The organism is Sphingosinicella sp. BN140058 (assembly GCF_004135585.1).
Classification (GTDB): Bacteria; Pseudomonadota; Alphaproteobacteria; order Sphingomonadales; family Sphingomonadaceae; genus Allosphingosinicella.
Genome location: NZ_CP035501.1, coordinates 3,479,517 through 3,535,886, shown reverse-complemented (window position 1 = coordinate 3,535,886; position 56,370 = coordinate 3,479,517). Strand labels below are relative to the sequence as shown.

Annotated in this window: 55 protein-coding genes (2 of these 55 running past the window's edge); 19 read left to right on the top strand and 36 right to left on the bottom strand. The window is 66.7% G+C overall.

What is annotated here, in order from left to right:
* Positions 1-2,730: the 3' portion of an efflux RND transporter permease subunit gene (locus ETR14_RS15850; RefSeq protein ID WP_129386110.1), read on the top strand. The gene continues 357 nt to the left of window position 1, outside the view; the window shows 2,730 of its 3,087 coding nt (coding positions 358-3,087); its start codon lies off the left edge, out of view; the stop codon is at positions 2,728-2,730.
* Positions 2,731-2,844: 114 nt separating this feature from the next.
* On the opposite strand, the gene ETR14_RS15845 is transcribed toward ETR14_RS15850, so the two are convergent.
* The 3 genes from ETR14_RS15845 to ETR14_RS15835 all read right to left on the bottom strand — a co-directional run bounded on the left by ETR14_RS15845 (position 2,845) and on the right by ETR14_RS15835 (position 6,164).
* Complete coding sequence (locus tag ETR14_RS15845; RefSeq protein ID WP_129386108.1) at positions 2,845-4,266, bottom strand: SDR family oxidoreductase; 1,422 nt, start codon at positions 4,264-4,266, stop codon at positions 2,845-2,847.
* A gap of 11 nt (positions 4,267-4,277) precedes the next feature.
* A complete protein-coding gene (locus tag ETR14_RS15840) occupies positions 4,278-4,892 on the bottom strand; it encodes a pyridoxamine 5'-phosphate oxidase family protein (RefSeq protein WP_129386106.1) in 615 nt (204 codons plus the stop codon).
* 132 nt (positions 4,893-5,024) lie between these two features.
* On the bottom strand, positions 5,025-6,164 hold the full coding sequence (locus tag ETR14_RS15835) for a sensor histidine kinase (protein WP_165356472.1): 1,140 nt from the start codon (positions 6,162-6,164) through the stop codon (positions 5,025-5,027).
* A gap of 308 nt (positions 6,165-6,472) precedes the next feature.
* Between ETR14_RS15835 and ETR14_RS15830 the strand changes: the two genes are divergently transcribed.
* The gene (locus tag ETR14_RS15830; protein ID WP_129386102.1) at positions 6,473-6,853 is read left to right on the top strand and encodes a GFA family protein; all 381 of its coding nucleotides are present in this window, start codon (positions 6,473-6,475) and stop codon (positions 6,851-6,853) included.
* A gap of 18 nt (positions 6,854-6,871) precedes the next feature.
* On the opposite strand, the gene ETR14_RS15825 is transcribed toward ETR14_RS15830, so the two are convergent.
* Positions 6,872-7,426, bottom strand: coding sequence for a cysteine hydrolase family protein (locus ETR14_RS15825; RefSeq protein WP_129386100.1), 555 nt, complete (start codon positions 7,424-7,426; stop codon positions 6,872-6,874).
* An 86-nt stretch (positions 7,427-7,512) separates the two neighbouring features.
* On the opposite strand from ETR14_RS15825, the gene ETR14_RS15820 reads away from it, so the two are divergent.
* Complete coding sequence (locus ETR14_RS15820; RefSeq protein ID WP_129386098.1) at positions 7,513-8,013, top strand: GNAT family N-acetyltransferase; 501 nt, start codon at positions 7,513-7,515, stop codon at positions 8,011-8,013.
* Positions 8,014-8,119: 106 nt separating this feature from the next.
* The gene (locus ETR14_RS15815) at positions 8,120-9,517 is read left to right on the top strand and encodes an EpsG family protein (RefSeq protein ID WP_129386096.1); all 1,398 of its coding nucleotides are present in this window, start codon (positions 8,120-8,122) and stop codon (positions 9,515-9,517) included.
* Between the two features lie 34 nt (positions 9,518-9,551).
* Here the strand turns inward: ETR14_RS15815 and ETR14_RS15810 are convergent, their stop codons facing one another.
* Positions 9,552-10,742 carry a glycosyltransferase gene (locus ETR14_RS15810; protein WP_165356471.1) on the bottom strand — a complete coding sequence of 397 codons (1,191 nt, stop codon included), beginning with the start codon at positions 10,740-10,742 and terminating at the stop codon, positions 9,552-9,554.
* Between the two features lie 258 nt (positions 10,743-11,000).
* Here ETR14_RS15810 and ETR14_RS15805 point away from each other — a divergent pair, with 258 nt between their 5' ends.
* Positions 11,001-12,287 carry a lipopolysaccharide biosynthesis protein gene (locus tag ETR14_RS15805; RefSeq protein ID WP_165356470.1) on the top strand — a complete coding sequence of 429 codons (1,287 nt, stop codon included), beginning with the start codon at positions 11,001-11,003 and terminating at the stop codon, positions 12,285-12,287.
* Here the strand turns inward: ETR14_RS15805 and ETR14_RS15800 are convergent.
* The 8 genes from ETR14_RS15800 to ETR14_RS15765 all read right to left on the bottom strand — a co-directional run bounded on the left by ETR14_RS15800 (position 12,226) and on the right by ETR14_RS15765 (position 19,429).
* A complete protein-coding gene (locus ETR14_RS15800; RefSeq protein ID WP_129386090.1) occupies positions 12,226-13,254 on the bottom strand; it encodes a hypothetical protein in 1,029 nt (342 codons plus the stop codon). The genes ETR14_RS15805 and ETR14_RS15800 overlap by 62 nt on opposite strands.
* Entirely contained in the window at positions 13,241-14,827 is a 1,587-nt protein-coding gene (locus tag ETR14_RS15795) for an MBOAT family protein (RefSeq protein ID WP_129386088.1), read from the bottom strand. The genes ETR14_RS15800 and ETR14_RS15795 overlap by 14 nt, the downstream gene beginning before the upstream one ends.
* 45 nt (positions 14,828-14,872) lie before the next feature.
* Positions 14,873-15,124 (bottom strand): acyl carrier protein, encoded by a 252-nt coding sequence (locus ETR14_RS15790; protein WP_165356469.1) that lies wholly within the window; start codon positions 15,122-15,124, stop codon positions 14,873-14,875.
* Between the two features lie 13 nt (positions 15,125-15,137).
* Complete coding sequence (locus tag ETR14_RS15785) at positions 15,138-16,193, bottom strand: cytochrome P450 (RefSeq protein WP_129386084.1); 1,056 nt, start codon at positions 16,191-16,193, stop codon at positions 15,138-15,140.
* Positions 16,190-17,857 carry an AMP-binding protein gene (locus tag ETR14_RS15780; RefSeq protein WP_129386082.1) on the bottom strand — a complete coding sequence of 556 codons (1,668 nt, stop codon included), beginning with the start codon at positions 17,855-17,857 and terminating at the stop codon, positions 16,190-16,192. Before ETR14_RS15780 ends, ETR14_RS15785 begins: the two co-directional genes overlap by 4 nt.
* A 171-nt stretch (positions 17,858-18,028) precedes the next feature.
* On the bottom strand, positions 18,029-18,244 hold the full coding sequence (locus ETR14_RS15775) for a KTSC domain-containing protein (protein WP_129386080.1): 216 nt from the start codon (positions 18,242-18,244) through the stop codon (positions 18,029-18,031).
* Between the two features lie 54 nt (positions 18,245-18,298).
* Positions 18,299-18,649 (bottom strand): nuclear transport factor 2 family protein, encoded by a 351-nt coding sequence (locus ETR14_RS15770; protein WP_129386078.1) that lies wholly within the window; start codon positions 18,647-18,649, stop codon positions 18,299-18,301.
* Positions 18,650-18,727: 78 nt separating this feature from the next.
* Positions 18,728-19,429, bottom strand: coding sequence for a 2OG-Fe(II) oxygenase (locus ETR14_RS15765; RefSeq protein ID WP_206186094.1), 702 nt, complete (start codon positions 19,427-19,429; stop codon positions 18,728-18,730).
* 166 nt (positions 19,430-19,595) lie between these two features.
* Between ETR14_RS15765 and ETR14_RS15760 the strand changes: the two genes are divergently transcribed.
* Both ETR14_RS15760 and ETR14_RS15755 read left to right on the top strand, forming a co-directional pair.
* Entirely contained in the window at positions 19,596-20,255 is a 660-nt protein-coding gene (locus tag ETR14_RS15760) for a hypothetical protein (protein WP_129386074.1), read from the top strand.
* Positions 20,256-20,813: 558 nt separating this feature from the next.
* Complete coding sequence (locus tag ETR14_RS15755; protein ID WP_129386072.1) at positions 20,814-21,131, top strand: hypothetical protein; 318 nt, start codon at positions 20,814-20,816, stop codon at positions 21,129-21,131.
* Positions 21,132-21,179: 48 nt separating this feature from the next.
* Here the strand turns inward: ETR14_RS15755 and ETR14_RS15750 are convergent, their stop codons facing one another.
* Positions 21,180-21,644: a GNAT family N-acetyltransferase gene (locus ETR14_RS15750; protein ID WP_129386071.1), complete on the bottom strand. Its 465-nt coding sequence runs from the start codon at positions 21,642-21,644 to the stop codon at positions 21,180-21,182.
* Positions 21,645-21,768: 124 nt separating this feature from the next.
* On the opposite strand from ETR14_RS15750, the gene ETR14_RS15745 reads away from it, so the two are divergent.
* Positions 21,769-22,494, top strand: coding sequence for a hypothetical protein (locus ETR14_RS15745; RefSeq protein ID WP_129386069.1), 726 nt, complete (start codon positions 21,769-21,771; stop codon positions 22,492-22,494).
* Positions 22,495-22,545: 51 nt separating this feature from the next.
* Here ETR14_RS15745 and ETR14_RS15740 read toward each other — a convergent pair whose 3' ends face one another.
* The gene (locus tag ETR14_RS15740; RefSeq protein WP_129386067.1) at positions 22,546-23,160 is read right to left on the bottom strand and encodes a glutathione binding-like protein; all 615 of its coding nucleotides are present in this window, start codon (positions 23,158-23,160) and stop codon (positions 22,546-22,548) included.
* A gap of 73 nt (positions 23,161-23,233) precedes the next feature.
* Between ETR14_RS15740 and ETR14_RS15735 the strand changes: the two genes are divergently transcribed.
* A complete protein-coding gene (locus ETR14_RS15735) occupies positions 23,234-23,863 on the top strand; it encodes a TetR/AcrR family transcriptional regulator (protein ID WP_129386065.1) in 630 nt (209 codons plus the stop codon).
* Positions 23,864-23,976: 113 nt separating this feature from the next.
* On the opposite strand, the gene ETR14_RS15730 is transcribed toward ETR14_RS15735, so the two are convergent.
* From ETR14_RS15730 to ETR14_RS15715, 4 genes are all read right to left on the bottom strand, one after another.
* Complete coding sequence (locus tag ETR14_RS15730; RefSeq protein WP_129386063.1) at positions 23,977-24,489, bottom strand: GDYXXLXY domain-containing protein; 513 nt, start codon at positions 24,487-24,489, stop codon at positions 23,977-23,979.
* Positions 24,482-25,552: a DUF4401 domain-containing protein gene (locus tag ETR14_RS15725; RefSeq protein WP_129386061.1), complete on the bottom strand. Its 1,071-nt coding sequence runs from the start codon at positions 25,550-25,552 to the stop codon at positions 24,482-24,484. Before ETR14_RS15725 ends, ETR14_RS15730 begins: the two co-directional genes overlap by 8 nt.
* Positions 25,549-26,499 carry a DUF2157 domain-containing protein gene (locus ETR14_RS15720; protein WP_129386059.1) on the bottom strand — a complete coding sequence of 317 codons (951 nt, stop codon included), beginning with the start codon at positions 26,497-26,499 and terminating at the stop codon, positions 25,549-25,551. Before ETR14_RS15720 ends, ETR14_RS15725 begins: the two co-directional genes overlap by 4 nt.
* A 118-nt stretch (positions 26,500-26,617) precedes the next feature.
* Positions 26,618-27,226 carry a hypothetical protein gene (locus tag ETR14_RS15715; protein ID WP_129386057.1) on the bottom strand — a complete coding sequence of 203 codons (609 nt, stop codon included), beginning with the start codon at positions 27,224-27,226 and terminating at the stop codon, positions 26,618-26,620.
* Between the two features lie 1,756 nt (positions 27,227-28,982).
* Between ETR14_RS15715 and ETR14_RS15710 the strand changes: the two genes are divergently transcribed.
* From ETR14_RS15710 to ETR14_RS15700, 3 genes are all read left to right on the top strand, one after another.
* Positions 28,983-29,183, top strand: coding sequence for a hypothetical protein (locus tag ETR14_RS15710; protein WP_129386055.1), 201 nt, complete (start codon positions 28,983-28,985; stop codon positions 29,181-29,183).
* Between the two features lie 102 nt (positions 29,184-29,285).
* Positions 29,286-29,888, top strand: a complete 603-nt coding sequence (locus ETR14_RS15705) for a trans-aconitate 2-methyltransferase (RefSeq protein ID WP_129386053.1) — start codon at positions 29,286-29,288, stop codon at positions 29,886-29,888.
* A 414-nt stretch (positions 29,889-30,302) separates the two neighbouring features.
* Positions 30,303-30,725, top strand: coding sequence for a hypothetical protein (locus ETR14_RS15700; RefSeq protein WP_129386051.1), 423 nt, complete (start codon positions 30,303-30,305; stop codon positions 30,723-30,725).
* Between the two features lie 27 nt (positions 30,726-30,752).
* Here the strand turns inward: ETR14_RS15700 and ETR14_RS15695 are convergent, their stop codons facing one another.
* The 4 genes from ETR14_RS15695 to ETR14_RS15680 form a co-directional block, all read right to left on the bottom strand.
* The gene (locus ETR14_RS15695; protein WP_129386049.1) at positions 30,753-31,520 is read right to left on the bottom strand and encodes an AAA family ATPase; all 768 of its coding nucleotides are present in this window, start codon (positions 31,518-31,520) and stop codon (positions 30,753-30,755) included.
* 201 nt (positions 31,521-31,721) lie between these two features.
* Complete coding sequence (locus ETR14_RS15690) at positions 31,722-34,187, bottom strand: hypothetical protein (protein WP_129386047.1); 2,466 nt, start codon at positions 34,185-34,187, stop codon at positions 31,722-31,724.
* A gap of 124 nt (positions 34,188-34,311) precedes the next feature.
* Positions 34,312-35,253: a helix-turn-helix transcriptional regulator gene (locus tag ETR14_RS15685; RefSeq protein WP_165356468.1), complete on the bottom strand. Its 942-nt coding sequence runs from the start codon at positions 35,251-35,253 to the stop codon at positions 34,312-34,314.
* A 457-nt stretch (positions 35,254-35,710) separates the two neighbouring features.
* A complete protein-coding gene (locus ETR14_RS15680; RefSeq protein ID WP_129386043.1) occupies positions 35,711-36,142 on the bottom strand; it encodes a GFA family protein in 432 nt (143 codons plus the stop codon).
* A 260-nt stretch (positions 36,143-36,402) separates the two neighbouring features.
* Here ETR14_RS15680 and ETR14_RS15675 point away from each other — a divergent pair, with 260 nt between their 5' ends.
* The gene (locus ETR14_RS15675; RefSeq protein ID WP_129386041.1) at positions 36,403-36,864 is read left to right on the top strand and encodes a heme-binding protein; all 462 of its coding nucleotides are present in this window, start codon (positions 36,403-36,405) and stop codon (positions 36,862-36,864) included.
* 597 nt (positions 36,865-37,461) lie between these two features.
* On the top strand, positions 37,462-37,857 hold the full coding sequence (locus ETR14_RS15670) for a hypothetical protein (protein WP_129386039.1): 396 nt from the start codon (positions 37,462-37,464) through the stop codon (positions 37,855-37,857).
* Positions 37,858-37,927: 70 nt separating this feature from the next.
* Here ETR14_RS15670 and ETR14_RS15665 read toward each other — a convergent pair whose 3' ends face one another.
* Positions 37,928-38,572 (bottom strand): ferredoxin, encoded by a 645-nt coding sequence (locus ETR14_RS15665; protein ID WP_129386038.1) that lies wholly within the window; start codon positions 38,570-38,572, stop codon positions 37,928-37,930.
* Positions 38,573-38,652: 80 nt separating this feature from the next.
* On the opposite strand from ETR14_RS15665, the gene ETR14_RS28405 reads away from it, so the two are divergent.
* Together ETR14_RS28405 and ETR14_RS15655 are read left to right on the top strand one after the other, a co-directional pair.
* Entirely contained in the window at positions 38,653-38,859 is a 207-nt protein-coding gene (locus ETR14_RS28405) for a heme-binding protein (RefSeq protein ID WP_165356467.1), read from the top strand.
* A 723-nt stretch (positions 38,860-39,582) separates the two neighbouring features.
* Positions 39,583-39,918, top strand: a complete 336-nt coding sequence (locus tag ETR14_RS15655) for a hypothetical protein (RefSeq protein WP_129386034.1) — start codon at positions 39,583-39,585, stop codon at positions 39,916-39,918.
* 91 nt (positions 39,919-40,009) lie between these two features.
* Here the strand turns inward: ETR14_RS15655 and ETR14_RS15650 are convergent, their stop codons facing one another.
* The 10 genes from ETR14_RS15650 to ETR14_RS15605 form a co-directional block, all read right to left on the bottom strand.
* Positions 40,010-41,575 carry a P-loop ATPase, Sll1717 family gene (locus tag ETR14_RS15650; RefSeq protein ID WP_129386032.1) on the bottom strand — a complete coding sequence of 522 codons (1,566 nt, stop codon included), beginning with the start codon at positions 41,573-41,575 and terminating at the stop codon, positions 40,010-40,012.
* A 6-nt stretch (positions 41,576-41,581) separates the two neighbouring features.
* Positions 41,582-42,652 (bottom strand): ribonucleotide-diphosphate reductase subunit beta, encoded by a 1,071-nt coding sequence (locus ETR14_RS15645; RefSeq protein ID WP_129386030.1) that lies wholly within the window; start codon positions 42,650-42,652, stop codon positions 41,582-41,584.
* 220 nt (positions 42,653-42,872) lie between these two features.
* The gene (locus ETR14_RS15640; protein WP_371416817.1) at positions 42,873-44,705 is read right to left on the bottom strand and encodes a ribonucleoside-diphosphate reductase subunit alpha; all 1,833 of its coding nucleotides are present in this window, start codon (positions 44,703-44,705) and stop codon (positions 42,873-42,875) included.
* A 744-nt stretch (positions 44,706-45,449) separates the two neighbouring features.
* Positions 45,450-45,962 carry a hypothetical protein gene (locus ETR14_RS15635; protein WP_129386026.1) on the bottom strand — a complete coding sequence of 171 codons (513 nt, stop codon included), beginning with the start codon at positions 45,960-45,962 and terminating at the stop codon, positions 45,450-45,452.
* Complete coding sequence (locus tag ETR14_RS15630; protein ID WP_129386024.1) at positions 45,959-46,456, bottom strand: hypothetical protein; 498 nt, start codon at positions 46,454-46,456, stop codon at positions 45,959-45,961. The genes ETR14_RS15635 and ETR14_RS15630 overlap by 4 nt, the downstream gene beginning before the upstream one ends.
* Entirely contained in the window at positions 46,453-46,692 is a 240-nt protein-coding gene (locus ETR14_RS15625) for a helix-turn-helix transcriptional regulator (protein ID WP_129386022.1), read from the bottom strand. Before ETR14_RS15625 ends, ETR14_RS15630 begins: the two co-directional genes overlap by 4 nt.
* Before the next feature lie 1,217 nt (positions 46,693-47,909).
* Positions 47,910-48,200, bottom strand: a complete 291-nt coding sequence (locus ETR14_RS15620; RefSeq protein ID WP_129391957.1) for a GIY-YIG nuclease family protein — start codon at positions 48,198-48,200, stop codon at positions 47,910-47,912.
* A gap of 352 nt (positions 48,201-48,552) precedes the next feature.
* Positions 48,553-50,448, bottom strand: coding sequence for a M1 family metallopeptidase (locus ETR14_RS15615; protein ID WP_243455541.1), 1,896 nt, complete (start codon positions 50,446-50,448; stop codon positions 48,553-48,555).
* A gap of 212 nt (positions 50,449-50,660) precedes the next feature.
* Complete coding sequence (locus tag ETR14_RS15610) at positions 50,661-51,248, bottom strand: phosphatase PAP2 family protein (protein ID WP_165356466.1); 588 nt, start codon at positions 51,246-51,248, stop codon at positions 50,661-50,663.
* Positions 51,235-51,954, bottom strand: a complete 720-nt coding sequence (locus ETR14_RS15605) for an HAD family hydrolase (RefSeq protein ID WP_129386018.1) — start codon at positions 51,952-51,954, stop codon at positions 51,235-51,237. Before ETR14_RS15605 ends, ETR14_RS15610 begins: the two co-directional genes overlap by 14 nt.
* Before the next feature lie 193 nt (positions 51,955-52,147).
* Between ETR14_RS15605 and ETR14_RS15600 the strand changes: the two genes are divergently transcribed.
* A complete protein-coding gene (locus ETR14_RS15600) occupies positions 52,148-52,342 on the top strand; it encodes a hypothetical protein (protein WP_129391951.1) in 195 nt (64 codons plus the stop codon).
* Entirely contained in the window at positions 52,339-53,295 is a 957-nt protein-coding gene (locus tag ETR14_RS15595) for a fatty acid desaturase (RefSeq protein ID WP_206185845.1), read from the top strand. The genes ETR14_RS15600 and ETR14_RS15595 overlap by 4 nt, the downstream gene beginning before the upstream one ends.
* A gap of 152 nt (positions 53,296-53,447) precedes the next feature.
* Here the strand turns inward: ETR14_RS15595 and ETR14_RS15590 are convergent, their stop codons facing one another.
* A complete protein-coding gene (locus ETR14_RS15590; RefSeq protein ID WP_129386017.1) occupies positions 53,448-53,651 on the bottom strand; it encodes a hypothetical protein in 204 nt (67 codons plus the stop codon).
* Between the two features lie 112 nt (positions 53,652-53,763).
* On the opposite strand from ETR14_RS15590, the gene ETR14_RS15585 reads away from it, so the two are divergent.
* Positions 53,764-55,755 (top strand): bifunctional diguanylate cyclase/phosphodiesterase, encoded by a 1,992-nt coding sequence (locus ETR14_RS15585; RefSeq protein ID WP_129386015.1) that lies wholly within the window; start codon positions 53,764-53,766, stop codon positions 55,753-55,755.
* 139 nt (positions 55,756-55,894) lie between these two features.
* Here the strand turns inward: ETR14_RS15585 and ETR14_RS15580 are convergent, their stop codons facing one another.
* On the bottom strand, positions 55,895-56,370 hold the 3' portion of the coding sequence (locus ETR14_RS15580; protein ID WP_129386013.1) for a crotonase/enoyl-CoA hydratase family protein. The gene runs 463 nt beyond the window's last position; the window shows 476 of its 939 coding nt (coding positions 464-939); its start codon lies off the right edge, out of view; the stop codon is at positions 55,895-55,897.

The window sequence follows — 56,370 nt, the reverse complement described above, 5'->3', positions numbered from 1 at the left end:
GACGAGATCCGAAGCGAGCTGCCGCGCGAGATCGAGGAACCCATCGTCCAGCGGCTCGAGATCGATGCGGCTCCGATTCTGACCTATGCGGTTTCGGCCAGGGGCATGAGCGAGACGGAGCTCAGCTGGTTCGTCGAGGACACCATCGCGCGCGATTTGATGGCACGTCCGGGGGTTGCCCGCGTGGCGCGAGTCGGCGGGGTCGATCGGGAGATCAACGTCGTTCTCGATCCTGGCCGGATGGCCGCCTACGGGGTCACCGCTCCGCAGATCAACGACGCGCTACGGGTGTTTTTGGTGGATACCGGCGGCGGCCAGGCCCGGGTCGGCGGCCAGCAGCAGAATATCCGGGTGCTCGGTGCGGCGGAATCGATCGAGCAGATCCGCAAGGTCGAAATCCCGGTGGCCGGCCGCATCGTGCTGCTCGGCGACGTCGCCTCGATCGGCGCGGGGGCGGGAGAGGAGCAGGGCTTCGCACGCCTGGACGACAGGCCGGTCGTCGCCTTCCAGGTGATGAAAAGCCCTGTCGCGAGCGACGTTGCGGTCGAGGACGAAGTCATCGCTGCGCTCGATCAGCTCCGAGCCACCCACCCGAACGTGTCGATCGAGCTGATCATTTCCACCGTCACCGAGACTCGCAACAGCTTCAAGGCCACCGTGCACGTCCTCGTCGAAGGCATGCTCCTTGCCGCGCTGATCGTCTTCCTGTTCCTGCGCGAATGGCGATCGACGATGATCGCTGCGCTGGCGATGCCGCTGTCGCTGCTGCCGACGTTCGTCGTGATGTGGCTGTGCGGCTTCACGCTCAACGTCGTGACTCTGCTCTCGCTCACCCTTGTGATCGGCATTCTCGTCGACGATGCAATCGTCGAGATCGAAAATATCGAGAAGAGGATCGAACGTGGACAGCGCCCTTATCAGGCGGCGCTGGAAGGCGCCGACGCGATTGGCCTCGCCGTGATCGCGACGACGATGGCGATCGTGGTCGTGTTCACCCCTGTCTCCTTCCTCGGCGGTACGGTCGGCCAATTCTTCAAGGAGTTCGGCCTCACCGTCGCCGCCGCCGTGCTCTGCTCGCTCCTGGTTGCGCGCCTCCTCACTCCGTTGCTCGCAGCCTACTTCCTGAAGCCGAGCCGCAAGGCGCATGAGGAACGGCCGATGCGGCCCTTCTACGCGAAGAGCCTCGGCTGGGCCCTGAATCACCACAAGATCTCGGTCCTGCTCGGCGGGCTCTTCTTTGCCGGCTCGATCATGCTGGCGGGGCTGATCCCGGCGGGCTTCATGCCAGCGAGCAATCCCGGCTACATCTTCCTGGAAGCGCAAGCCGCACCGGGCGCCACCCAGGCGGACATGGAGCGGATCGTCGAAGACACGACGCGTTTGATGCGCGCCAATCCTGCGGTTGCCCGCGTGTTCTCGCAGACCGGCGCAAGCAACAACGCCGCCAGTGGTGCGGACCTTCGTCGCGCAACGATCACCGTGGTGTTGAAGAAGGATTCGGGCATCACGACCGAAGCGTTTCAGAGCCAGATCCGCCCATCGTTACGGCGGATCGCCGATGCGCGCGTGGTCACCCAGGGCGAGTGGGGCCGGCCCGACCTCGAGATCGTGCTGTCGGGGGAGAATGGTCCGCTGCTGGAGCGGACCCTGCTCCAGCTCGAAAAAGAGATGCGCGGCCTGACCGAGGTCGCCGATCCGCGGCCGGCGACCCCGCCGCCCGGCCCCGAGCTGGTCATCCGGCCGCGGCTCGCCGAGGCGGCCCGGCTCGGCGTAAGCGCGCAGACCATCGCCTCCGCCGCCCGGGTGGCGACGATCGGCGAGATGGATGCCAACGTGGCGATGTTCACCGAGGGCGAGCGCCGCCTGCCGATCCGCGTGCGCATTCCGCTCGAAGCCCGCGAGCAGCTCGGCAAGATCGAGGCGATGCAGCTGCCGACCGCATCCGGCGGCACTACCACTTTGGGCGCCGTGGCCGACATCGGATTCCAGCCGGGCCTCGGCCGGATCGAACGTTTCAACCGCGCCCGCCGAGCGGCCGTGCAGGCGGATCTGCCGCTCGGGGTGACGCTCGGTCAGGCAACCGATGCGGTGAATGCCCTCCCCGTTCTCAAGCATCTGCCGGCGGGCGTCAGCCTGACGCCGACCGGCGACGTCGAGCAGATGCAGGAGCTGTTCCTCGGCTTCGGGGTTGCGATGGCCGCCGGCGTCTTCATGATCCTCGCCGTCATGGTGCTGCTGTTCCGCAGTTTCCTCAAGCCGCTGATCATCCTTTCGGCGCTCCCGCTGTCGATCGGCGGCGCTTTCCTGGCGCTGCTGCTGGTCGGGCTCGACCTCACCCTGCCGGTGCTGATCGGTATCCTGATGCTGATGGGGCTCGCCGCCAAGAATTCGATCCTGCTGGTCGAATTCGCGATCGAGCGCGAGCGTGAGGGCGCCAGCCGGCGCGACGCCATCGTGCACGCCTGTCACGAGCGCGCCCGGCCGATCATCATGACCACCTTCGCGATGGCCGCCGGAATGCTGCCCACCGCGATCGGCCTCGGGGAAGGCTCGGCCTTCCGCCAGCCGATGGCGGTGGCGGTGATCGGCGGCCTGATCAGCTCGACGGCGCTCTCGCTCGTGCTGGTCCCCGTCGTCTACGAAGTGATCGATCGCGTGGAGCAGCGCATCGCGCCGAAGCTGCGCCGGTTCATCACGGAGCCTGAAGAGAAGCAGCCGGCAATGCTTTGAAGCGAGGCGGCGGCACCGTCTTTAGGCCAGATTGTCGCCGGGCAGAAATGGGGTCACCGCCCGGCCACGTGCCTGCCACGTGGCGCTCCCGTTTCTTGGCGACACGGGGGCGCCTTATCGCGGGATCTGCGCCGTGTCGAAATAGGTGCGGAAGCTGCCGATCCGCTGGCCGTCATGCTCGATCACGCTGACGCCGCCATAGCGGAACGAAGTGCCGTTGGCTGCAGTGCCGCTGCTCACCCACTCCAGGAAGGCCGTGCCGCCGGCATCGGCGACCTGGCGAAACTCCGAGCGGATTGCGCTGAAGGCCGCGCGATAACTGGTCCAGAAGCGCTCCGCGGCCTCCCGGCCGCCAGCCTCGTGCTTGACCAGCGGGTTTGAGATCTCGGCACCGTCGGCGAACAGATCCACGATCGCACTCGTTTCCCCGGACTCTTCGAGATGGCGGAGGGCCTCGATGAAACGATCGGCAAAGCGGCTCATCTTCTTCTCCTGGTCAGGGGTCACGGTGTCGGCGCGGAGTGCGCCCGCGCGCTCGGCCACTGCGCCGATCAGTTCTAGGCCTGCCGCTGCGACTGCAAAGGGCAGCCGGAAAGGACTCTTCTGGGCCTCCAGCAGCAAGCTGGTGCGGCGAATCTGGACATCCTGGCCGCCGTGAACCTCGCCGTCCGACCGCGCTTCGTAGAGATTGTCGCGCTTGGCTGGATCGCCGGCATCGCCTGGTTTCTGCTGCGCCGAGGCTCCGAACGCCTCCATCGCGAAATCGGTGAGGCGCGGCGCCGCGCGGCCCATCAGCGAGACGAGATAGCCGCTGCCGCCGACGTACAGCTGGCGCCGCGGGACCTCGCAAGCGTGCAGGACCGCGTCGGCGACCAGGACCGGATCGTAGAGCATCGGCGGCAGCCGCGGCGGCGCATCCATGTAGTTGCGGGCATGCTCGGGATAGGGTGTTGCGATAGAACCCGGCTTGATCAGCGTGACCGAGACCGGCGCCCGGTCGCGCTCCAATTCCATGCGCAACGCGTCCGTGACCGCCTGCACCGCGTGTTTGGACGCGGAATAGGGGCCCTGGAAGATCATCGCGCGGTCGGACAACACCGAGCCGATGTTGATGATTGCGCCGCCGCCCCGTTCGCGCAGGTGCCGCACGGCGATGAGGGAGCCCTTGAGAAGTCCGAAATAATTGACGTCGAAGACCCGGCGCTGATCTTCGATCGTCACCTGCTCGACCGTTCCGTAGGTCGCGGCAGCCGCGCAATTCACCCAGGAATCGAAACCGCCGAAATGCTCGATCGCAGCGGCTGCAATGCGCTCCACGTCCGCCTCGATGGCGACGTCCGCGGCGCAGACCGCGACCCGCCCGCCAAGGCCGGCAAGCTCCTCCCGGATCCGCTCCAGCGCCTCGCCATTGCGCGCGGCGAGGACGACGGCGGCGCCCCGGGCCACCGCCTCACGGGCGGTGGCAAGGCCGTTGCCGCTCGAGCCGCCCGTGATGACGATTGTCTGCTCGCGCAGCGGCTTCAGGCGGGGCGCCATCGTGCTTCCTTTCAGGCGGTCGGGCCGCCCATGCTCGGCGCTTCGAGTTCGTCGCTGTCCTGTCGCATCGCCTTGTCATAGGCGCCGGCGGTGCGGGCATCCGGGGCGGAGCGCGTGCCGCTGCCGATGAACCCCTGCCCGGTTCCGCCCATATCGACTTCCTCGATCCGGCCGCCGTCCGGGGGCGACTGCGTCGCCACCGCTTTCAACACCTTGCCGGTGTAGATGAGATTGCTGCTCGTCGAATCCCACAATTTGGCGTCTTCGGGTTCGATCGTGATCAGCGCGACGTCCTCGCCGTCCGGCCCCTGCGGCAGCCAGGCTTCGACCCACATCGACCAGAGCTCGCGCAATTTGTCGCGATCCTGGCTGGTCCGCGCGGTGCCGGAGATTGAAAGGTAGGTGTTCTTGTGGGTGTCGGAATAGCCGAGATTGACCGGAGCCGAGCCGCCGATCTCGCCCACTTTGCTGTCCAGACGGGTAACGAAATAGATCCTGTTTTCTTCCGGACGGGCGATGCTGCCCATCGGACGGCTGGTCAGTTTGCCGTCTTCCTCGACGGTAAGCATCGCTATCCGCTGGTCGGCGACGATTGCCCACACGTCTGCCTTGCTGTCATCCGCCATGATTTCCGGTCCTTTCCTGCATTTTCGGCGCGCCGTGACGCGTCCACATGCCCGAACAACCGGCTGCGCCTGCGGTCGTTCCTACCCGCTTTGTGCCATGTCGCACCGGAAGAAGCGTTCGCCGCGTCCTCGTCAGTGCGCCGTCCGTAATGGCAAGTCGAACAGGAAGCGCGCACCCTCGGCGCCGTTTTCGGCCCAGATCCGGCCGCCATGAGCCTCGACGATCGTTCTCGAGATGGAAAGGCCGAGCCCCATTCCGCTCTCCTTGGTCGAGACGCCGCTGTCGAAGACCCGCGGCAAGAGCGCTTCGGGAATGCCGGCACCATTGTCGGAGATGCAGATCCGGATGAAGTCGGCAGCCGGGACCTTGCTGGTGGCAATTCGTACCTTCCCATCGGACCGCGTTTTCACCGCCTGACAGGCATTGCGGATCAGGTTGACCAGCACCTGCTGGATCTGGACCCTGTCGGCCCCGTATATCTCCTCGCCGGCAAGATCGAGTTCGAAGGCAACCCCTTCGCAGCCGATGGTCGAGAATGTGATCGCCTCATTGACGAGCTCGTCGCAGCGGAACCGTTCCTTCTTGGCCACACCGGTTTCGACGGAGAGCCGCAGCCGCCGAATGATTTCGCCGGCGCGCAGGGCATTTTCTTCCAGGGTCCCGAGCATGTCCCGCCGCCGCTGGTCCTGTTCACCCCGCTTGAGCGCCGCCGCGTAGAAGGTGATTGCGGTCAGCGGCTGGTTGAGCTCGTGCGCGAGGGTAGACGCCATGGTTCCCATTGCGCTCTGGCGCGACAGGTAAAGCAATTCCGCTTCCATGGCGCGCAATTGTTCTGCCTGATCGACGATCAGCTTTTCTCGGACTAGCCGATCGGTAACGTCCTGGACGGTCCCGACCATGATCGCGGGTTCGCCGTCGCCCTGCTGCAGCAATTGCCCCCAGGCGTGGACGTGGCGAACCGCCCCGTCGGTTCGCACGATCCGGTGCTCCGTTTCCGATCGTTCCGCACTGCGCCAGGCGCGGATCCACGCTTCGCGGAACCAGGAACGATCCTCCGGATGGATCATCCCCATGAAGCATTCGGTCGCAACCGGCGCATCATCGTCCGGCAGTCCGAAGATGCGTTTAAGCTGACGCGACCAGATACCCTCATCGCTGACCGAGTCGTGGATATAGGTGCCGATCGACGCGATCCGCTGCGCCTCGTCGGTCAGCCTCTCCTGGGTGTGCAGTTTCTTGAGAGCAGCTTCGAGCGAGGTGCGGTGCGGCACAAGCCTTCCTTCTGGACGGGAGTGTACGCAACCAACGATGCGAGCCCCTGCCACAGACCGACGCGCGAAGCCAAGCGTGCCTCGTGCCCTTCAACCAGCAGCCCCGTGCTCCACCGCGCCTTCTCTCGCTCCGCGGCGAGTGTCTGCGTGCGCTCCGGATCGTTCCGAAATGGACAAGAGCCTTCGAAGGGTCGCGGGAGCTCGCTCCGGGGGAACAGCGTATGCAGGTGTCGCTCCCTCCTCGCTCGACCTTGCCAATCCCGAGCGGCAATGCTGAGCTCGTCCCTCGTCAGCGAAGGGGAGTGGAGATGCACAAGGGGTCATGCCTGTGCGGGGCGGTACGCTTCGAGATCGAGAAGCCGCTGAAGGGGCCCGACGCGTGTCATTGCAGCCAGTGCCGCAAGGTCTCGGGCCACGTCTGGGCCTCGACCGATCTCGCCGAAGCCGACCTGCGCCTCGACGGGGCCGAAAACCTCACCTGGTTCCAGTCGTCCGAAAAGGTCAGGCGCGGCTTCTGCGCGACCTGCGGCGCGGCCCTGTTCTGGAAGCCGATCTTCAAGGACACGATCGCGGTCGCAATGGGCGCGTTCGAAACACCGACGCAGACCCGGCTCGCGATGCACATCTTCGTCGCCGACAAAGGTGATTATTACGAGATCGCCGACGGAGTTCCTCAGAAGCCGCAATGAGGGCGACGTTCCCTCCGCTCAGCCGCCGAGGATCTCGGCGGTGGTCCGCACCGCCGCATATTCGCCGTTGAGGTTCGAAAGGCTCGCTCGGTGAATGTCTTCGGCGCTCCGGGGACGACCATCAAAATCGGGCCGATCGAAGGTGAAGCACGCATCGGCCGCGACCGTCACCCTGAAGCCGAGGCAGCCGGCGGATCGCACCGTCGCCTCCACCGAATTGTTGGTGGAAACGCCGACCACGACAAGATCGCCGATCGATCGCACCCGCAGGTATCGCTCCAGCGACGAGGCGGCAAAGGCGTCCGGCACGTGCTTGTCGATCACATGCTCGTCCGTGGCCGGTTCGAACGCACTCTGGAATAGCGCACCGGCTTGTCCGGGCCTGAAGCCGGAAGATGGGTCGAGCGACAGATGGCGGGCATGAACGATCGGGCGCCGGGCCGCGCGCCAGGCGGCGAGCAGACGTGCGATGTTCGCCTCGGCATCCGGATTGTTGCGCGGCGGAGCCGACGGATCGGCCATGCAGCGCTGCATGTCGATGATGAGCAGGGCAGTGTCGGCGGAAATTGGCAACGATCGATTCCTTCAGACTGTCGCGTGTCACGACCTTCGAGGTCATTGCCGACAGCGCGCGGAGCCGACAAGATCCTCGCCTCGTTATGCTTGATCGCGCAGAGCTCACCACCCCACGCCTGATCGTGCGGCCCTTCCACGACGCGGATGGACCAGCGCTGATCGCGCTGTTCGCCGACCCCCGGGTTCACCGCTTCGTCGACGACGGTCGGCCGCTCACGCCCGCGCGCGCGCGACTCTGGATCACCCGGTCGCGCGAAAATCTGGCACGGTATGGCTACGGCACCGGCGCCGTCATAGCCAGAGACGGCGAGAAGCTGATTGGTTGGGCGGGCTTTGCCCGTCCCGGCGACGGCAGCGAAGAGCTCATCTACGGCCTCGCTGCGGACCATTGGGGCCGAGGGCTCGGTCGCGAATTGCTCCGGGCTTTGCTCCGCTTCGCAGAAGCCCGTGCCATCGCGCCGGTTCGCGCCACCGTCGATCCCCGCAATGTGCGATCGATCGCCTTGCTGACCCGGAACGGCTTCACGCTCGCCGCGAAGGGCCATGGCGGCGACCCGGACAGCGATCTGTACCTTCGCGGCTGAGAACCGCCGTGGGCGACCCGATCGCGCACGAATATGCTGGCCAAAGCGGCGTGCCGTCGCCACCACGCGGCAGACCTGTTGATCCGGGGCTGCGGACTTACCAACCATGCTCATCTATTTGTGGCTGCTCCTGGTGCCCCTCGCGCTCGCGGGCGCGCCGCGCCTGCCCGAGCGGCTCGGCCGCCTCGTCTACTGGGCCGCGGCCGTCGCGCTGATCCTCTTCATCGGCCTGCGGCGCGAAATTGGCTGCGACTGGGATCCGTACATGGTCCTGCTGCGGATCGCGACCATCCTGCCGCCCCAGGAGGCGATCGTTCAGGCCGATCCGGCATACATGCTGCTCAACATCGCGGTGGCGAAGACCGGCTTCGCCATCGGCATCGTCAATCTTCTCTGCGCAGCCTTGTTCGTCACTGGACTGTTGCTCTTCGTGCGGAAGCAGCCGCTCCCTCACCTGGCCTTCCTGATGGCGCTGCCGGTGCTGATCATGGTCGCCGGCCTGTCGGCGACGCGGCAGTCGGTTGCGCTCGGACTCTGCCTATGGGCGCTCGCCTCGCTTGTCGGCGGCGCACGCAGACTGCCCTGGCTGTTGTTCCTTTCGGCCGGTCTGTTCCACTGGACAGCCTTCGTATTGCTCCCGCTCGCAGGTCTGGTCCCCTTTGCGGATCGCAGGCTCGATCGAGTGCTCGTGCTCCTCGGCCTCGGCGCAGGTTTGGCGCTCGCACTTTCGATGTGGCTCATCCCCGGCTTGTCGGCCCTGATCCCCGCCTACAAGGCGAGCGGCGGCGCGATCTTCCGAGCCTCGCTCAACGGCCTTGCCCTGATCGTCTTCGTGGCAGGCCGTCGGCACCTCCAGATGAGCGGCGAGGAGCGGCTGATCGGGGCCTACCTTTCGGCACTGGCGCTATTCGCTTTCGCATTGATGCCGAGTAGCGAGACGGCGGCGGATCGGCTCGGCTTCTATATCGTGCCCCTGCAGATGCTGGTGCTGGCACGATTGCCGCTGGCGGTTGCCGTGGGCCGCAGGCGACTGATTGCGCAACTTGTCGTGGCTGCGCCCGTCCTGATCCTGTTCGGCGGCTGGATCGCGATGACGAGCGCCAAAGCTTGCTACGTGCCGTATCGTAACTTCCTGTCTGCGCCTTCGTCGCTGCGTGCCTCCGGCCGGCCTCTGCCCCGACCGACGGCGCAATGTGCCGCATGGCTTGCCGACCCGCGCCCCTTCGTCGCCAATGGCGGGCTGGTCAGAGGGGAGCATGAACCTCGGACGCTCAGCGGGGAGAGCCGCCGCGCGCGCCGAATGTGCCTCCAGCTGCTCGCCATGCGCTACGACCTCGATCTGCCCGGCCAGCCCTGCGCGAACAGCATGTTCCGTCCCTCGGACCTGCGCGCCGCCGCCAAGCTTCCCAAGGCGGAGGGGCGACGCCGGACGCTTGTGGAAGCGGAGCGCTGCCTTGCGGCGATGCGGCCGCTGGTCGGCGTCGCGCCGGCAAACCGCCGGTAGAGAGCGGCATCGATCGGCCGGTCGACGGCCGCGTTCAGGCCGCGCGCATTTCCACGCAGGCGCGAATGAAGCGGGCATATTCGCGGGCCGCGGCTCCGATCGAATATTGGCTGGAGACCTTCTCCGCGGCCGCGGCGCGGCGATGTAGATACTCGTCGCGGCTGAGGCGGAGCATCCGGAGAATGGCTTCGGCCAGAGCATTCGCATCCCGCGGCGCGACGACGCAGCCCGAGCCTTGAACGATCTCTGCGGCGTCACCGACGTCCGTGGTGACGCAGGGCACGCCGCGGCTCATCGCCTCGATCAGCACGTTCGGAAAGGCTTCGATGCGTGACGAGAGCACCATCAGATCGAGCGATTCGTAAAGGGCCGAAAGATCCTGAAGCTCATCATGCAGTTCCAGGCGATCGGCCGGCAATCCCGCCGCACGGACCGCCTCGGCGAAAGCAGAATTGTCGAGCGACACGCCCGCGCCCGCCGCGACGATGGTCGCATCCGGCCTGTCCGCGAGGATCCGGGCCGCGGCGCGCAGGAAGGTCGGATAATCCTTGTGCGGGTGAAAACGGGCGACGATGCCGATCCTACGAGGCGGCCAGGCCGGCGGCGGCAGCGAGGCGACGGGCTCGACCCCGTTGGAAATCACCCCCGGATTGCGCCCGTACCCGATCCCGACATGCTGTTCGCACGAGCGCCGCGAGTTGAAGATGGTGCCGTCGCAGCGCCACCGGAACATGCGGGCAAGGAAGATCGCCAGCCGCGTGCCCGGCGCAAGCGCGGCCGGCTCGTCGAGGCTGGTGCGCACGTTCCAGATTACGGGGCCGCGGTAGCCGCCGACCAGTGCCGCCAAGGTCCCCGCCAGGTGGGCGTGATACATCCAGCAGACCACGGCCGCCGGCTGTTCGCGCGCGATCAGACGTGCGAGCCGAACCACTCCGGCCGCGAATCCGAACGGCCCGCGCGCTTCCAGCGCGGTCACCTCGTTCGCCTGGCTGCCCGATTCCGCGTAGAGCTGCGGCGCCGCCCCCTTGAGCGACACGATCCTGCCCTTGGCGAAGTCGGTCTGGCGCAGGTAGCGGGTCAGCATTCGCTCGGCGCCACCCTGTCCCGCCGAATAATCGGTGATGACGTGCAGAGTGGAAGCTTGCGCCGCGGCGTCATGCGTCCCTGTTTCAAGGCCGGGCCGACGCTGCAACCCACGCCGCGGCGCCTGCGCCTCGCCCGCCACGCGCGGGCGGCCGTCAAATGCACCGCGCGCACTGTCCTTGAGAACCGAAGGGGAAGGTTTTTGGTCGCCACGCATACGTCGGCGGGCGTCTTGTACGAGTTGCGGCCATTGCGGAAGAGCGATTCGACCTTAACCATCGCACGCGCCGCTGATCGCTCGAGGCCGCAGGCACCCGATCACCGGCAAGGCTTGAAGCTGGGCCCGTTTTTGACGCAAGGCCGGTCGGTGGCCACGTCGGCCGCGGGGAGGCCGGCTTCATTGACTTCGCGGAGGCGGATCTTCGCCAAACGAGACGAATATGGCGGCTTCGCCATACGCCTCGCCTACATGGCATCCGCCTTCCTGCTGTCGGTGCTGCTCGCCCGCCTGCTCGGGCCCGCCTCGCTCGGGCGCTATTACGGCGCGCTCGCCTGGATCCTCATCGCTTCCACCTTCGCGCAGGCGGGGTGGAATACGTTCCTGGTCCGCGAGGTGCATCTGCTGCAGGCGGACGGCCGCAGCGGCGCTCTGATCGGTCTGATCCGTGCGGCCGTACAGACAGCGTCGGCGATCTCGCTGCTGACGGGGGCCACCGTCCTGATCGTCGGCGGCTTGCTGCTCGGCCGGGCTGACCTTCCTCTGCTGGTGCTCGGCACGCCGGCGATCCTGCTCCTCGCTTTGAGCTCCGTGGGCGACGCGGTGGTTCGGGGCTGTGGGCGCCCGCTCGCCAGCCTGCTCGGCGAATATCTCGCACGGCCCGGAGTCCAGATTCTCGCTCTGGCCCTGATTGCCGCCGGGATGTTTGCCATTTCGCCTACTCCGTTCGCTGCCATGGCCAGCTTTCTGCTTGCGGCGGCGGCCGGAAGCCTGGTGACCTACGCGCTGACCTCATCCGCCCTCTCGCCGCACCGGGGCAGTCGGGCGGAAGCCCCGCCGCGCGGCGCCTGGCAGGGTTCGTTCTTCCGCACGGCCCTGGTCGGCTGCCTGGTCGCGCTCAATCTTCAGATCGGCACGCTGATCCTCTCGCGCCTGTCGCCCGAACCGGAGGTGGCGCTGTTCCGGATCGCCCAGCAACTGTCGCTGCTGCTCCCGTTCGGCCTCGCCGTGGTGAGCTCGCTTTATGCGACCCGCTTTGCCGAATATCGCCGCGCGGACGATCAAACGGCGCTGCGGCGGCTCGCCGTGCGCGCCAGCCTGATAAGCCTTGCCATCGCCCTGCCGCTCGCTTTGCTCTTTCTGCTGCTCGGGGCGCCGTTGATTCGTCTGCTTTACGGCTCGGCCTTTGCCGCCGCGGCCGGGCCGTTGCTGGTGATGACGGCAGGCCAGGTGATCAATGCCGGCCTCGGCATCGGCATGGCGGTGGCGATCGCGTCCCACCGGGAAAAGGCGGCGTTGTGGGCGCAAGTCGCCGGGCTTGCCGTCAATGCCGGCGCGTGTCTGCTGCTCATCCCGCGCTTCCACGCGGTCGGCGCGGCGCTCGGCAGCAGCGCCGGCCTTGCGGTGTTCAACGTCCTCCTGCTCGTCCTCCTGGTGCGGCCGGCGCCGCGCCTGCCGGCGACATCATAGGCTCGATCCGCTGGAGCAAAGATGCGCCCACCGGCGGCAGGAAGTGGAGCGCATTGAACCAGTTGGCGCGCAGCTCTGCGCCGGCGACGGGGATCGATCCCGGCGCACCGGAAAAATCCGCGACCGCACTGCGGCACGACGGGAAGAGCGGCGCGAGCCGCCGCCGGACCGAGCGATAAAGCGCAATCCTGCGGCGGACCTCGGCCATGGCGCGACGATCGCTCAGGAGATCGGGATGCACCGGCGCTTCGAACAGCAGCAGAGCGCTGCCGCTTCGCGCGCAGATCGCCATCATCCGGCGCAGATCACCGGCGAGCATCGCCTCCACCTCGCTGCCGACCTGCTCGAACGCGGTGCGCACATCCGGATCGGCAACCACCTTACGCGGTGGCGGCTTGCGCGCCGGCAGGGCCAGAAAGAAATCGCTGCGGGCATGCCCTGGCCGGCGCTGCCCGCCGAGGTGGCCAAGCAGATGCACCGAGACGTGCGTGGTCGAGGTGGCAAGGAAGCGTACCCCGGGACCCGGGTAATCGGCCGCAAGGGCGGCGCGGCGAGCAAACGGCAGTCTAAGCCGGTTCGACAGTTCGACGGCATAGAGGCGCGGCGGCTGCGCCCGCGCGCCCGCGGCGGCCATGATCCGGAGCAGCTCTTCCAACGTTGCCGCCGGCTGGCCGGCATTGAAGGCAGCCGGCGGTGTCTCGAAGCCGACCTGCACGCGCGACGTGCCGAGCAGCAGGATGGGGCTGTCCGAAGCCGCGACGGCGTGCGCGCGAGCGGCGTTGCCGCCGTCCGGGACGCGATCGGCGACATCGTCGAATGCGGCGTCGCGGAGCCGGTACCAGCGGCCGCTCGCGAGCGAATAAGGATCCATCGTCAGGTTCAGCAAAGCGACGGCGGCGACCAGCAAGGCGGCTGCCGCGGCCAGCATTGCGACGTACCGTCCGGGGGAGAGTTCAGAAGCGGGCATAGATGGTCGTGCTGAGCGCGCCGTTGCAGGCCTGGGCGAGCGCAGCCGCGGCGATGAGGGCGGTTGCCGTCGCCCAGCCGGGGCTCCGCCGCCACCGCCAGGCCGTTATGGCGAGGCTTCCGGTGCCGGAAGGCCGGGCCGGTGCACCCGGATGATCGTAGAGATCGAAGATCTGGACGCTGTTTGGTGCGGCCAGCGCGATCAGCGTCCCAGCCGCGGCGGCCAGCAGCCCGATCGCTGAGGCGGGCGCGGAGAGATGGAGCACCGATTCGAGGCTGCTCGCGGCGAGAAGGTTGGGCAGCAGCGCGGCCCCGGCATGATGATCGGGGGCGGCCTGGCCGATCAGCCCGGTCCAGACCGACCAGGCGGTATCCAGGCTGTCGGCACGGAACAGGATCGCAAACAGGGTGAGCCCGAGGAGCACGACGACATGGCCGATCGCCCTTCGCCTGCGGTTGGGCAGCGGCGCGGGACCGGTGCGAAGCACGGCCGCGAGTTGGAAGAGAACGGCGACCACGCCGGTGAGGAAGCCGGACAGGACATAGGTCGGCCGGGCGCCGTGCCACCAGCCGATCAGCGACAGGCTGATCAGGGTCGCGGCCGCGGACGCCAGGATCGTGCGCCGCACGGCGTTGCCGGGTGCCCGCTTGCGCACCCACAGGAAGATCGGCGAGAAGATGTAGGTCCGGATGAAGACCACCAGCGACATGTGCCAGCGGTCGAAATATTCGCTGGCGAAGCGGGCCTTGAGCGGCGAGTAGAAATTGATCGGCAGGCGCAGCCCGACGCTGAGCCCGATGCCGAGCGCCATGTCCGAGAAGCCCGAGAAATCGAAATAGAGCTGAAGCAGGTAGCCCCATCCGGCTGCCCAGCTTTCGGCGATCGTCGGCGCGTGGCCGATGGCCACGGCGGCAAAGATCGGATCGACGACGCCGCCGATCGGATCGGCGATCAGCAGCTTCTTGGCGAGGCCCATGACGAAGACCGAGAGTCCGAGCGCCAGCATCGCAGGATCGGTCCGGCTCTCCAGCAGCCGATATTCCTCGGCGGCGTCGCGGTAGCGGAAGACCGGCCCGGCGATCATCTGCGGAAAGAAGATCGAGTAGAGCGCGAAGCGTGGAAAATCGCTGACGCCCACCGCACGGGCGAGCGTCGGACGAACGTCGACGAGCCAGGAAATCTGTTTCAGCGCGAAGAACGAGAGGCCGAGCGGAAGGCCCGCCTGCAGCAGCCCGGCGCCCGCCGCCTCGCTGCCTGCCGCCGCAGCGTCCGCCGGCGACATGCCATATTTGTAAACTGCCAGAACCCCGATGTTCGCGAGGCATCCGGCAGCGATCAGCAGGCGGGTCGTTCCCGCCCCGACGCGCGTGATCGCGGCCCCGAGCACGAAGTTCAGCACCACCATCGCGCCGACGAGCGGTGCATGGCGGGGGTCGGCCAGCCCGTAGAAGAGCATCGATGCGGCGAGCAGGAAGCCGACCCGGAGCTGCGGCGCGGCCCTGGACAGGCTCCAGAACAGCAGCAGCAGGGCCGGGTAGAAGCCGAGAAGGAATCGCGGATCCTGGGTCAGCACGGCCGCGCTACCGGCGTGCCGATGCCGCGCGTGCGCCCTTGCCCATCAGGCCTGTGCCGAGCGCAGCACGCTGTCCGCAACCCGGTTCACGGTGCGCGCTTCGAACAGCAGAACGGGTTCGATCTCCAGATCGAACGCATCCTCGATCTCGCCGCTGATCAGCACCGCGTCGACCGACTTGAGGCCGAGTTCGATGAGATCCCGATCGAGATCGATCGTGGCCGCACCGGAGAGCCGCCGGCTGAGGCGATCGAGGATGAAGGCGATCAATTGGTCGCGCGTCGGCGTGTCGGACATGCGGCGGGTTCCCTCAGCGCAGGTGGCAGAAAAGATCGTTGGGGCTGACGATTGCAGCCGAGCGGATGAAGCCGGCGGGCGCACCCGCGATCGCATAAGCGGGGAAGCGATCGAGCAATGAAGTCAGGATCTCCGCGATGATGATGCGGGCAAGCTGCGTGCCGATACAGCGGTGGAGGCCGCTGCCGAAGGCGAGGTGCGGCACGGCGCCCTCCGCCGCGCCTCCGAGCGGGCAGGCTCCGGCCAGAGCGGCGCGGCTCGCCGGTCCGATCGGGATCTCGATTCTGGCCGGCTTGCCGTCCGGCCCGCTGCGGATGCGGGCGAGCCGATCGAACGAGCCTCCGGCCGCGATCAGCCGTTCGACCGCATCCATCCGCAGCGCACCGCCCCGCAGCACGCCTCGATCGGCGACCGGCGCCTCGCCTACCCGCAGCAGGATGTTGGCGAGGGTGTGCTGGGTGACCCGGCTTGCGCCGTAAAGCGTGATCGCGAGCCAGGTCCGATCTTCCGCGGTGACCCCGTCGAGCGGGTGGTGAAGGAATGTCGGCGGACCCGGCTCCGCTCCGGGCGGCGTGCGCAGAACCTCGGCCACGATGGCGGCGAGTTCGCCCAGGCGGCTTTCGATCGCACGCAGGACGCGGAGCGATTGCAGCGGCTCGATCAGGTTGAACGCTTCCTGCGTGCGCTGGTCGAACAATCGGTGATGCTCGGGCGGCAGGCCGAGCACGCGGCAGATCATGTCGCTGACCGCCGGCCGAACCAGCGCCTCGATGAGATCGACCGGCGCTGCCGGATCGAGCGCCGAGACTGCCGCGCCGGCGCGGGCCGCGATGGCCGGCTGCCACGCGGCGATGTGACTCGTCCGGAAGAAGCCGAGCGCCGCCCGGCGCAAGGCGAGATGGTTGGCCCCGTTGTTGACGAACAGCAGCCGCGCCATCAGCGCCCGGATGCCTGGAATGGCAATGCCGCTCTGCGCCTCCAGATCCGCGAAGTAGGCGTTGGTTTCCGCCACCGAGCAGGCAGGATCGTGAAGGATCCTGGAGCATGCCGCGACATCCGCTTCGATCATGAGGCGGCCGTCATCGCATCCGCAGGGGTCCAGCCGTCGCGCACCGCGGCGCGGCGGATCTTGCCGCTGGTCGTGCGCGGGAGGGTGCCGGGCCGGGCGATCAGCACCTCGTCGAGCGCGATGCCGAGCGCCTCGAACACGGCGCGGCGCATCGTCGCGATCGTCTCGTCGTCCGGCATCGTCGGCGCGGCTCCGCGCTGACGCTCGACGACCAGCACCAGCGGCGCCCCGGGCAGGTCGGCCTTCTGAAAGGCGGCGGCGCCGTCGGCGTTCACATGCGGAAGATCTCGGGTCGCGAACCGCTCGACGTCCACCGCCGCGACGTTGGCGCCGCCACTGATCAGGACATCCTTGCTGCGCCCGGTGATGGTGAGGCGATCGCCTTCGATCCGGCCGACGTCCCCGGTGCGCAGATACGGACGTCCATCGTCAGGCGAGAGACGTGCCTGGAAGGTCGCCGCCGTTCCGGCCGCATCGTCGAGATAGCCTGCGGCGACCGACGCTCCGGAGATCCAGATCGCGCCCTCGATGCCATCCGCCACCGGCCGTCCGGCATCGTCGACGATGCGGAGGGTCGCCCGGCTCGCATCGTCGAGATAACAAGGTGCGCGCAGGCCGGCCGTGTCGGGCTCGGGCGCACCGGCCGGAGGATGCGCGCCGGCGGCGTAGAGCGTGGTCTCGGCGAGGCCATAGCAGGTGAACAGCGCATCGGGGCGCAAACCGGCACGGGCGAAGCGGCGGCGAAAGGCGGCAAGCGTCGAGGCGAAAACCGGCTCGGCCCCGCAGAAGGCGGTTCGCCAGCAGGACAGATCGAGTTCGTCGATCACCGCATCCGGCACACGCGCCGTGCACAGATCGAGCGCGAAGGCCGGCGCGCCGCTGGTCGTGGCGCGGTAGCGGCTGATCGCCTTCAGCCAGCGCGCCGGCCGCTGGACGAAGGCGAGCGGCGGCATGTGGACGACCTCGAGTGCGTTGACCAACGGCGTCAGGATTTTCCCGATCAGCCCCATGTCGTGATAATGCGGCATCCAGTTGACCAGCATCTCGGGCGCCTCGCTCTGGCCGACGTCCATGCCGCGCGAGGACATGGCGATGTTGGCGAGGAGGCAGTCGCTGGTCAGCACGACGCCGCGCGGGGTCGACGTCGAACCCGACGTATATTGAACCAGTACTGGCAGCGCCGGATCGCGATCTTCGCCCGGGCAGGCGGCGAGCGGATCGGCCGCGGCGAGCGCCGGCACTTCGACGATCGGCACGCGTGCGAGCGGGCTTTCGGGATCGATCCGGCGGACGAGATCGGCCGCCACCCGGGCCGAAGCCAGCACCACGGCCGCGGCGGAAGCGGCGGCGATCTCGTTCAAACGGTCGAGCGATGCACCGGGCCGCGGCTCGGAGGCGGGGATCGCGATCACCTCGGCATAAACGCAGCCGAGCATGGCGTGCAGGAAATCGGGCCCGGTCTCCACCACCAGCAGTGCCCGCTTGTGCTGCAGATCCGCGGCAAGCAGGCCGGCGGCGACCCGGCGCGCCGTCGCGTCGATCTCATCGCAGGTGAGAACCGCGCTCTCGTCGTCGCCATTGGCGAGATAGCGCATGCGAACCCGCTCGGGCTCCGCCGCGAGCGCCGTCCGAATGGCGGCCGCCAGGGAAGTCCTCTCACGCATCTGCCGTACACCCCCCGGATTCGTTCCCTGCCGCGCTGATTGCGATCAGCCCGGCGGCCCGCGCCCCCGCCCCTGGCGACACGTGGCAGACGGGCTCCTGCGGCGAGCCTTCCTTATTTGCAAGGTTTCTCGTGCGTTACCGCGGCCTTTGGGTGCGGTTCGGCAGGAAGGTCAGGCGGCCTCGTCATCGGCGGTGCACTCGCGGTAAGGATAGCGGCCGCGTATGTGGGCATTGAAGTGGCGGCCTTTGGAAAAGGCGGCGCGAAAGGCGACGGCCGCTTCGGCCGGCACCTCGCAATAAAGATAGCGGCGCCCGGTCGTGAACAGCACGTCCAGTTCCCGTCTTTCCGGATGGTAATCGAATCGGCGGATGATCGTCGACGGCATCGGACCGAAACGAACATTCCCCGTTTTCCGATCCGTTCACCGGTCCCTCGCCGATCAGCGAAGATAGCATCCGGTCGAGAGGGTCACCTTGCCCTCGGCGTCGAACAGCATCGTCTCGACGACGCGCTTGCCGCGCTCGTCTGAGAGATGGAGCGCAAGCGCGCCGTCGCCTTCGAACAGATCGATCAGTTCGAAGCGCAGCGCCGGCCGCCGCGCCAGGCCTTCCCGCCAATAGGCGCGAAGCGCCGCCTTGCCGTCGACCCGCCCGTCGCCGGTGAGCAGGCGCGCGAACGGGGAGTGAAAGCGGACATCGTCCCCATAATGATCGAGGACGGCGTCAAGATCGTGCCGGTTCCAGGCGTCGACCCACGTCGTTGCAAATTCCCGTGCCCGTTCCTGCTCCATGACATCTCCCCTGCTCAGCAGAGGATGACCGAGCGAACGCGCGGCTTCAATCGTCAATCGCCGGTCCACGCCGCCGGCTCAGGCCGCATCGTGGAAGATGATGCCCATCGTGTGCCGCAGGCCGGAGCGCACCGGACTGACGCCGTGGCGCATCGTCACCCGATAGCGGCCGCGCGTGCCCTGCACCGGCCGCTGGTTGACCGCGAAGATCACCGCCTCCCCCTGCCGAAGCGGCACGACATGGACCCGCGACTGCATCCGCGGACGCTGCTCGGTCAGCACGAGCTCGCCGCCCTCGAAGTCGCGGCCGGGCTCCGAAAGCAGCAAGGCGACCTGGAGCGGAAAAGCCAGCGCGCCATAGAGATCCTGGTGGAGACAATTGTGGTCGCCCGCAGCGTAGCGCAGCAGCAAGGGTGTCGGCCGGGTCTGTCCCGCGTCATGGCAGCGGGCGAGATACTCGCCATGCTCACTCGGATAGGGATCGGCGCCGCCGAGCCAGCTCCGCCAGCGCTCCGCGATCGGCGCGAGATGCGCGTAGAGATGCTGCCGGAGGGCGGCGACGTCGTCCGGCAGTGGGTAAGCGAAATAGCGATATTCGCCCTGGCCGAAGCCGTGCCGCGCCATCACGACGCGGCTGCGGAACAGCGGATCCTCGTCGTAGCTTGAGGCGCGCAGGGAACATTCGGCGGGGTCCAGGACCGGTCCGGTGTTCGCCCATCCTCTGCCGTCAAGGTCCGCGGCGATGCGCCCCCAGTCCAGCCGCGCGACCCGCGATGCCATTGTGTGTGTCTGGGCTGGTTGCGCGGTGCGGTCGCTCGTCGTCATCGGTCTTTGCTCCGGAAAGGAACTGCGGAATTGCAGGACTCGGCGGGCATTGCACTCCGTCCCTTGCTGCCGAACCGCCGCCGACAGGGAACGGATCGCGCCGGGCTCACGTTCATGCCTCATGCGTAACGATATGCTTGCCGGGCTCGCTGCCCTGATCGCCCTTTCCGCCTGTTCGCCTGCCTCGGCGCCGGGCAACGACGTCGCCAACGACGCCGCGGACATCCAGTCCGCCGAAGCCGCGGGCGATGCCGCTCGGTCGCGCGAACCGGCGGCGGACGAACCCCGCAATTACGTCGCCGAGGCGAATACGGCCGCTTTCCCACCAGTGGAGCCCCCTGCCCCCGGCACGCCCGGCGGGCTCCCGGACGACCGGACGCCTGTCTCCGAAGCGCCGTTCACCGAAACCAGCGCCCAGGGCGCCGCCAATGTGGTGCAGACCTATTTCGCTATGATCGAGGGCGGGAAATATGGCGATGCCTGGCGCCTCTGGTCCGACGGCGGCAAGGCGAGCGGCATGACCCGCGACGCGTTCGCCGCGAGCTTCGCCAAATATGCCGAATACCATGCCCAGATCGGGGCCCCGGGCGCGATCGAGGGGGCGGCGGGATCGCTTTATGTCGAGGTTCCGGTGGTGGTCTACGGCCGCCTCAAGAGCGGCGCCGAAGTGCATATGAACGGCCCCGTCACCCTGCGCCGCGTCAACGACGTCGATGGCTCGACCGCCGAGCAGCGCAAATGGCACATCGCCTCGACCGCGCTGAAGCCTCGGCCGAATTGAGTTTGGCCGGCGGAGGTCTTCGCTGGCACCAGCCCAGAGATGGTCAGGCCAGCGGCGAGCATCGGCTTGGGCTCCCCGCCTCGCCGGCCAGACTACGCCGACTGGTAAAGGCGCCGATCGCGCGGAGTCCAGTTCAGACGGTCTAAGCAGTCCCGAGCGGAAGCGATCGCATCGGCGGAGCGAGCAGATCACTCTCGTCAGCATAGCCGCGCCGATCACGAGCAAGGGACCGAGCGACTGAAGCCGTTGGACACCTTCTTTGCGCTCGCAGATCACTTTGGACAGACCGGCCAGGGTCAGCAGAAATCGCGCCTCGACAGCCTCCTTGCAAAGCTACCGCGCCGTGTCAGACCTAAAAACGAAATGGGAGGGCGTGGCCTCGCAGCGCCGAATTCGGGCGATCGCGTGTTGAGTTTAAACGTGCTGATAAGCGGCGGCCCGCTCCGTCCTTCACGCTCATATTTCGACGAAACAGCCTCCAATGCGTGACGGTGGTCACGAACTATGGTTCGGCGGCATCGTACATTGACCTCCTCACCACGCCAGAGGAGTCGCACAATGGCCTCGTTCACGTCGAACTTCGAAGATGCGCTGAGCATTCGCGCACCCGAGCTAGCTCAAGCCTCCACGCCCGCCGCGGTGAAGGCGATCGTCGAGGATGCACGCTCAGAGGCACAGAAGCGTACGATCCCAAACACGCTCGTCTACCAGATCACCGTTGCGGTACTGGGTATCGCCGTCCTGACCGTCATCGGGGCCCAGCTCTGGATCACTCTCGATACGAGTGGGGCGGAGATCCCCGACGGCATCATCGCCATCGGATCCGCCGCGATAGGCGCACTGGCGGGCTTGCTTGCACCGCCCCCCTCCGCTTGATCCCGTGTATCGCAAGGCGATCGGCACGGGCCAGGATCCGGATGTCGCTCACGCCGACGGCACGCTGATCGCCATTTCGCGCGACGAGGTCCAGCCGAGCGACGCGTAGAGGGGGCGGCCCTGCTCCGTGGCGTGGAGGACGATATATTCGAGGCCGCGCCCTCTGGCGCCGTCCATCGCCGCGGCCATCAGCCGTTTGGCGAGCCCCTGGCGGCGGTGGCTCGGCTCGACATAGACGTTGAGGATGTAGCCCCTTCTGTCGCTGGTCGGATGCGAGGGGTGCGGCGGCCACTCGATCGCCATCATGCCGAGCCCGGCGACCACCGTCCCCGACTCCTCGATCATCCAACCGAAATAGCGGCCGTCCTCGAGGCGCGGCGCAAGCCAGTCTGCAAATGGTGCCTTGAGTTCCGCGATCACAGCCTCCGGCCGGCCGCTGTCGCGGAACATCTTTTCGCGGTGGCGCTGGATGGTCTCGAAATCGGCGGGCCCGAGCGGGCGGAGCATAGGCATGGCCCGCCTTACGAGCGGCGGCGCCGAATAGGCAAGGAGGGCGGGCCGGCTCGAGCGGCGATGCGTGACAAACCACCCCGTCCGCGACACTCTGCCGGCTGCCATCATCGGAGGAGAGGCTCGCATGGCTGTGATCCGGCCGGAATTGGGAACCGAAGGTCTCGCCGAGGACGCCCATCGAATCCGTCTTGCCGGTCGGATCGAGACCCTGCTCTACCCGCCCCTCTGTCCCAATTGCGGCCACCGCGCGACCGAGACGCTGCCGATCACCAAGGTGTTCCAGTTCAACCATGGCGATGACGGGCCCTGGCAATACCGGATCGCGCACGCCGCCCCACTGTTCTGCACCGATTGCATTCGCCGACACCAGGCCGAATGGCAGCCGCTCACACGGGCCGAGCGCGTGAAGAGTGTCGTCGTTTCCGAGCTCGCTCTGCCCGGCTTCTTGACGGCGGCATTCGCCCTGTTCCTGCTCGGCGACAGTCTCCGCGAATTCATCGAAGAGCCCGGTCGGGAATGGCCGATGATTGCCTTCGCAGCGCTGCTCGGGTTCGTCTCCTGGCTCTGCTTTCGCGCCGCAGCCTCCAGCAACGCGCATCGGCGGGTCGCGGCCGTCAGCAGCATCCAGCGTGCGTTCGATTTCGGCGACGACGACAGCACGGTGTTCGCCACCATCCAACGCACTTACGCCATCCGCGACGAGGGCAGCGCCGAGGCATTCGAGCGCCTCAACGCCGCACGGAGCGCCGCCCTCACCAGCCCAGAAGCGAAGGCCCGGGAGAACCGCCGGACGTGGACGTTCGGCCTGATTCTCGGCGGGCTCGTCCTGCTCTACTGGTGGTTCGAGTAGAAGCCGGGCGAGCCCGCCGCGCCCGTCGGACGTCCCTGCCCACCCGCCAGGTCAGGCCGCCTGCCGGAACAGGTCCATCTCCTCGGCCACGGCGCGGGCGACGCTGGGCCGGGCCGCCAGCCGGTCGCGATAGGCGGCGACCGCCGGCCAGCGGCCGAGATCGATCTTCACGTAAGGCGCCCAGTTGAGCACCGCCGCCAAATAGGCGTCCGCGACGCTGAAGCTGCCGAGCAGCCAGTCGCGCCCGGCAAGATGGGCATCGAGATAGTCGAACCGCTCCGGCGCCAGCGACCGCGCATAGTCGCGCGCGCCGTCGTTCGAGTTGCGCCCGAGCAGGGGCGCGAACACGGCCTTGTGCAATTCGCTGCCGACGAAGCTCAGCCATTGCTGCAACCGATAGCGTTCCGGCCCCGCCGCCGGGGCGAGCCTCGCCTTGGGAAAGCAGTCCGCGATATATTGGAGCACCGCCGCATTCTCGCTGAGCACGTCGCCGTCCACCGTGCGGATCGCCGGGACGAGGCCCTTGGGATTGATCTCGCGATAGTCGTGCCCCTGCGTCGTCTTGGTCGCGGCATCAACGTGGTAATAGCCGGCTTCGGCGCCGGCCTCGTAGAGAGCGATGCGGGCACCCAATGAGCATGCCAGCGGGGAGAAATAGAGATCCATGACGCGTCCTTCCGGCTTGTTGATTTCCATACAATCCGGTACAAAATGCATGACGTCAAGGATTCTTTGCGAAATGGTACAGAATGAGTCGACCCGCCGCCGCGGGCGCCCGCCCGCCTTCGATCGGGACGACGTGCTGCTCAAGGCCCGCGATGCCTTCTGGCGCAGCGGCTATGCCGCGACCTCGCTCGACGACCTCGCCGCCGCCACCGGGCTCAACCGGCCCAGCCTCTACGGCGCGTTCGGAGACAAGCGCGCGCTCTACCTCGCGACCCTCGAACGCACCCGCGCCGACATGCTCGCCGCGCTCGAACGGGCGCTCGCCGCACCGGGCCCGCTCCGGCTGCTGCTGACGCGCCTCTATGCGGGCGCCGTCCAGCTTTACCGGCGCGGCGATCCGGCCGGCCGCGGCTGCTTCCTGGTCGGCACCGCCGTCACCGAAGCGGCGGTCGAGAATGAAGTGCGGACGGTGCTCACGGTCTCGTTCGAACAACTGGACGGCGCCTTCGAGGCCAAATTCCGCGAAGCGCTGGCCGAGCTCCCGCCGGGCGCCGATCCCGTCGCCCACGCCAAGCTCGCCACCGGCATGCTCCACACGCTGGCGGTCCGCGCCCGCGGCGGCGCCAGCGAAGCCGAGTTGCAGGCAGTGGCGGATGCCGCGGTGACGATGCTGTGCGGCGCAGGAACAAAGGACGGGGTTTAGCGAGGCGTCCCGCATCTTTCCTCAGCCCCCCGCTGCCCTCACCCTCCCGCCCCTGCGGGCCGGGCCCCTCCCTCTCCCCGAAACGGGAGCGGGGAACAGCATGCCTGCGTGTCCTAGAACAATGCCTGGCTGCGACCGAGCCGCGCGCCTTTTGCGTCGCGGAGGCCGGTGAGGATCATCTCGCCGTCTTCGGCGACGCGGAACTCGCCATAAGCGGCCTTGGCATAGACGTCCGCCTGGCCTTCTTCGAAGAAGAAGGCGTTGGTTGCGAATTGCGGTTCGCCGGCGCGGATGCGGTAGCGCAGCGCGACTTCTCCGGGGCCGAGCGGACGGCCGTCGGCGAACCGGCGAAAGTGGCCGACACCTTGTCCATCGCGCAGGACCACCAGGTGGCCGTCGCTTCCGGGCTGCGGCGCGCCGAACCTGCCGGCGCCGGGAAAGGCCTGGTCGGCGGCCTCGAAGCTCAGCCGCATGTAATCGCCTTGCATCAGCGAGCGCGGATCGACCGGGCTCAGCTTCAGCAGGACCAGTGACCCGTGCCGGACCAGCTGCTCGCGCTGGTAGATGCCGAAATTGATCAGCGCGAGCACGGCGAGCCCGGCGACGAGCGCGATGCGCTTAGCCATTGGCCTCTCCCATGGCCGGCGAGGAGAACCACCCGCGCACGAGCACGGCATGGGCGGCGAGCAGGCAAAGGCCGGTCGCCGCGAGCATGCCCGATTTTCCGAGCAGGGTGAGATGCAGGCTGTAGTAGAAATGGGCGACGAAGCCGAGCAGGGCGAGGGTGCCGAGCGTGAGCAGGATGCGATTGCCGGCGGCGAAGCCGAGCAGCAGGATCAGCATGGCCGAACCGAGACCGGGCGCGGCCAGAGCGAGCAGGCCGAACAGGAGGGCGGCCCCGCCGGCGGCGAGCCGACGCGCCGGCGGAAGCGCCTGCCGCCCGCTCTCGGCCAGTGCGATCCAGACGAGCAGGGCAGCAACCGCGCCGCGGCCGATCAGCGGCCCTTGCAGCTCAATCCAGCGCACCGACTCGCGGGCAAGGCCGAACAGGTCTTCGGCGCCGAACAGCCGAAAGGTTTCGATCAGCAGCAATGCGAGGACCAGCCCGTAGCCGAGCGGCCGCCACAAGCGCCCGTCTGCGGCCCAACGCTGCGGCGCCAGCCAGATCCAGACGAGGCCGGCGCCGAGCAGAGGCGCGGAAAGGCCGTGCAGACCATATTGGTTGATCGCCAGCGAAAGCGCGATCGCGGCGCCGCTGCCGGCCAGCACCCGGTGCAGGAAATTGGGCACGGCCAGCGCCAGCGCCGCCTCAGCTCCCGCAACCGCGAGGAAAAGAGACGCCATGTCGGGAGACAGGATGGCGGCCAGCCCGACAACGATCAGCATCTGTCCGGCCAGGCTGGCGGCGAGTGCGAATTGTTCGGCGAAGTCATTGTCGTCGAAGCGTCTGAACAGGCCGAACGCGCCGGCGCAGCAGGCCCCGCCGGCGATCAGCGCGACAGAACCGTCCCTGAACACCTGATCGAAGGTCACGCCGACGAACAGCAGCAGGAAGATGGCGCCGAGCCAGCCGGCAATGCCGAGCATCACCCGGACGAACCACGGTGCGGCGCGCGCCTCCGCGACCGGCCGCGCACCCTCGACGAGATGCTCGGCTTGCAGCCGCTCCCAAAGCTCTGCCGCGCTCACGCCCGCTGCTCCCGCGCCACCGATTTCAACCAGATCGCGCCGCCGGCCGACATGCCGAGCACGACCAGACCGGTGAGCAGGAAACCGCCGCCGTCGGCGCGTTCCATGACATGCTCAGCAAGGAAGAATATCACCACGACGATCAGGCTGAGCACCCCGCCGGCGAGCATGAACAGATCCGGCCGGACACGCCGGTACCAGCCATAGAATGCCGCAAGCCAGGCCGCATAAGCAAGCGCACCAAGGGCGCTGCCGTCGGCCGAAGAGCCGATCGCGCGGACGGCCAGCGCGGTGGCCATCGTGCCGCTCGCCACCGCAACGAGTCGCGGCGGCCAATCGTCATCGAGCCAGGACACGCCCCGGCGCTGCGCCGTTTCCCACAGGATCAGAGCGAGCCCGTTCACGCCATAGAGGCCCCACAGCAGCAGCCCCTCGGAGTGGGAAAGGTCGGCAAAGAGATAAAGTGCGAGGTTGAGCAAGGCGAGCCAGACCAGCCACAAGGGGGCGAAGCGGCCGACCAGCACCCAGGGGAGAATCAGGACCGCCCACCAGGCGAACAGTTCGAACGTGTCGGCACCCGTCTGATAGACCTGCCCGGCAAGCGCCAGCAGCGCCCCGGTCAGCAGGACGAGCAGCAGCAACAGGGCCTTCCCCGGCAGGCCGTCGAGCCCGACGCGCCAGACGCCGAACAAAGCGGCGACCATCGCCGCCTCGACCAGGCCGAATTTGCCGAAGCGGCCGAGATCGTCCCAATTGAATGCGAAAAAGAAGATCAGCGCCGCCGCGAGCGCGACCGTGCCGAGCCAGAGGGTGAGCCGGCCAAGGAACGCGTGCCAGTCGGCACGGGTCGGCAGCATGCCGGCGGCGCGGAGCACCGCATCCTCGCCTCCCGGAACGACGCGCCCTGCATCGAACCAGTCGAGAACATCCTCGCGAAATCGGCTCATCCATCCCCCGGAGCGGCCCCAATCCCCGGTAGCCTACCAGCGAATGGCGCCCGGCGCCAACTCGGCCGCAGGCACGACGCCCACTAAGGCACGAGGCCCGGTCGGACGGCGGGCGCGATCAACAGCGCCAGGAGAACCCGTCATACCAGTAGGAACGACACGGATTGCGCCAGGTCTTGCGTGCCTCCGACCGGGTTGGTCCGCCGTCCTGCGCCAGCCGCTCGCCCTCGGCCGCCCAGCCGCCATCGCCGATGCCGATGCCGTCGGCATAAACATGCCCGCCACGATCGCGCCGATCGCGGCCGGGCCGGTCTCGTCGGTGCCGTCCGTCACGGTCGCCGTTCCAGCTCCAATCGTCCCGGCCCCATTCGCCGCGGCCGCCGTCTTCGCCGCGGCGGCCGCGGCCGTCCCAGCCGCCACGCCCGTTCCACCCGCCGCGACCATATCCGTCGCCGCGGCCCACACGACCCCCGCCGACCGGGATGCCGCGGCCCTGCCAACCCGTGCCGCCGGGCCGCCAGTCGCCGCCGCTCCACCCGCCCGGCCCTCTGCGAACGCTGTCGACCAGGCCGACCCGCCCAGGTCCGCGCACCGGCCCGGCGCCGGAACCGGGTCCGGAAACGACGCCGCGAACGCCTGCGCCGCGCGCCTGCGCCTCGGGCGCGTGCGAGGCGGCGGACGCCATCGCAGCCAGCAGGAAGGCGGTTCCGAACACGATCTTGCGCATCTTGTTTCTCCTTCGGCGGCAGGCGGAAGCGAAACGAGCGGACATGCGGGATGTTGCATGGCGCGGGTCCCGGTTTGAGACGGCCCTCACCCTCCCACCCGGCCAAAGCCGGGCGGGGCGTCCCTACGGACTCCCCTCACCCTCCCGCCCGGCCAAAAGCCGGGCGGGGCGTCCCTACGGACTGCCCTCACCCTCCCACCCGGCCGAAGCCGGGCGGGGCGTCCCTACGGACTCCCCTCACCCTCCCGCCCGGCCAAAGCCGGGCGGGTCCCTCCCTCTCCCCAAATGGGAGAGGGAAAGTGGCGGACGGTTCCTTTTCCGCGTGAGGATCGGGAGCGCACGGGTAAGCCAGTGCGGGCTCCGTCGCGTGCGCATGCGAAAGCGCTCCGGCCCCTGCCACCTCGCCTGTCGAAGGGGCGGAGCAGCAACCCTCCACAGTCCGTCGACGCCACCGTATTGACCGATAATACGGTCGATTTTCGCGCGCCGGTTGCGCTGCGAGGAGGCTCGATATCAGCGGGGCAGGAATCCGAACGTCGGCTCGCCTGCCTCGCTGCGGTCGCGCTATCGGCCAACTTAGACCACCGTATTGACCGTTATTACGGTGGTTTTCACGCCATCGCCAAGTGGACGCTCGGTCGACGCCGGACCCGTCGCCTGCGCGCACGCGCCTGCAATCCTCGTGACGAAGGGCGTGCAGGCGTCCGGCGCGCGTGATTATTGGTCGGTCCTCGACCTTCAAGGAAGGGCGGCTCGCCCCGTGGTGGAGGGTTCGCTCGCGACGCGATGGTTCCTAGGGAGTTCGCAGGCCGGAGACAGGATGCGGAACATAGCGGGAACATCGACGAACGTCAATGTCGGGACGTGCGAAACGCGATTGCATTCGGCCTTCTCATCCTTCCTGTCGCCGTAGGCGATGGTGATGAGCAAGCCCGTTGTGCCCCGGCAGGACTGCAGGCTGCGGTGCAGCCTGCACTTGCTCATCACCAGCTGAAAGTTGGTGGAGGGGCCCTCCGGCGCCCAAAGCCCCTCCACCGCACTTTGTGCGGTCCCCCTCCCCATCGCTTGCAGCGACAGGGAGGACTGAGTGCTTCGACGAGGCAGGCTTGACCAATTTCTTGGGTGCGTCGACCGGGGTGACGCGAGCCAAAAGATCGAGCGTCTCGACCAGGCAATGATTGCCCGTGCGGGAGAACGCCTCGGCGCTCCGAAGCAAGAGCGCCGGCGTCTCACAGGATGCGAGACGCCGGCGCCGAGATCAGTGTCGCAATCAGGGGGGAGGAAAGCAACGCCGTGCGTAACCCGTCATGTGCCGGCGGGTTGCGACGCAGGGGTGGCGGTGAGACGAAGCGTGCCCGGCGGACGGCGCGCGGACGACCGGACGGTTGCTCCGCGATCGGGCCGACCGCATCGATAATCGGGGAAGCAGAAGCGACATTGCCCGTCGAACAGGATTGCCGCGCGGATCCGAGACGCGGTGCACAATAATCGTCAAACTCCCCGGGCGCAGCACCGCCGGACCATCGCCGGCGCGGGTTCCGGATCGTGGCGCAATCGTTCCATCAGGGCGGAACCTTCCCGCCCGCGGTGCCGTTCAAAGCGAGCGGGCCGGGCCCCTCTGACGATCTCCATCGGGATCGTGATGTCGGACCGCATCGGGTTCGCTCGGTGCTGGTCGATCTTTGCGCACCGCACCTCACCGGATCCGTATCTCACACCAGGGCGCACCCGTCGGTGCGCCGCGCACAAGGGATGCATGATGCAAGACGACCTTCAGGACGACACGCTGGCCAAGCTGCAGGACGAGAAAGCGCGGCTGGAGGAGCGGCTTCGGCTGCTCGACACGGCGACCGCGTCGGAGCGTGCCGACGGCCCCGTCACCGAAAGTCCCGAGAGCGTCCGGGACCAGCTCGGTCAGGTGAACCGGCTGATCGCCGAGCAGGCGCGGAAGAGCTGATCGCAGCGGGCGGCGGGGCACCCGCACATCCGGCCCTCCGCCGCCCGCCCCCTCTCCTCGACGCGTGTTGCGAGCCTCCCCGCGAGCCGCCATGATCCGCAGGTGCCAAGCGCTGCGGACGACATTATCGGCCTTTACCGGCGCCATGCCGCCGCCTGGACGCGAGCCCGCGGCACGCGTCTGCCCGAGCGCGGCTGGCTCGACCGGTTCCTCACCCTGGTTCCGACCGCCGGCACGATCCTCGATCTCGGCTGCGGCGCCGGCGAACCGATCGCCCGCTACCTGGCCGCCAACGGCCGTGCGGTCACCGGCGTCGATTCCGCACCCGAGATGATCGCCCTGTTCCAGCACAACCTGCCGGAGCAGCGCGGCCTGGTCGGCGACATGCGCACGCTGCGCCTCGACCGCGCTTTCGACGGCCTGCTCGCCTGGGACAGTTTCTTCCACCTCTGCCCGGACGACCAGCGAACCATGTTCCCGATCTTCGCCGCCCACACGCGGGCGGGCGCGCCCTTGCTGTTCACCAGCGGGCCCGACGAAGGCGAGGCGATCGGCACGTTCGAAGGCGAGCCGCTATACCATGCCAGCCTTTCCCCCGCAGACTACACTGCTTTGCTGGCCGACAGCAGCTTCGCGGTGGTGGCGCATGTCGCCGAAGACCTGGACGCCGGAGGCCGCACGATCTGGCTGGCGCGGCGGCGCTAGAGGTGCTCGGTTCCTCCGCTCTCGCCAGCCGTCTTCGCGCATTGCTTCCTCCAAGCCTCCGCGCCGCAAGCTCGGGATCACCCTCTTCGAAGGTGTCAGACCTGCACGTCAGCGCGTTCTCGGGTGGGCTTCGCGCATCTCCTCCTGCCGCCTCGAACCCACAGCGGCTGCCGGTTCCACACGAAGGCACGAAGGACCACGAAGCGGCGAAGGTCGCGTGCGAACTGCAATGCGCCCCAGTGATGAGACAAAAAGCTTAGACACAGATCGTCGTGCCTGCCGTCATCGGCTTCGCCGCACCGCCGAAGGCGATCGGCTGCCACGACGCCTGTATTGCTCCGGCGCGCGGCTTCCATTGGAATGCGGTCGCGGGGCATCTTGCGTTGCCGAAGCGCGTCGTGCCAGGCTCGGCGCGTGACCGGCCCGCTTCTCCTTCTCGCCCTGCTCGCCACTCCCCCTCTCGCCCCGACGGCAGCCGAGGCGCTGATGGCGGAGATCGAAGCGGCGGTGCGCCTCCCGGCGGGGGCAAGGCCGCTCGAGGCCTATGCCCGTCATTATGCCGTTGGCGCCGAAGGCGACATCATAGCCGCCTATGTCGTGCCGCTCGGACCGACCGGGCCGGACGAGACCTGCGAGGACTTGGGCGCGGACCTCACCGCACGTGCGGTGCCCTGCCCCGAACCCGCCTCCGGCACGCTTGCCGCCGGTCAGCGACGCTGGCTGGACGATTACCGGGACCTGCCGAACATCTTCGACGGCGGCTGCGGGGTGATCAGGCTTTCGATCGACCGGCACACGCGAAAACCCACGTACATTGCGTGCAACGGCCGCGGCTGAGGGGTAAGCCGTGACGTCCCGCAATCCTCACCCGTCGAGCATGGTCTCGACGGTGGTGCGCCAGTCGAGGATGAATTCGCGCATCAGCCGGTAATGGTCGGTGTCCTCGAACGCCACAGGCTCCAGGCCGTATTTGCCGAGGCGGAGCAGGCGGGCGCCGGGCAGCGCCATCAGGATCGGCGCGTGGGTGGCGAGGATTACCTGGGTCTTGCCGGCCGCGTGGATGCGGTGGAGCAGCTTCAGGAATTCGAACTGCCGGGTCAGCGAAAGCGCCGATTCCGGCTCGTCGAACAGGAAGATGCCCGGGCGCTCGCACCGTTCCTCGAAGAAGCGCATGAAACCCTCGCCATGGGAATGGGAGAGATAATCGGGCGGCGGGGCGAAGCCTTCCTTCGCCGCCTCATCCAGGTAGCGGGCGACGGAGAAGAAGCTCTCCGCCTTGAAGAACCAGCCCTTGCCGACCTTGGGCAGCCAGCTCGCCTTCAGCGCCGCGGCGAGATCGCCGCCGCCGCGGGCGAGCGCGCCTTCATTGTCGATCGTCCGATAACCGGGCCCGCCGCCGCCTTCGTCGAAGCCGGCGAGCACGGCGATGCCCTCGAGCAGGGTCGACTTGCCGGTGCCGTTCTCGCCGACGATGATTGTCACCGGCCGATCGAAGGCGAGCTCGAAGCCGGGATCGCGGAACAACGGCAGACAGAAGGGGTAAGCGTCGCGATCGGGCACGGAGGCGTCGTCGAGCCACACGCGCTTGAGATAGGGCGGCGGCAGATTGGTGTGGGGTCTTCCTCGGGCCATGCTCTCCCTTCCTCCGGGACAGCCTAGGGGCGCGGACCCGAAACCGGAAGTCGCTTCGCCCCGAGACCGAGCAGGGAGGATAGGTGCGCCGTCGGTGGTGGGCACGCGCTTGCCTGCCTCGTCACGCGCCGGTTACCCGCCGCCGCAGTGCACCCTCGCCGTTGCCGCACCAACCCGGTGTCGTCTGGTGCGTGAGCGGCCTCAGAACTCTCCCGCAACCCCGGCGCGGAACGCATTGTTCTTGTGCCCGGCGAACGAGAAGCCCACGCCGATCCCGACCGGAGAGTCACCGCCGAGGCGGTGCATGATCGAGCCGCCAAGCGCCTGCTCACCGCGGAAGGTCGACACGTTCAGCACGTAGCTCGTCCGCCCCGCCGCAGAGGGCATGGGTGCCTGCCCCATGGCCACCGCCGCTGCGATGCCTTCCTGCATGTCGCGGCGATCGAGCTCCCGCAGATCGAACAGAGTATCGACGCGTCCGCTCAGCGCAGCCTGTCCGGCCTGGAGCGCACTGATCGCCATGCCCTGGCTTACCGAGCCGAGCTGCAGCGCGGTGATCTGCGTTGCCTGGCTGGAGTTGACCGCCTCGACGGCAGCGATCTGCCCGTTCTGGGTGGTGTTGACGGTTTCGATCGCCGCAATCTGGCCCGCCTGTGTCGCCTGCCCCGCCTGCAAGGCACCGACCGCGGGGAAGAGCGTGGTGTCGCGCCCCAGCGTGCCCGACGCATCCACCGTCGCCACGCCGAGGGTTCCGGCCTGCGCCGCGCTGCTTGCCGCGATGTCGCCGACGCGAACGGAACTACCGGTGCCGCCGAGCGCCACCTGTCCAGCGGCGGTGGTCGCGGCTCCGGCGCCAAGCGCCACGGAGCCATCGTGTGCCGCGATCGCGTTCGGGCCGAGCGCAGCCGCATTTACCCCCTCTGCGCGGCTGTCGCGGCCGAGCGCGGCGGCGCCGTCCGCCGACGCCGCCGCCAGTCGGCCGATCGCGGTGCTCCCCACGCCGAGCGCGCTGCTGCCGCTGCCGAGAGCGGTCGCCTGCTCGCCCGTCGCACTGCTGTTGGCGCCAAGCGCAGTGCCGAGCGCACCTGCCGCCTCGCTCTGGGCGCCCAAAGCGACGGCCTGCACCCCATTGGCCTTGGCGAACCAGCCCAAGGCGGTCGCTTCCGCGGCGCCTCCGGTCGAACCGGCGCCGAGCGCGAGCGAGGAATCGCCGGTTGCTGCGCTCTGCTGGCCCAACGCCACCGAGAAGTTCCCGATGGCCCCCGCATTGTAGCCGATGCCGACGCTTCCGGACCCGACGGCAACCGACTGGGTTCCGAGCGCCGTTGCCTGCTCGCCGGTCGCCAAAGCCTGGCGGCCCAGCGCGACCGCCGCCGTCCCCTCCGATTTGCTCTCCATGCCGATGGCAAGCGCGTTGACGCCTTCGGCGCGCGCTCTGGCCCCGATTGCGCTGCTGCCGTCGGCGCCTGCACTCGCCAGCGCCCCGAGAGCGACCGACTCCTCGCCCAATCCCTGGGCCAGGGCGCCGATCCCGATGCTCGATCGCCCGTACCCGCCGCTCTGTGTTCCGATGGCGATGCTGAGGTCGGCCGTCGCTTGCGCCAAGGTCGAGATCGCGAGGCTCCCTGCTCCCGTCGCGAAAGCGGAATTACCATAGGCCGCCGCGCTGTTGTTCAATGCCCGGCTGAACTGTCCCGTGGCAATGCTGTTCGAGCCGGTCGCTTCTGCATTGAAGCCGCTCGCGATCGAGGCGGTGCCGGTTGCGCTGGCTCCCGAGCCCGTGGCGAGGCTGCTCGATCCCGACGCGGACGCGTTCATGCCGAAGGCGCTCGACAATTCCCCGAGCGCCGATGCGGCGCGGCCGGTGGCGGTGCTGCCCGGACCCGTTGCCTGGGCGCCGGCCCCGACCGCAGTCGCGTCGGGCTGCGAAGCCGCGGAGAACGCCCCGAATGCGGAGGACTGGTCCCCAGCGGCACCGGCCTCGAAACCGACCGCCATCGAGCGGACGCCGGACGAGGTGGCCAGATAGCCGACCGCAATCGCACCGGTGTCGCTCGCCGCCGCGCTGCGCCCGATGCCGATCGTGTAATCGGCGGCGGCGTCGCTCGACCGTCCAATGGCGATCGCCCCCTCGCCGCTTGCCGTTGAGAGCTTCGCCACGGCGACGCTGTCGAGACCGGTTGCGGCAGCATCGCTGCCGAACGCGCTCGAGAACACGCCCGATCCCACCGCATCGTTGCCGACCGCGCTGCTGCCGTCGCCCGTCGCCAGGCTGCCGTTGCCCAGCGCAATGGCATCGTCGCCGCTCGCCTCGCTGAAAGCCCCCAGGGCGGTGGCCTGGCCGCCCGACGCAGCGCTGTTCAGGCCGATGGCCGTGGCGCTCGGGCCATTGGCGATCGCGCCCTGGCCCCCGGCGAAGGCCGAGGGCGCAGAGGCGACCGCGCCGTTGCCGGTGGCGGTGCTGCCATCGCCGGTCGCCTGGCTTCCCGCACCCACTGCGGTGGCCTCGACGGCGGTACCGGTCGTCGAATTGGCGCCGCATTCCGTGCTGCCGGCACCGGCACCCGCGTTGCACGGCGGCGTCGGGTCCGCGGCCGCGGCGACCGCCCAGGAAAGCGCGCTGATCGAGGCAGCGGCGGTGAGCGCCACGCGCGTGGTCTTGGTCATGAATGGATCCCCCTTTTCGCGCGGCGCTGATCGGCTGCGCAATCGGGAGACCGCATAGAGCCGTTCCAGCCGTAACGATGTGGCACCGGCGGCACTGGATGGTGCGCGGGCGGAACAGCGCCGACTATCCCCGGCGGAACTCCGAGGGGCTCATTCCGAAGCGCGCCTTGAACCGGCGATAGAAGGTGGATGGCTCGAAGAAGCCGAACTCCGCCGCGATGTCGGCGATCGGCAGGACGGCTTGGGACGGCTGCAGAAGCCGGCTTCGGATCGCATCGAGCCTGCGATCCGCCACGTAATCGGAAAAGGTGGTTTCCTCATCCGAGAGGAGGCTTCGAACATAGCGTTCGCTGATCCCCAGGGCTTTGGCGGCACTCCGCGCGCAAAGCATCGGGCGGTGAAGATTGGCCGCGATGTGGCGCTGAAGGGCGAGCAGCCGCGCCGCACGTACGCCACCTTCCCTGGCTGCCTGCCTTGCATCCGCCGAGGCACCCAGCGCCAGTGCGAGGAGATCCGCAATGTGCTCGGCGATCCTCGGCGCCATCGCCTCCGTGATCGGCCGGCGTGCGATCCACCATTGATAATCGAACAGCAAAGCGGCCTCGGGGCTGCGGCGCTCGATGCAATCCGGCGCCACGTCTTCAAGGTCTGGCACCCGCTCCAGGAGCAGGCGCCGCTCGATCTGAATGTTCGTCTTCCACGACCCGTCCAGCGTTGCGGCGCTCCACGGACGATCGACCGGAATGACGCAGGCGGCGCCGGGCGCAATGTCCACATCGCTGCGGCCGTGCTGACGGAAGGCATAGCCACCGGCAGCCCACGTGATGCAGATGTCGTCGTTGCCGTCGGCGGTCAGATCGGGCCGCCGATCCCATCTGAGCGGCGTGGTGGTCGCCGCGATCATCATGATCTTCGGCAGGATCAGCGTCGAGATATCGAGATCGAGCGGCACCTCGATCGGGGCGATATCGACGCCGATGCCGATCCGGCCGTAAAATTCCCGGATGAGTTCGTCCCGCCGATGTTCGGGCAGCTCGCGGGTCGCAAACCTTCTCGTCGGAGCCAAGGCCGCGTCCGCACGCGCCGGCGCCGGTCCTGTCGCTTCTCTGCCTGCCGTCGCCACTCTGTGCCCCCTCCCATCATACTGGCACAAGCGTCGCGGAACGCAATCGCATGCGTATGTGGGGCGCGACTGCGGGACCGTTGCTGGAGTCGCGGCGGAGCGCTTCGCCATGGGCCCCGGAGGACATTCCTGCTCAGCGCATCGTCGCGCCACACGCGTTTGAGGCAAGACGGCGGCAGCTTGGTGCGGGGTCTTGCGCGGGCCATGTCCTGCCTCCGTCCCGCCTGCCCAAGGCAGCCGCAAGGCGAGCGGAGGAAGGTTCGGTCACGCGAACCCGCAAAGACGCGAAGGGGGACAGCGTCGTCCCTCCTGCCGAGTTTCCCTGGCCGACGGAGTTTTGCTGACGCGGGTCAGGGTCTCGCCCCCTTCCCGGCTTCGCGCCTTTGCGTGCCACGCGTCTCTATCCCTCATCGAGCGCGCGGGCGCTCGGGGCCGCCGCCGGGGTGCTGAAGCGGGCATGTTGCGGCAGATCGGGGTTGGGGGCGACGAAGGACAGCCGCTCCTCGACCCAGATCTCCTTGTCGGGCGGAAAGAGCTCCGGATCGTCGAGCGAGGCGGTGGTGACGTCGAACAGGCCGGGGCGATTGGCGCGCCGATAGCTGAGCGACGTGCCGCACCGCGCGCAGAAGCCGCGCTCGACTCCGGGCGAGCTTTCATAAACGGCGAGCGTGCCGGTGGTGATTTCGACATCGTCTTCGCCGAAGATCGCCCAGGCCAGCGACGGGCCGCCAGTCGCGCGGCGGCAGGACTCGCAATGGCAGAGCGAGGTTGCGCGCAGCGGACCGGTGATCCGGTAGCGCACGGCGCCGCACAGGCATCCTCCGGTGGCCATCTCGATCCTCCCCTGATTCGTGCCGGACGAGCCTACATCCCGGGAGCGGGGAAGCGCCACCGTGCGGTACGCCTTCTTTCCCCGCTAAGGCTGCGGCCACCCGTGGATACGGGTGCAATCATGGTCGGAGCATTTCCGGCCAGGCGCGTAGCGCGCCGCGCGTTCCCGCGACAAGCACGTCATTACACCCTCGAAACGACCCGCTTGCGCCCGGCGCGCAGAGGCGGTTTACTTGGCGGAAGAGAGCGGGAGGGGAAGAGATGAAGACGTTCGTTGCTGCAGCCTGCCTTGCCGCGCTCGGCACCGCTGCGCCGGCGCAGAGTCCGCGGCCGGTGCTGACCTATGAGAGCGCGGCCAAGATGCGCGACGGCTGCCTGGCCTTCGCCAGGAAAAACAAGTTGTCGGTCGCGATCGCCGTGCACGACGAGGCAGGGCGGCTGCTGACTTTCGCCCGCATGGACGACGCCTCGACCGCCGTCTCGGACACCGCTTTGTGGAAGAGCCGGTCGGCGGCGACCTACACCTATGCCAGCGCCGATACCGCCCGCTGGAACGTTCCCACCGCGCCCGGCATCGCCACCGCCGGCGGCGGCGTGCCGGTGTTCACCGCCGAGGGCCGCCCGCTCGGCGCGATCGGCGTGTCCGGCTCCCCAACCGAAAGCGACATCGCCTGCGCCGAAGCGGGGGTACGCGCGGCGGGGCTGCGGGCGACGCGGCCTTAGCGAGCGGTTCGCGGGCGGCGCGGGCCGTTGGCTGTCTCGCACAGTCGCCTTGTGCCTTCCGCCGGAGCGGCGGCCGGCCTTGAGACCGCTGTTTTGACGCGGTGCCGCGAAGGACACGATGATCGCAAAGGGTTCAGGAGTCGACTGCTTGCGATTCCTTTTCGCGCCTTTGCGTCCTTCGCGCCTTCGCGCCCAAGTACGGCCGTCGCGCCAGGCTCCGCCCTCGGATCGAATGCGGGTACTCGTGCTGCCATTGCTCCTGGACCGTGCATCTCCGGTTTCCCCGGCGAAGGCATTTTTGCCGCCGTTTCCACACTAAGCCACGAAGACACACGGAGCCGCAAAGCGATTGCCGCGAGGCGCTTGCCCTTCTTCGTGGCTTCGTTGTTTCGTGGCTCATGTGGAAGTGCGGGTCCCCCCGGTTCGCCGACGCGGATCGGCTTGCCGCCAGCTGGTTGCCGCACACGTGCCGAGCGATGACGTCTTACGTCATTGCTGCTTGCGTGGCGCACCGCTGGTGACGCTTGCAAACTCTCGACTTTCGTATGATCCGCGGAGACTCGTGACCCAGCCTCGACGCCGAAAGCTAGACGAAGAATGCTCTCTCCGCTCGCAATCCCGCCCTTGCCCGCGATCGGCCGGTGGGCGGCCCGCAAGGTCCATGGTAACAGGCGCAGCACGGATGGTTACCTGCTGACGGAACGGCACTTTATCGACGAGGATACGGAGTGGCGCCTGGGCCAGGCCTATCTCGGGGTCCTCGGCTTCCCGCTCTTCTTCATCGACCTCCTTATCGTCCGCATCTTCTTCGGCCATCTCGCCGAGCGCCACAGCGATGGCGCTCTCCACTTCGGATTCTGGTCCGACCTGGTATGGCAGCTGAAGCTCCTATTTCCGCTCGCCGTCATCTTCCACATCGGTGGAATGGCATCCATCGTACGCTTGTTTGTGGTGTGGGGCCAACTTGGCTTGCGCTCAGACCTGGGCGAGTAGCGGCCATTCACGGCCGCCTGAACCTTGCCTTGCCTGCCCCTCACTGCGTCCGCGGAGCTCGCAGTTGCCTTCAGAATGGCAGCGGGGTCTCCGGAGAGGCATCTTCGTCGCCGCGCCGTGTCTTCCAGGCGATCGCACCAACGTTGGGATCGGATTGGAGCCAATCCCCTACGACGCGCGCAACACCGAGGAGAGCATCGGGGTGGCCCGGATGCAGGATGAGGCGGTGGCGTCCATCCGTGAGCTCGAAAGCCACGGTGTGGAAGTTCCCTCGCCACCACGCAAATCGTACCTTGGTTTTGCGAAACGACAAGGCCACCTTGAACCCTTCCTGCGCACGGAGAAAGGCGCGGAATGCCACGGCCATCTCCGTTGCACTCCGATCGGCCGAGAATTCGACCTGATCCTTGGCAATGGGAGAATATCCAGCCGCACGCATATCGTCCGCGAACTCCGCCACGCCAGCGCGTCCCATACGCTTGAGAATAGCCGCGTCGTCGCCACCATAGCGGATACAATCGACTTCGCTGGACAGCATGACCTCGATGGTCTTGTCGACCTCAGCCGGGGCGATTGGCTGCTTGATGAAGAAGCAATGCGCCTCACCCGTGCTGAATAGCTCCGGCGCGATGTCTTCCGGGATTCCGCATAGAATGCAGCAATTCGGATCGACGTAGAATGGTCCGGGCGCTGCGTCAGGAACCTGGCTGGGCAATGGCACTCCCCTTCTGCGACGACTCCGGACGGATCAGACGGCCCGATCCTGCACCGCCTAGCCTGCACATGCAAAGCGCGTTGCGTATTGCGTCCGCAGAACCCGCCGCCCGCTGGAACGTGCCCACCGCGCCCGGCATCGCCACGGCCGGCGGCGGCGTGCCGGTCTTCACCGCCGAGGGCCGACCGCTCGGCGCGATCGGCGTGTCCGGATCGCCGACCGAAAGCGACATCGCCTGCGCCGAAGCGGGCGTGCGCGCCGCGGGGCTGCGGGCGACGCGGCCTTAGGCCGCGTTGGTGGCAGTGCTGGAGGCGGTCGGCGAGGACGCCTGAGGGAATCGGAGTGCGCTCCTATCGCGCAGCGCACGTCTTCATTAAAAGTACTGAGCAAGCCAGAGTGGATGTTCCCCGAGGGCGACGCGCGTTCCACGCCCCCAATTTTCGACGCGAAGGACGCGACGACCGCGATGATCGCGAAGAGTTTCACTGACGACGCCCGCTCTCATCCCTCTTCGCGCCATGGCGTCCTTCGCGATCTTCGCGTCCAAATGCGACGGTTGAGCGAACACGGGACTCGGAATGGTTCGCTCCGCATGAGCGCGTGTCGATCGGCGCGCCGTGGGGCATCTCCGCGGACGACTTTGACTCGCACATCCGCCGCTGGTTCCACACGAAGCCACGAAGGACCACGAAGCCGCCAACGATCTTTGGGACCGTGAGCCCTGAGCGGAGAATGGGAGGAGGTTTGAGGGCAATTGGATGCACTGTCACCCGAACCCGTCACCGGAACCCCTAAGGGCTCCGAGAGGTCTTCGCGATCTTCGCCTCAAAGTTCAGCGAATGCGTGCAAGCGAGCCTCGGAGGAACGGTGATGCGTCCGGGCTGATTCCCGCCAGATTGGCCTGCTCGGGCATCGAGGCCCGGGGACTGCCAAGAGAGCCGTTACTGTGGCCCGCCGAAGGGAAATACGCAGCCGTTGCGGACTCGGTCCGCACGAGCCAGACTGGATGCATGCGGAACATCCAGATCATCGATGGCGCGCGCAATGCGACCTTCAGCCTGTTCCAGGCCACCGACGCGGAATTCGCCGCGATCTTTCCGGGCGATCAGGACATGGCGCTGATCGAGGATGTGGTGGCGCGGCTGGGAGAGAGCGAAGCCGGGATCATCCTTTCCCGCATCTGGGAGCGCCCGATTCTGAAGAGGGACGCGCGAGGCATTTACGGCACGCTCTTCTACGATTGGATTGATCGCAGGGACGTTCTGCCGGTCACCAGGAGAGAGGTCGATTGGGACGAGCTTTCGATCAACGCTGCTCAACGCCGCCTCTTCCAGGCAGAGCGCTGAGGTTCGGCGAATTGAGTGGAGCATCAGCGCAATTAAATCAGCGCACTTTCACCGGAACTGCAAAACTCTCCCGCTGAAATCACACAAAGCTCTACAGACCTGGCGCCACCATCCTGAAGGACGATAGAGTCGAGTCTATTGAGGCCTGGCACCGTGAACAGCTTGAGGCATCATCCTCCTCAAAAACGTTGACGGATCCGCAACTGCCACAGACGTATATGTTGCTTTCCAACACCGACTCCACAGGCGATTGCGACTTAACCGTGATGCACAATCGAGGATCTGCCAAGGAGTATAGATTTTGAGGACGAGCTCCTGGAGTTGGAACCTCACCAGTTCGGACGACTGCACCCTGATCCGTCCAGATCTGGATCTTTCGACTTATGGCGTTCGAAGTCACCCTGAATATGTCGTTAGCTAGCTTCGAGATTGTGAAACTGGCAAGGTTTACCTTTCGCAAATCCTCTAAGCTATTACCAAAAAGCTCCAAGGTTCTCTGCTCCGAAAAAGCGCGGATCCCACGAGAAATGACGTTTCTACTAAGAGATCCGGCCACATTCGACGTCCGGGTTTGCTCGTCAATGATCGCCTTACATAACCTAATCATATCTCGAGGAGAGCCAACGGCGAGCACGCAGACCAGACTGTGAAGATCGTACTCTAAATCTTCAGGAAGAAGCTCATTCAGTGATGCAATGCTCCCCCCAGAATATGCCTTCAAACGCTCCCGAAGCATCGTACTCATCTCCTCCAGGTTCCAGTTGAGCGAGTACATCGGAATCCGGTCGGTCCTTGCACCCGAGGAAAGATACCTAGACTTGATCTGATCCCACAAGAAGAATTTGAATGCTACACCTCGGGTTTCAAGAATGTGCAAGTCGAGAAGTAAGCTCTCAATAAACTCGAATGAGGAGTTGGCGTCGTTCTGAGTCGCAAGAGTTTCATCAACCCGGTCAACCAGGACGTACACCGACTCAAATCCAAGCTTTGCAGCCACTCCAATAAGGCGTTCAAAATACGCCATAACCGTAGGCTTATTTATCTCTCGCTCACCCGCAATCAGCTCAATCTTGCCCATCTCAAACTTAGTAACAATCGCCGAGATCAGATTTACAATCTGACCGCCGTATTTTTTCACCAAATCCTCTGTTCTTCCTCGCCAATTACGCAGCGCAGCCACGATGGCTTGGAACTCGGCAACATTTATATCATACAGGAAAGTACGAGCAGCCTTAACTAAGAAGTCTCTGTCTGCCTGATCCAATCGGAGCTTCGCTTCCGGAGCATCCAGACGCACCAGGAGCGCGGTCGTTATCAGCCGAACCAAGTTCAGGAGGTGCCAATCGACTGTCGCATTCTTTAATAGAAAACGATCCGGCAGCACAAATCTATCATAAGTCAGACAAAGGAATTGATCTTCGAGACGCGCTTCACCTGAAGCTTTCTCAATCATAACTTTCTGAGCTGTCTTACCGCCTCCGCGCGGCGCGAATACGGTGCAGCTTTTCGGCTCGGTCGGGCGCCCCAAGACAGCATCGAAGAACGGTGGCGGCACGAAGTACGAAGAGAGATTCTGCTCCTCATCCGCGTTGGTAAGGATGAACGGATTTTCGCTGAATCCGCGCGAGCCGAGGAAGCTCTCCTTCGAAATTGCCATCTCGACCTACTCCGCCGCCACCCCAGCCCGCGAGAACATGTCCCCTTCCGGCTGCGGCGCCGGCTCGGCCGCGGCGATGACCGCGTCGTTCGCTGCCTTGGCGCTCTTGCGGCGGTCGAAATTGTCCCAGACTTCGCCCCAATTGCCGCGGGTCGCGGCCTTGGAATATTCGGTCGCGCGGGTTTCGAAGAAGTTGGCGTGCTCGACGCCGTTGAGCAAAGGCGCGAGCCAGGGGAGCGGGTGCTCGTCGATCATGAAGATCGGGCGCAGGCCCAATTGGCTGAGGCGCCAGTCGGCGATGTAGCGGATGTAGCGCTTGATCTCCTTGGGCGTCATGCCGGGAACCGGGCCCTGCTCGAAGGCAAGATCGATGAACGCGTCCTCGAGATCGACCGTGGTGTGGCAGACGTCTCTGATATCCTTCTTCACCGATGCGGTCAGGCAGTCGCGCTCCTTGGTGAAGGTGTGGAACAGGTTGATGATGCCTTCGCAATGCAGGCTCTCGTCGCGCACCGACCAGGAGACGATCTGGCCCATGCCCTTCATCTTGTTGAAGCGCGGGAAATTCATCAGCATCGCGAAGCTGGCGAAGAGCTGCAACCCTTCCGTGAAGCCGCCGAACATCGCCAGCGTCTTGGCGATATCCTCGTCGCTGTCGACGCCGAAGGTGGCGAGATAATCGTGCTTGTCCTTCATTTCCTTATACTGAAGGAACATGCCGTATTCGCTCTCGGGCATGCCGATCGTGTCGAGCAGATGCGAGTAAGCGGCGATGTGCACCGTCTCCATGTTGGAGAAAGCGGCGAGCATCATCTTGACCTCGACCGGCTTGAAGATCCGGCCGTATTTCTCGTGGTAGCAATCCTGCACCTCGATGTCCGCCTGGGTGAAGAAGCGGAAGATCTGGGTGAGCAGGTTGCGCTCGTGATCGGTGAGCTTCTGCGCCCAGTCGCGGCAATCCTCGCCGAGCGGCACCTCTTCGGGAAGCCAGTGCAGCTGCTGCTGGCGCTTCCAGAATTCGAACGCCCAGGGATATTCAAACGGCTTGTACTGCTTGCGGGCTTCGAGAAGGGACATCGGTTTACTCCCGATCAGAAAAAGGTGGCGCGGCCGGTGGGGCGCGTGGATTCCCTCTCCCCTTCAGGGGAGAGGGAGAGGGAGAGGGGCAGACGGGAGGGACCGTACCGGAGGCGGCGGAGAGTCGGCAGACTCCCCCTCTTCCCGGCGTGCAGCGCCGGCTTGCTCCCCCGGAGCAAGCCCAAGGGGCGCTGCACCCCCTGAAGGAGAGAGGAGTGAATTACTGGCACGCCAGGCACTCGTCGTAATCCGTGGTCGCCGCGAGCTCGATCTGCTTGAGGTCCGGCGTGTTGTCGGCTTCGACGCCGCCGGCGAAGCCGGCGCGCTGGACCGATTTGGAGCGGAGATAGTAAAGCGATTTCACGCCGAGCTCCCAGGCGCGATAGTGGAGCATCAGCAGGTCCCACTTGTCGACGTCGGCCGGGATGAACAGGTTCAAGGAGGTCGCCTGGTCGATATAGGGCGTGCGATCGGCCGCGAGCTCGATCAGCCAGCGCTGGTCGATCTCGAAGCTGGTCTTGAACACGTCCTTTTCCTCTTGCGTCAGGAAATCGAGGTGCTGGACCGAGCCGCCGCGCTCGAGGATCGACGACCACACGCCTTCCGAATTCTTCGCCTTCTGCTTGAGCAGCTCTTCCAGATACGGATTGCGGATGGAGAAGGAGCCGGACAGCGTCTTGTGGGTGTAGATGTTGGCCGGGATCGGCTCGATGCAGGCGGAGGTGCCGCCGGCGATGATCGAGATGGACGCGGTCGGCGCGATCGCCATCTTCGAGCTGAACCGCTCCATCACGCCGACATCGGCGGCGTCGGGGCACGGCCCGCGCTCGTGCGCCAGCATCATCGAGGCTTCGTTCACCTGCGCGCTGATGTGGCGGAAGATGCGCATGTTCCACGATTTCGCCATCGCGCCCTCGAACGGGATGCCGCGCGCCTGCAGGAAAGAGTGGAAGCCCATCACGCCGAGTCCGACCGAACGCTCGCGCGCCGCGCTGTACTTGGCGCGCGCCATCTCGTCCGGCGCCCGCGCGATATAGTCGCTGAGCACGTTGTCGAGGAAGCGCATCACGTCCTCGATGAAGCGCTTGTCGCCGTTCCACTGGTCCCAGGTTTCGAGATTGAGCGAGGACAGGCAGCAGACCGCGGTGCGGGCATTGCCGAGATGGTCGATGCCGGTCGGCAGCGTGATCTCGGAGCAGAGATTGGAGGTCGAGACCTTGAGGCCGAGCTCGCGCTGGTGGCGCGGCATCGTCGCATTCACCTTGTCGATGAAGATGATGTAGGGCTCGCCGGTCTGCAGCCGGGTCTCGACCAGCTTCTGGAACAGGGCGCGGGCATCGACCTTGCTGCGCTCCGAGCCGTCCTTGGGGCTGCGCAGGGTCCATTCGGCGCCGTCGCGCACCGCTTCCATGAACGCGTCGGTGACGAGCACGCCGTGGTGGAGATTGAGCGCCTTGCGGTTGAAATCGCCCGACGGTTTGCGGATTTCGAGGAATTCCTCAATCTCCGGGTGCGAGATGTCGAGATAGCAGGCGGCCGAGCCGCGGCGCAGCGAGCCCTGGCTGATCGCCAGGGTCAGCGAATCCATGACCCGCACGAACGGGATGATGCCCGAGGTCTTACCGTTGAGGCCGACCGGCTCGCCGATGCCGCGGACGCTGCCCCAATAGGTGCCGATGCCGCCGCCGCGGCTGGCCAGCCAGACATTCTCGTTCCAGGTGCCGACGATCCCTTCCAGGCTGTCGTCGACGCTGTTCAAATAGCAGGAGATAGGCAGGCCGCGGCCGGTGCCACCGTTGGACAAAACGGGCGTCGCCGGCATGAACCAGAGCTGCGACATGTAATCGTACATGCGCTGGGCGTGGGCCTCGTCGTCGGCATAAGCCGAGGAGACGCGGACGAACAGATCCTGATACGATTCGCCGGGCAGCAGATAGCGGTCGCGCAAAGTGTCCTTGCCGAATTCGGTGAGCAGGGCATCACGGCTGCGGTCCACGGCAAGCGGGTAGATGGCCGGCTTCGTCGGCTTGGTGTCGACCGCATCGAGCGTCATCGTCACGTCGCTCGAACCGACTTCGCTGCTGCCGCTAAGATCCATCGCTCAAACCCCTCGTTCTCAATTCGTTCTACCGGGCCTTAGCCCAAACAATGCGCGTTTGCGAAGGGGGCGCGGCGCTTGTTCGATCTTGTCCCCGATATCCACAGGACAAGAGTCTTCCGTCTCCGGACCAAGATGGTGACCGTCGGACGTTCATACAAGTTGTAGCGTCGCCCCCGTGGCAGCGCCACAACCATTAGTGCCTCATCTCGATTCCGACGCCAAGAGGCTTAATGACTTATCCACGGTTTTCGTGACGCCGGATGCGGTGAATCGAAGCGCTTTTCGCTTGCAAATCAAGGGCACGGCGGACGCCCGGGAGTCGCCGATTTGCGACGAACGGTTGGGCTCCGGCAGGGCGTCGAGTGATGGGCGGATACCAAGGATTGTGGTTGAATAGCGAGGCGGATTTCGGCTGTGGCGCCGGGGCGGCGGAGCTCCTCCGCCTCGTGGCTTGTTTGCCATTCTGCCTCACCGTCATCCCAGCCCTTCCGATACGCTCAGGATGAACTTCAGCCGGGATCTCCCGGAGACTATTCACCGGAGTGCAAGGAGAGGTCCACGCCTCCTCCGGATGGAGATCCCAGCTTTCGCTGGGATGACGGGGGGAGAGGACGAGAGAGGAAGAGCGGCTGGCGGATCGACAAACTCCGCGGCGATGCTGTCGGCGTATCCGCAGTCACGAGGGCCGCGCCGCGCTTAATCCTCGTCGTCGAGCCGGGGCTGGAGCCAGCTGGCGGCGAGAACCGGCAAGGTGAAGGCGACGCCCTGCACGCCGAGACCCAGATAGATCCACTCGATCGACGACGACGGCATCCAGGCGCCGAAGATCGAGGCGCAGCCGGCATAAAGGCAGAAGGCGACGAACAGGATGGTGACGATCGTCCCGGCGATGCTGCCGGCGCGGGCCTTGATCATCTGCTCGCGTTCGTCGAGCCGGACCCCGGCTTCGGCGACCAGGCGGGGCCCGAACAGCCGGATCAGCATCGCGGCGAGGTAGGCCCCGAAGAAGAGCAGGCCGCCGAAGAAGCCGACCCGAACCGGCACCGCCTTGTGGGGCATCGCCACCATCAATCCGTAACCGATCGGCAAGGCGGCGAGGACGAACAGCGGCAGCCAGCGCAAGTTGCGGCTGCGCCGCTCCGCGTGCGGGGTGAGGATGTCGAGGCGGGTGACGTGGACGACGCGATCGAGGGTGGACAGCAGGCTCACGCGACGTCCTCCTCGACCGAGCGGGCCCAGAGCGACGAGGGCTCGAACCATTCCAGCGTCAGCACCGGCAAAGCGAAGGCGAAGGCGGCATAAGGCGGCATCCAGCGGAGAAGGAGGTCGCCATCGAGGACGATCGCGCCCGCCTTGAGCAGCAGGCCGACGGCCGCGAGCCCGACCAGATTGACGGTCGCGAACAGATAATAGGTCATGCCGGCCGCGCGATCGCGGAGCGCGACCTCGCGTTCGTCCAGTTCGGACTCGCCGGTGATCGCCCGTTTGAGCGGCGCCTCGCGGTAGAGGATCGACAGATAGGGCGAGGTCAGCAGGGCTGAGGCGCCGGCGAGCGCGACGAGGATCAGCAGCAGGTTCACCGCGATCCCGGCCCCCTCGCCCCACGCTGGTGCGGTGCGATCCGGAACGACGACGAGGGCAGTCAGCGCGGCGAGCGCAAGGAGAATGGCGGCGGCACGGTGCCGGGCAATCACATCGGTCATGAGGCCTCCTGGACGCGGCGCAGCGCGTCGGTGACGGATTCGAAGGGAGTGAAGGAGAAAACCAGCTCGACCGGCACGCCGAAAAAGGCGGCGATCTTCATCGCGAGCTCAAGGCTCGGCTTGTAGTCGCCGCGCTCCAGATAGCCGATCGTCTGCGGGTTCACGCCCACCGCCTCGGCAAGCGCCTTTCGCGACACGTTGCCGTCGGCGCGGAGTAGGGCGATTCGATTGAACATGCGGGTAAGCTAGACGTATTGTTGTGTTTACGCAATAGTTCGTTTGTCTTCGCGGAGATCGCATGGCTGAACACGTCATCCCGGCGGAAGCTGGATTTAGGTGCGATAGAGGCGCGGTGCTTTTCACTCGCGCAGGCGCGTACCCTTCGGGAGATCCCAGCTTTCGCTGGGATGACGACGGGGTGAGATAACGTTGGAGTAGCCGGGCTGAGGAAGGATGGAGGACCATGGAGGGGACGGCGTTACTGCAGGGGCGTAGTCTACCCCTTTTCACCGTCATCCCAGCGGAAGCTGGGGTCTCCGCGCAGAAGAGGCGCGGTGCTTTTCACTCGCGCCGGCGTGTACCCTCCGGGAGATCCCAGCTTTCGCTGGGATGACGGTGGGGGTGGTGGGATGAAGGTGGAGGCGCCGGGGTGAGGAAGGTGGGGGAGCATGGAGGGGCCCGGCGTTGCTGCAGAGACGTGACCTGCCCCTGTCCACCGTCATCCCAGCGGAAGCTGGGATCTCCGCGCAGAAGAGGCGCGGTGCTTTTCACTCGCGCCGGCGCGTACCCTCCGGGAGATCCCAGCTTTCGCTGGGATGACGGTGGGGTGAGATAACGTTGGAGTAGCCGGGCTGAGGAAGGTGGGGGACCATGGAGGGGACGGCGTTGCTGCAGGCGCGTAATCTACCCCTTTTCACCGTCATCCCAGCGGAAGCTGGGATCTCCGCGCGGAAGAGGCGCGGTGCTTTTCACTCGCGCCGGCGCGTACCCTCGGGGAGATCCCAGCTTTCGCCGGGATGACGGTGGGGGTGGTGGGATGACGTTGGAGGCACCGGGGTGAGGAAGGATGGGGGACGCCTTGGCTGCGGGAGCGTGACCTGCCCTCTTCTGCCGTCATCCCAGCGGAAGCTGGGATCTCCGCGCGGAAGGGCACGGTGCTTTTCATCCGTGCCGGCGCGTACCCTCCGGGAGATCCCAGCTTTCGCTGGGATGACGTTGGGGGGTGGTGGGATGACCGTGTGCTGCTGGGCTGACGAATGATGGCGGGAGGATGAGGAGGAAGACGTGACCTGGCTTCCTCACCGTCATCCCAGCGGAAGCTGGGATCTCCGCGCGGAAGAGGCGCGATGCTTTCTACTCGCGCCGGCGCCTACCCTCAGGGAGATCCCAGCTTTCGCTGGGATGACGGTATGGGCGGAGAGTGACGGCAATCACAGTGAGAGGACGGCGGTTTTCACCCGTTGATGGTGTCCCACAGATCGGCCCAGTGCGGGTTCACCGCCTCGATCGCCTGGACCTTCCAGGCGCGCTGCCAGGCTTTCATCGCTTTCTCGCGGGCGATGGCTTCGTCGATCGTGGGGTAAGGTTCGACGTAGACGAGACGTTTGAGATTGTAGCGGCGGCAGTAAGACGCGCCGGTGCCGGCGCGGTGCTGGGCGATGCGCGCGGCCAGATCGGCGGTGACGCCGATGTAGAGCGTCCCGCCCGGCCTGTTTGTCATGATGTAGACCCAGCCGCCCTTCATCCCCCAATTATGCGCCGGGCCGGAGATCGGGAACAGGGGCTTCCCCCCCCACCCCGCGGCCGGCGCGGCAGTTCGGATGCCCAAGGGTCACGGGCGAGCCGCTCTCCCTCTAACGTCATCCCAGCCATTCGACACGCCCAGGATGAACTTCAGCTGGGATCCCCGACCGGAGGAAGCGGGATGCTCTTCTCCTCTCGTCATCCCAGCCCTTGGACACGCTCAGGATGAACTTCAGCTGGGATCTCCGGGTGAGTGTGCGCCGGCGTGGATGAAGAGCCTGCGCCTCGTCTCGTGGAGATCCCAGCTTTCGCTGGGATGACGATTGAAGAGGGAGCCGCGGAGCAAGCCCCCCCTATTTCACCACCTTGTCGACCGCGCTGGTGGTGACCGCGTGGTACATCGGGCGGGCCTTGGCGTAGAGGCGGCGGGCGATGGGCTGGCCCCAGTCGCCCTGCCCCATCAGCGTCTCGAACAGCGGCGAGACGAACTTGCGGCGGCCCATGCCGAGCAGGAAGCGCTCGGCTGCGGGGACTGCAGGTTCGTAGCGGTTGGCGAGGGCGAGCTGGAGCCAGGCGAACAGGGTCTCGGCATTGCCGCTGTCCGACAGTTTGAACGCGGCATCGAGCTCGGCGAGGCGCGGCTGCGGGAGCTGGCGGGGCAGCGCGTTGAGGAAGCGAAGCCGCTCGGCGGTGGTCCAGCCGGCGTAGGGCACCGCCGCCGCGGCGCCGCCGGCGTTGAAGGCGGCGACCGCCTGGTCGACCGGCGCGAACACGCTCGCGTCTGGGCGCGCGGCATTGGCCGGCAGACCGGGTTGGTAGACCCACTGATCGAGCAGCAGCCGCCGCTCGAGGTCGGCGTCGCCGCGGATGAGGTTGGCGCGCAGATCGGCGAGGAAGCGGGCCGACGTCATCGGCTGAAAGGCGTGGCGATCGAAATAGGAGGTGAGGTACGCGTCGAAGCGCTCCCGCCCGACGGTGCGTTCGAGCGTGCGCAGGAAGGTCGCGCCCTTGTCGTAGACGATGCCGCCCGAATCCGCGCCGCTGTCGTCGTGGAGACGGGTACCCGGCGCATCGGGGCCGAGCTCCTTCAGCGACGCCTCCATGTCGGCCCAGGACAGCCAGGCTTCCTGTGCCGCGCGGCGCGGGCCGTAGAGCGCCTCCATGATCCGATTCTCGAAATAGGAGGTGAAGCCTTCATTGAGCCAGCTGTCGGCCCAGACCGCGTTGGTGACGAGATTGCCCGACCAGCTGTGCGCGAGCTCGTGGGCGACGAGGCCGTTCAAGCTGCGATCGCCGGCGATGAAGGTGGGGGTGAGGAAGGTGAGGGTCGGATTTTCCATGCCGCCATAAGGGAAAGCGGGCGGCAGCACGATCATGTCGTACCGCCCCCAGCGGTAGGGGCCGTAGAGGCCCTCCGCGGTGGCGACCATCTTCTCGGTGTCGACCAGCTCGGCGGCGGCCGCCGGCAGGGTGGCGGGTTCGGCATAGACGCCGGTGCGGGGGCCGAGCGGCTGGAAGGCGATGTCCCCCACCGCGATCGCGATCAGATAGGGGGCGACCGGCTTGTCCATGCGGAAGCGGAAGGCGCGGCGGCCCGCCCCGGCAGGTTCGCCGTCCGGCGTCAGGCGCTCGCCGCTCATCACCGCCTTCAACGGCTCCGGAACCACGATGCGGGCTTCCCAGGTCTGGCGGATGCCGGGGCTGTCCTGGGTCGGGATCCAGCTGCGGTTGAGGATCGCCTGGCCCTGGCTGAACAGGAAGGGGTGGACCTTGCCCGCGGTCTGCGCCGGCGCCAGCCATTGCAGCGCCTCGGCACCGGGCGCGCTGGCATAAGCGATGCGAATGCGGCGCGCGCCCTGAAGCTGGACGGTGAGCGGCGCACCGCGGGCGTCGTCTGCGGCGCCGAGCGCGAAGGGAAGTGCCCTGCCCCGGTCATCGGTGACCGCGCGAATGTCGAGGCCCTTGGCGTCGAGCACGATCTCCTTCGCATCGGCGACCGCATCGATGTCGAGGGTGGCGGTGCCGGACAGGCGCTTGGCTGCGAAATCGGCGGCGAGATCGAGCGCCACGTGGGTCACCCGCGCCTCGGCCGGGCGGGCGTAGCTGGACGTATCGACGGCGTCGGCGCCGGTGAGGATCGGCGCGGTCACGGGCGCGGCCGCTGCGGCGGATTCAGGCGCAGCGGTCTGCACGGTGGGACTGCAGGCGGTGAGCGCGAGCAGCGGCAAAACGAGGATCGAAGGGCGCAAGACAGGTCTCCCGGGCGCTGAGTTGCGCAGGACCTAGGACAGCGTCGCGGCGCGCGCCAGTGGGGCGTGCGCGTGGTGAGGCCTCTTCGAAGGGCCTGGTCGGCCGCCGCATGTCCGCGAGCCGAGCGGTGCGGCCAACAGCCGCAAGACTGCATCGAGCAGCCTCGCGGCTACCCACCCCCTGCCCCTCCCTTGTCAGGGAGGGGAGTTTTCTAGGAGGAGTGGGAGGACAGAATATGCGCACCGAGCTTCACCGCGCCGTCCACCAGCGCTTCCGAGGCGAGGCCGATGGCGACGCCGGCGCCGACGTCGCTCGGATAATGGGCGCAGCGTGGGATCTGGGCGAGGGACAGGATGGTGCCGGCGATGCCGGCGGGTACGCGATGCTCGGGATAGGCGCGGGCGTAGGCGCGGGCCACCGCGGTCGCGCCGGCGGCGTGGCCGGAGGGGAAGCTCGTCTCCTCTTTCTCGTGGCTGCGGCCGGGGGCGAGGCGATGATCGGTCTCGGGATCGCCGAGCGAGCGCGGCCGGGTGCGATCGATGCGGTGCTTGACGAAATCCTTGGCCCAGGTGGCGAGGGTATGCGCAGCCAACATGCGCGCGCCGGTGAGCGCGAGCCGCGAATCGCGGCGGACGGCGCCGAGCGCGATCACGCCGGCGCAGAGGATGCGAAGCTGCGGCTGGTCGCCGAGATCCGCGAGACGTTCGAACAGCGGATGGTCCTTGACCGGCTGCACCGCCGCGACGGTGCGGACGTCCGCCTCCAGGATCGGCTCGACGGCCGCCTCAAGCGTCGACATCGGCACCCGCCCGAACGGCCGCGAACGGGCTCTCGTCATAGCGCGCGAGCAGAGCGCGTGCACCGTCGAAGATCGCGATCGCGCCGGCATCGCGCAGCGACTCGGCCGGGAAGCCGCCGGACAGGAATCCGATCGTGCGCACCCCCGCGCGGTTGGCCGCGATCACGTCCCAGGGCGTATCGCCGATCACCACCGCATCGGCGGCGCCGAGCGGCGATATTTTGGCGAGCGCGGTGGCGAAGATGTCGGGAGCGGGTTTGGAGCTTTCCGCATCGTCGCGGCTGGTGGTTGCGAAGACGAGATCCTCGCAGCCGATCAGGCCGAGATGATAAGCCACTTCCTCTGCGCCCGCCGAGGAGGCGAGGACGATCTTGATGCCGTCGGCGACGAGACGCTCGAACAGATCACGGACGCCGGGAAAGGGCACGGCGCGGGCGAGATACTCCTGCTTGAACAAGGTGCCGCGATAGTCGTCGATGGCGTCGCTGCGATCTTCGGGCATGTCGCCGAGCAGAGCCGGGATGAGATTGTCGCCGCCTTTGCCGATCTGCTCCCGGATCGTTTCGATCGGAAAATCGTGGCCGAAGTGGCGAAGAGTCCGTTGCCAGGCATCGGCATGGAGATCGTTGGTGTCGACCAGGGTTCCGTCGACGTCGAACAGAGCCGCGCGGATCGGGGCGGCGGGGGCAAGGTTTGGATCGGACATGTCCCGACAACGGACAGGGCGGTGAGTGTTTCCGCGGCCGGATGAGGATTCCCGCTCTCGGAAGGACGCGCAACCCGGCGAGATTGTTGCGAAGGTGGTAAACACCGTAGTTACCAAGATTGTCGCCAGGCGCTCGCTCATGCTAATCAAGCCAGGTGGGCCGGTGAGACCGGTGGCAACGGGCGGGATAATCGTGCAGCAAGCACTCAAGGCAGTCTTCTTCGTGATGCCGTTTCTATTCGGGATCGGCTTTATTGCGCCGGTGACGGCTGAGTTGATCGAGGCGACCGGCATGGCCACGCCGGTTGGGCTGACACCGCTTGGCTTCGGCCTGGTATTCGGGGGAGCGTGGGGCCTCTACGCCACCGCAAAGGGGAGCTGGCTGTGAGCGCACCCCAAAGCTTTTCCAAAAGCGACGTATCGATCGGCATCGACATCGGCGCTCCTGCAGACGCAGCGCCGCTTGCGATCGATCCCGCCCGGCTGCAACGCCAAGAGCTGTTGCGCCTCGAGCGAGAGATCGCCGCGCGTCACACCGGCGGTGGAATGTGGGGCTATTCCGTCGCGGCCCTCGGCGGGTTCGCCTTGTGGGTCGCCCTGTTCCCGCTGACGATGATGGGGATCATCCCATTGTGGATCGGCTTCGTCGCTTCGACGGTGCTCGCAACCGGCGGCTACGTTACCTCTCACGAAGCGATGCACAGCAACATCGCGCGCAAGGGAGACCCCTTGCGCTGGCTCAATGAATTGGTCGGTCAGGTGAGCACAATTCCCCTGATTTTCCCATTCAGCATGGCCCGCATGATGCATCTGCAGCATCATTACCATTGCAACGATCCGGAGCGGGATCCTGACTATCCGGATGCGGCGCCGAGCGCCTGGAAAGCCATCGTCAAGACCTGGCTCAATCGCCAGCCGCGCAATGGCGGGTCAATCCACCATTACAAGAAGATCCTGGCCGAGCTGGATTCTCCCGCGTCGCGCCGCGCGCAACGGGATACGGCATTGTTGCAGCTGGCTGCGATGGCGATCTTCTTCGCGACAGCGTGGAGCGGCCATGCGCTGGCGGTCGCTGCCGTCTGGTGGCTGCCGCGGCATATCGCCCTGTCCTACATCCGCTTTTACCTGAGCTGGGCGCCGCATCATCCGCGGACCGGACAGGGGCGTTACGGCAATACCAAGGTCTTCAAGAGCAATCTTGGCCACGTGATGTCGATGTGCATGGAAACGCACATCATCCATCACCTTTATCCGTCGATCCCGAACCACCGGACAAGGGCAGCCTATTACGAGATGCGAGAGATACTCGCGGCGCGCGGCGTTGACGTAAGCGCTCTTTGACGGAAATTCGGGAGGGGAGCGCATTGTTGGTTGGCGGTCACGAGGATCACGCCGTGAGGACGAGGCGAGCCGAACTCATCGATCGGACGCCATATTCCCGGATTTCCATGATGTTCGAACGCTCACAAGATTCCATCTGGCCGCAAGTCGCTTCAGCTTCCGGGAAGCTCGGCGCGCAAATCGAGTAAAGGGCCATCGACCAGCAGCCTGTTGAGACGCGCATAACGGCCGATGAACCTTTCAACGCCCACGGACATCGTCAGTGTCCAAGCACCGCCCTCCGCGGTCGGAAGCACCAGCTCGATGCGACCGGGTGCCGCGCTCTGGAACAAGAAGGTTTTCGATTGCACATCCATACGCCACTCAATGCCAGCCAAAGCTTCACAATTGGTTGCCAATTGGAGGAGGGGCACCCTTAACGGACCTTAAAGACCTTTCCGGCACAAAGGTTCCTGAGCGGAGACACGTGTGGCCGGCATCATCGCCAGATTCAAAGAGATAAGCAAAATCGATCGCACCGTCGCCAATGAGGTACGCCGGTCGCTCGTCGACACCTTGTTCATCTCTCCGGCTTCGCTCGCCGCCGGTGCGCTTTCCGGCGCCGCCTTGTCGATCTCGATCGCGTGGGCTTCGAACGATCCCTGGCTGCAGATGCTTGCGGCGGCGATCACGCTTTGCGGCTTGACGAGGATCGCGCACGCAAGCCTGTTCCAACCGAAGATGCAGCGCGACAGCATGGAAAGCACGCGTTCGGAAGTGGTTTACGAACTCGGCGCCTGGGCTTATTCGTTTCTGCTCGGAATGCTCACGTTCGCGACGTTGGTGCGCACCGACAACGCTGTCTACCAACTGATGGCGGGTACGATCACCACCGGATATGCGGCCGGCATCTGCGGGAGAAATGCAGGTCGGCCGGCGATCGCCATTGGTCAGCTTACGCTTGCTTCGGCCCCGTTCACCATCGGCCTGATCCTCACTGCGAACCCGCTGCTCTGGATACTCGGCGTCGTCAATTGCCTCTTCATGATCGGCATGGTCGATATCACCCTGCAGACCTACTCCTCCATTCTGAAGGCGATGAGTGCCACCCAGGAGCAGAAGCGGCTCACCGCCCGCTTCGAGCGGCTGGCGCGATTCGACACGATGACCGGCCTCGAGAATCGCGGCGCGTTCCAGGAGCGGCTGGAAGAGGAACTCGCCGACGCGATCGCCACCGGCGACAAGCTCGCCGTGCTCTGGGTCGATCTCGACAAGTTCAAGGAGATCAACGATTCGCTCGGTCACCCGACCGGCGACCGGGTGCTGTGCACGATGGCGCGCCATCTCGCCTCCATCGCCGAGGGCCGCGGCGCGGTCGCGCGGTTCGGCGGCGACGAATTCGTCATGCTCGCGCGCGGCCGCTCCACCCGGTTCGTCCAGGATCTCGCCAAGGAAGTGATGCGCAGCCTGTCCGTGCCGATGAGCATCGACGGCGTGTCGCTGCAGGTGACCGGATCGGTCGGCGGCGCGATCGGGCCGGACCACGGCACCGAGGCCGACGTCCTGCTCCAGCATGCCGACATGGCGCTCTACCATGCCAAGGCCAACGGCCGGAACGACTTCTACCTGTTCGAGGAGTCGATGGAGCATCAATTCCTGGAGCTTCGCAATCTCGAGGCGGCGCTGCGCGGCGCGATCGAGCGCGAAGAGCTGCAGGTCCACTATCAGCCGATCATCGACCTCAAGACCGGCAAGGTCAGTTCGTGCGAGGCGCTGCTGCGCTGGACCCATCCCGAGCTAGGCCCGATCAGCCCGGCCAAGTTCATCCCGATCGCCGAAAGCACCGGCCTGATCGCGCCGATCAGCCACTGGGTCCTCGCCCAGGCCTGCGAGGCCGCCGCGCAATGGCCGGACGACGTCAGCGTCGCCGTGAACATGTCGCCGGCCCTGCTCAAGGACATTCACCTGTCGCACATGATCCTGTCGGCGCTCTACACCAGCGGCCTTCCCGCCGAACGGCTGGAGCTGGAGGTCACCGAAAGCGTGCTGCTGGAGGACAATGTCCAGGCCAATTCGCTGATCCGGGAATTCCAGAAAATCGGCCTCAAGCTGTCGATCGACGATTTCGGGACCGGCTATTCCTCGCTCGCCTATCTGAAGAAATATCGCTTCGACAAGATCAAGATCGACACCAGCTTCATCGCCGACGTCACCCGCTCCAAGGAAGCGCGGGCGATCATCAACGCGCTGGTCGGCCTTGCCGACGAGCTCGACATGGAGATCGTCGCCGAGGGCATCGAGACCGAGACCCAATTGGGTTATGTGATGGGCGCGCGCTGCACCGCGGCGCAGGGCTTCTTCATCGGCCGGCCCGCCCCGGGCGACGCGATCCTGCGCCGCCTCACCGCCCAGGCCAACGGCGCCACCTGGCTGCGCGACGACCTGTCCTCACCCAACGAGGCGATGCTGCGGATCGCGTGAGGGGCGCATCGAAAGTGACGTAGGCCCGTTCGGGCTGAGCCTGTCGAAGCCCTTTCCTTCGCTTTCAGGGCTTAGAAAAGAGAGGGCTTCGACAAGCTCAGCCCGAACGGGTTAGGAGCCGGGTGACCGCTGGAGAGCCTCAGACGCTGGCGAGGCGGGTCTGGGCGCCGACCAGGCGCTTCATCATCTTGAGGTCGGACGGGGACAAAGTCAGCGCCGCATCGGCCCAGACGTCGACCACCGCCTGCAGTTCGTCGAGAGTGATCGGATCGACCAGCGCCGACGACTGGTAGATGCCGCGGTGCCCGCTCTGCTTGCGGCCGTGCTTGGCGATATAGGCGCGGACCGCTTCCTCCCCGCAGCCCGGATCGGCAAGCACGTGGACGAGGCCCATCTCGTGCATCTCCTCGGCGGTGTAGAGCCGGCTGGAGAGCATCATCTGTTCGGCCCTGGCGAGGCCGAGCTTGCGCGCCAGCAGGCAATGCGCGCCCATGCCCGGGAACAGGCCGAAGGCGATCTCCGGCAGGCCGAACTTCGCGCCCTTTTCGGCGACGATGACGTTGAACGAGAGCATCGCCTCGAACCCGCCGCCGAGGGCGTCGCCCTGAACAAGCG

Coding starts and splice junctions, on each gene's coding strand:
- ETR14_RS15845 (WP_129386108.1), bottom strand. CDS start 4,266: ATGGCGCCCCGCCTGAAGCCGCTGCGCGAGCAGACAATCGTCATCACG.
- ETR14_RS15840 (WP_129386106.1), bottom strand. CDS start 4,892: ATGGCGGATGACAGCAAGGCAGACGTGTGGGCAATCGTCGCCGACCAG.
- ETR14_RS15830 (WP_129386102.1), top strand. CDS start 6,473: ATGCACAAGGGGTCATGCCTGTGCGGGGCGGTACGCTTCGAGATCGAG.
- ETR14_RS15820 (WP_129386098.1), top strand. CDS start 7,513: ATGCTTGATCGCGCAGAGCTCACCACCCCACGCCTGATCGTGCGGCCC.
- ETR14_RS15815 (WP_129386096.1), top strand. CDS start 8,120: ATGCTCATCTATTTGTGGCTGCTCCTGGTGCCCCTCGCGCTCGCGGGC.
- ETR14_RS15800 (WP_129386090.1), bottom strand. CDS start 13,254: ATGCCCGCTTCTGAACTCTCCCCCGGACGGTACGTCGCAATGCTGGCC.
- ETR14_RS15790 (WP_165356469.1), bottom strand. CDS start 15,124: ATGTCCGACACGCCGACGCGCGACCAATTGATCGCCTTCATCCTCGAT.
- ETR14_RS15785 (WP_129386084.1), bottom strand. CDS start 16,193: ATGATCGAAGCGGATGTCGCGGCATGCTCCAGGATCCTTCACGATCCT.
- ETR14_RS15780 (WP_129386082.1), bottom strand. CDS start 17,857: ATGCGTGAGAGGACTTCCCTGGCGGCCGCCATTCGGACGGCGCTCGCG.
- ETR14_RS15775 (WP_129386080.1), bottom strand. CDS start 18,244: ATGCCGTCGACGATCATCCGCCGATTCGATTACCATCCGGAAAGACGG.
- ETR14_RS15770 (WP_129386078.1), bottom strand. CDS start 18,649: ATGGAGCAGGAACGGGCACGGGAATTTGCAACGACGTGGGTCGACGCC.
- ETR14_RS15765 (WP_206186094.1), bottom strand. CDS start 19,429: ATGGCATCGCGGGTCGCGCGGCTGGACTGGGGGCGCATCGCCGCGGAC.
- ETR14_RS15760 (WP_129386074.1), top strand. CDS start 19,596: ATGCGTAACGATATGCTTGCCGGGCTCGCTGCCCTGATCGCCCTTTCC.
- ETR14_RS15755 (WP_129386072.1), top strand. CDS start 20,814: ATGGCCTCGTTCACGTCGAACTTCGAAGATGCGCTGAGCATTCGCGCA.
- ETR14_RS15750 (WP_129386071.1), bottom strand. CDS start 21,644: ATGCCTATGCTCCGCCCGCTCGGGCCCGCCGATTTCGAGACCATCCAG.
- ETR14_RS15745 (WP_129386069.1), top strand. CDS start 21,769: ATGGCTGTGATCCGGCCGGAATTGGGAACCGAAGGTCTCGCCGAGGAC.
- ETR14_RS15740 (WP_129386067.1), bottom strand. CDS start 23,160: ATGGATCTCTATTTCTCCCCGCTGGCATGCTCATTGGGTGCCCGCATC.
- ETR14_RS15735 (WP_129386065.1), top strand. CDS start 23,234: ATGGTACAGAATGAGTCGACCCGCCGCCGCGGGCGCCCGCCCGCCTTC.
- ETR14_RS15730 (WP_129386063.1), bottom strand. CDS start 24,489: ATGGCTAAGCGCATCGCGCTCGTCGCCGGGCTCGCCGTGCTCGCGCTG.
- ETR14_RS15720 (WP_129386059.1), bottom strand. CDS start 26,499: ATGAGCCGATTTCGCGAGGATGTTCTCGACTGGTTCGATGCAGGGCGC.
- ETR14_RS15715 (WP_129386057.1), bottom strand. CDS start 27,226: ATGCGCAAGATCGTGTTCGGAACCGCCTTCCTGCTGGCTGCGATGGCG.
- ETR14_RS15710 (WP_129386055.1), top strand. CDS start 28,983: ATGATGCAAGACGACCTTCAGGACGACACGCTGGCCAAGCTGCAGGAC.
- ETR14_RS15695 (WP_129386049.1), bottom strand. CDS start 31,520: ATGGCCCGAGGAAGACCCCACACCAATCTGCCGCCGCCCTATCTCAAG.
- ETR14_RS15690 (WP_129386047.1), bottom strand. CDS start 34,187: ATGACCAAGACCACGCGCGTGGCGCTCACCGCCGCTGCCTCGATCAGC.
- ETR14_RS15680 (WP_129386043.1), bottom strand. CDS start 36,142: ATGGCCACCGGAGGATGCCTGTGCGGCGCCGTGCGCTACCGGATCACC.
- ETR14_RS15675 (WP_129386041.1), top strand. CDS start 36,403: ATGAAGACGTTCGTTGCTGCAGCCTGCCTTGCCGCGCTCGGCACCGCT.
- ETR14_RS15670 (WP_129386039.1), top strand. CDS start 37,462: ATGCTCTCTCCGCTCGCAATCCCGCCCTTGCCCGCGATCGGCCGGTGG.
- ETR14_RS15655 (WP_129386034.1), top strand. CDS start 39,583: ATGCGGAACATCCAGATCATCGATGGCGCGCGCAATGCGACCTTCAGC.
- ETR14_RS15650 (WP_129386032.1), bottom strand. CDS start 41,575: ATGGCAATTTCGAAGGAGAGCTTCCTCGGCTCGCGCGGATTCAGCGAA.
- ETR14_RS15645 (WP_129386030.1), bottom strand. CDS start 42,652: ATGTCCCTTCTCGAAGCCCGCAAGCAGTACAAGCCGTTTGAATATCCC.
- ETR14_RS15640 (WP_371416817.1), bottom strand. CDS start 44,705: ATGACGCTCGATGCGGTCGACACCAAGCCGACGAAGCCGGCCATCTAC.
- ETR14_RS15630 (WP_129386024.1), bottom strand. CDS start 46,456: ATGACCGATGTGATTGCCCGGCACCGTGCCGCCGCCATTCTCCTTGCG.
- ETR14_RS15625 (WP_129386022.1), bottom strand. CDS start 46,692: ATGTTCAATCGAATCGCCCTACTCCGCGCCGACGGCAACGTGTCGCGA.
- ETR14_RS15620 (WP_129391957.1), bottom strand. CDS start 48,200: ATGAAGGGCGGCTGGGTCTACATCATGACAAACAGGCCGGGCGGGACG.
- ETR14_RS15610 (WP_165356466.1), bottom strand. CDS start 51,248: ATGTCGACGCTTGAGGCGGCCGTCGAGCCGATCCTGGAGGCGGACGTC.
- ETR14_RS15605 (WP_129386018.1), bottom strand. CDS start 51,954: ATGTCCGATCCAAACCTTGCCCCCGCCGCCCCGATCCGCGCGGCTCTG.
- ETR14_RS15590 (WP_129386017.1), bottom strand. CDS start 53,651: ATGGATGTGCAATCGAAAACCTTCTTGTTCCAGAGCGCGGCACCCGGT.